We start from the raw sequence: 56,410 nt of genomic DNA, 5'->3' as shown, positions 1-56,410 counted from the left end.
ACCATGTTTCTGGACCAGTTTAATAACGGCATTTTTGAATCCCTCATATTTTTTTAGTAGGCCGGGCCATGTTATGCGCGCGGGGGGGAAGTGAGCGATTATAAAAATCAATCGGGGTGATTGAGATAAATACTTGTGGGGCAGTGGAACCGATTGACTAGTTGTCTTGAAAATAGTGTTGGTGAGTTTTCAGGGGGCTGTCATTAACATTATTTTCATGTAAGGACATGACTTCATATTTAAATGTTAATTCTATAAGTCATTGATATTGATCATGTTAATAATTTTTTTGAGTGCCGCTCTTCAGTGCGCGGCCTGGCGACGTTTGTCCGTTAATGAAAACCAGTCGTATTGTTCATAAAAAGAAAGCCGCTCACCGATTTTTTGTTCAAGGACGAACGTACCAGACTAATCAGTGCCAACACTCGAAAAGTAGTGGCTATTTGATAGTCAATTTTCATGTTGGCAACTTGAACTAAGAAATACGCTGTAACAGTTAGGCAGGAAATTACCCATTCATAGGTCGGTATGGATTTATCCGTTCAAGCTCCGGGATTCGGTTCATATCATCCCGTCGGGTTATCATGTCGCGTCACCTGCCTCAGGCAAGCCTTACCCTTCGGAGCCAGACGTTCAATGTCCACTGTCATGCTGTTGCAAACCCCGCCGCCAGAATTCATTCGAAGCCAGATCCAGCAGATGGTGGTGGATTACGTGACCGACATCAGTCTGGTTGCCATTGCGCCGAGCAATCCGCTGTACAACCTCTATCAGTACGGCGTCGGTTACGAGGTGCATCTTTACCTCAATGCGATGAATGGCTCCGGCAGCATGACCGTGGAGCTGATCGTGGCCCTGGATGACGAAGATCCGGAGACGGTGCTGGGTTTTCTGCTGTATCTGCCCGTGCAGGGCGATCCGGACGCGTGCGCCGTGACCTATCTGGCGGTTCGGGAAAGCCATCGGGGACAGGGCATCGCGCGCACGATGCTGGAGAAGATGGTCAGCCGATACCCGCACGCGGAGTTGTACTGCGTGGTCGACAAGGTGCCGTATTTCGAGTCACTGGGTTTTCAGGTGCTGGGTGCCCGCGGGCCGCACGTGATCATGAACACCCGTGATCATGGTACTGAAGGCCTGCTCGCAGTCATGGACATCGCGCCGATCTACAGTTCGGTGGAAGTGCGACAGATTCACGCCTACCTGCTCAAACAGCACGGAGACAAGGCAATGGCCGATGCCGAAAAGGAACGTGACCGACGTCTTGACCGCATGACGCAAGAGGCGAGGGACTTTGTTGAGCGGCATGAAGGACCGGGCGGGGCACAACCGCCAATTCTGCTTCACTGATCATCAACCATCAGGGTCTGGCAGGGCTCTAATGACTGCTGCGCAGCATGATATGCCGAGGTGTAATTAATTTTGTGGGGTGTTGAACGTTTGCGAGATGAGTGAAGTCACTATGACATCATTGCTGAGTGAAAAATCATTTCAGCGTAGTCGTTATCCCTCATATCGCAACGGTCCACCCTATGAATATTCTGCGTCAGTTCAAGTTTTCGACCAAGCTTCTCTCGGCGTTCATCATCTGTGCGCTTATCACACTGGCTGTGGGTGGGCTGGGCATGACAGGGGTGACCCGTCTGGGCAACGCGCTGGAGCTGACGTTTTCCAACAATCTGGTTTCGGTGAGTAACACCAACGAAACGCTGACCAGCATGACTGCCCATAACCGTGGCCTGTATCGCCTGCTTGATGCGCAGGATGGTGGCGTATCGGAAACCGACAAGGAGCGTGTTCGTCAGGCGATTGCCGATGACCTTGCTCGCGCTCAGAAAGTGTTCGCCATTTACCGAGCGACGCCGCTTGAAGACGACGAGCGTGTCGCCGGCGATCAGCTTGAGCAGATGTTGCCTGCCTACATTGCGGGGTCGCAGCAAGTGATCGAGTTGATGAGGGCCGGTGACCTGCAAGGCGCCAGGACTCGCCTCAACGATCTGTCTACCGACGGGTTCGTGAAAATTCGCGCTTATCTGCGCACCATCATCGATTCCAACAATCGTCAGATCAAGGAAGGCGCTGTAGCGGCTGCAGAGCTGAGAAACAAATCCGTGTTGATGCTTGAGATCGGCGTCGTGATTGCGTTCATTGTGGCGATTCTGCTGGGAATCTTCATCACCCGCATGATCACCCGCCCTCTGGCGGTGGCCGTGGTCAGCGCACAACGAATCGCGGGCGGTGACCTGACCCAGCCGATCGTGTCCACCAGTAGCGATGAAGCCGGGTTGTTGCTCGATGCCCTGTCTAACATGCAGGACGGTTTGAAGGGCACCATTCAACAGATCGCCAGCGCTTCGGATCAATTGGCCTCGGCGGCAGAAGAACTCAGCGCTGTCACCAACGAGAGCACCCGTGGGCTGACTCGTCAGAACGACGAAATCCAGCAGGCCGCGACTGCCGTGAACCAGATGACAGCGGCCGTGGAAGAAGTGGCCCGCAATGCCGTGTCGACCTCTGAAGCCTCGAAGACCGCAACCGAAGACGCTGTCGATGGTCGCGGTCAGGTGGATCACACGGTCAAAGGCATCACCACCATGGTGCATGAGATCACCGAGTCGACCGAGGCCGTTTCCGAACTGGCCGGGCATGTGCGTGAGATCAGCAAGGTGCTGGACGTGATCCGCAGCATTGCCGAACAGACCAATCTGCTGGCACTCAACGCAGCCATCGAAGCGGCACGTGCAGGTGAACAGGGGCGCGGGTTTGCGGTAGTGGCTGACGAGGTGCGCGCACTGGCTCATCGCACTCAGGCGTCGACCGTCGAGATCGAAGGCATGATCAGCACCGTGCAGTCAGGTGCCGATGGCGCCGTGGCGGCCATGGGCAAGAGCCTTTCGCTGGCGACCAATACTCAGGAACTGGCCCTGCGCGCCGGTTCTGCGCTGGAAAAGATTACTCAGGGTGTCGCGACCATCAACGAGCGTAATCTGGTGATCGCCTCGGCTTCTGAAGAACAGGCTCAGGTGGCCCGCGAAGTGGACCGTAACCTGCTGAACATTCAGGACCTCTCGACCCAGAGTGCGGCAGGCGCCGATCAGACCAACGCATCGAGTCAAGAGCTGTCGCGACTGGCGACGTCCTTCAATGGAATGGTGGCGAAGTTCAAGCTCTGAGTGAGTAGATACCTCATCTTCCGCTGAACAAACGCTGTATCTGCTGCATTTGATGTGGGAGGCGGATTGCCGCCTCCCACAATAATTGCATTGGCTGCCAGAACACTCTCCTTCCAGCCGGCCTGCTTCTTTACCTGTCTGCTCGTGATAATCCCGCCGCCAGCCGCAAAAAGCAGTTGCACCCGACCGGGTGAGGTCGCGCATGATAGGCGCTCTCACTTTTCCGGAGATTTTCATGGGGTCCATCACGTCCGTCCTGCGCTTAGCGATACTGTCACTCGGGGTGCTTGTCGCCCAATCGGCTCAGGCCTCCGATGAGACGCAATTGATCGACTCGCTCAATGCCTGGCGTGGGCAGGCGCAGCGCTGCGGCGATCAGGTGTCCATGGAGCTGCCGCCACTGGTCAGCGATAAGCGCCTGATTCTACCCGCCAGTGGCGGGGTGGAGCTGGGGCCGGCACTGTCGCGTGCTTCCTATCCAATGGTCACCGTGCAGGCGATCAGCCTTTCCGGGCCGCGTGATGCGGCCTCGGCACTGAAGGCCGTGCAGGAAAGCTTCTGCAAGGTCGTGCTCGACCCGCAGTTCATCGACATTGGCGTGAGCCGGGAAGGGCAGAACTGGCGAATCGTGCTGGCGCGTTCGCTGGTCGCGTCGCGTCTGGGGGACTGGCAGGCCGAAGGTCAGAAGGTGCTGGAGATGATCAACGTTGCCCGCACCACGCCACGCCAGTGCGGTGCTCAGGCATTTCCCGCGGCCACGCCGCTCAGCTGGAACGCCACGCTGGGCACGGCAGCTCAGGCTCACTCTCAGGCCATGGCCAACAACAACTTCTTCGATCACAAGGACCGGGAAGGGCGCATGCCTGGCGATCGAGCGGAACTGGCTGGCTATATCGGTCAGCAGGTGGGCGAAAACATCGCTGCCGGTCAGGACACCGCCCGCAAGGTGGTAGACGGCTGGCTGGCGAGCCCCGGGCATTGCGCGAATCTGATGAATGCCGGGTTCCGTGAACTGGGCGCGGCTTATGCCACTGATCCCAAGAGCGATGCAGGCATTTATTGGACCGCGATGTTCGGCACGCAGCAGTGAATGCTGCCACTCGCTGCGTGGACGTGGCTGACGTCTAGAAGCGGAATGCCTGACGGCCAATCAGCAGCCATTGGCCGTTCTGCTTTTGCCAGATCTGGAAGTTCTCGATTTCGGTCGGCACCACCTTGCCGCTGTTCACGGCCTGCGCCGAGAAGTGGTTGCGCACCAGCGCGACATCGCCAGACATCGTGATCTTCTGGTTGAGCATTTTCAGGTCATTGAAGGCGCTCTTGCCGGTTTCGATGTCGGCAATGAACGCCTGCTTGTCCTGGATGTTGCCGCTGGAATGCCCATAGGTAAGGTTGTCGGCGGTCAGCGCCTGAAGCTGCGCTATATCCTTGTGCCACATGGCTTGGGTCAACTTGTCCACCGCCTGCGCCACGTCAGCCTCGTCCGATGGCGCGGCGACGACGTAGCCCGTGAACAGGCAGACAAATCCTACGAGCAGTTTGAGCTTTCTCATGCGCATTCCTTTTTATTGTCATTGTGGGGTGGCCGAAACATGCGCTCGACATGATCTGGCAGACAGCATATTCATCTGTCGTCGTACAACTTAGACGAGGTGCGCGCCCCTGACAAGTGGACGCTGCCTGCGCCGGTGGGGCGATTGCGGGGAAGATGCTTCGAGTGGGGAAAGGCCGGGGAACCACGTTCCCCGGCCAAAGGGACTCAGGCGACGCGGAATTGTTTGGTCAAGCGGCTCAGGTCGGCTGCCAGTTTGGTCAGTTCAGCCGTAGCGATGGCGGTCTGGCTGGAACCTTCGGAGGTCTGGCTGGACAGGTCGCGAATGCTGACCAGGCTGCGGTCCACTTCACGCGCCACTTGAGCCTGTTGCTCGGCAGCGGTGGCGATCATCAGGTTGCGTTCGTTGATCTGACTGATGGACTCAGTGATGTCGAGCAACGCCTTGCCTGCGCCATTGGCCATGTCCAGGGTCTTCTGAGCCTGGAAGCTGGTCTGTTCCATGGCGGTCACTGCGTTGCCGGTGCCGGATTGAATCGAACTGACCATCTGCTCGATTTCCCGGGTCGACTGCTGGGTGCGGTGAGCAAGCGCCCGCACTTCGTCTGCGACCACGGCAAAACCTCGACCTGCTTCACCGGCGCGGGCAGCCTCGATGGCGGCGTTGAGCGCCAGCAGGTTGGTCTGTTCGGCGATGGCGCGGATCACGTCCAGCACCTTGCTGATGTCGGTGGCCATGACCGCCAGACCCTGCACCTCGGTCGAGGTGACCTGAACCTTGGACACCATCAGATTGATTGCCGAAACCGTTTCATCGACCTGGGCACGTCCGGCCATGGCCGCGGTGCTGGATTGCGATGTGACCTGAGAAGCAGAGGCCGCATTGCTGGCCACTTCTTCGACCGCAGCGCTCATCTCGTTGACTGCCGTCGCCGCCATTTCGATTTCATTGCTCTGACGCAGAATAGTGCGCGACGCATCCTCGGTCACGGCATGCATTTCTTCGGAGGTGGCTGCCAGTTGAGTCGATGAGTCGCCGATCAGGGTCAGCGCACTGCGCAGATTGGTCTGCATCGTCGCCAGTGCGGCGATCAGTTTGGCCGCTTCGTCGCTGCCTTCGACCGTGATGTTCTTGCTCAGGTCGTTGGCTGCAATGCGTTCGGCTATTTTCAGGGAATCGCCAATGGGACCGGTCAGGCTGCGGGTGTAGAGCCAGGCAAGCAACAGCGTGGATGTAACACCGATAGCGATGAAGATCCCCACGAGCCACAGGGTCTGGCTGTAGGCCGATTCAGCGTTGTCACCCGCTCTCTCGGCTTTTTTGTCGTTGATGCCGATGAGGTTCTTCAGTGAGGACTCCACCTGATCGGCGGCGCTCTTCATCTCGTTGTTGGAGATGGCAACAGCGGCTTCCAGGTCACCTGCAGCGACGGAGGCCAGATAACGGTCCTGATTCACTTGATAGTCGGCATTGGCCTTGTTGAGTGCGTCGAATGCTTCGCGTCCCTGTGGCGTCACGATCAGTTTGCCCAACGAGTTCGAGTAGTCGGCGATCAGGACTCGCGATTGTTTGATGTCGCTCAGCGCCTTGGCTTTGCGTTCCTGAGATTCCAGTGGATTGCGCAGACGGGCGTTATTCCCACGGATACCGACAAACTCACGGTCCAGCATACCGAGCAGCTTGACGCTGGGCAGTACATTGGTTTCGATGAATTTTTCCGCTTCGTTGAGAATGGCGGCTTGTCGCAACGCGAGCAGTCCCAGTGCGACAATCATGAGGCAGAACAAACCGAAGCATAAAGCCGAGCGAGGTGCGAGTTTGAGTTTGCGCAAGAACATGTGCCTTCTCCATGGGTGATTAGAAAGCCTATCGCCCGCATGGAGGTTTTCTTGATGACAAGTGCAATATAAAGCGCTCCGCGCATCGGTAAAGCCCAGTGGCTGGAGATGCGCGGTCTCTGAAAAAAAGCGCCTGAAGCGTCAGGCAGAGGGGCCGTCGGTTATGCGTGACGGTAACTCAGCGTTGGCCCATGCCCAGCAGGAAGGTTTCGACCGCCCGATCTACCATCGTGCGAATTTGCTCGCAGCCCAGTGGCTGCGGGCTTTGCTGATAGAGCCGTATTTCAGTTTCCGCTGTAAGCAGCGAAGTCAACTGAAGCGCTGCAAGCTCAGGGTCGGTCTTGCGCAGTTGCCCGTTCTGCATGGCCTGGGCCATCAGGGTGGAAATGGTTTGCATGCATTGGCGTGGCCCGGATTCATAGAACATCATGCCGATTTCAGAACGACCCGACTCGGCAACTACCATCCGATACACCGCCAGCACGGTGTTGTCGTTGATCAGCACCGCCAGCATTCGCTCGCCAAAGCGGCTGAGCAAGGCTCTGAGGTCCAGATCCTTTTCGCCATAGGTCGCAAGCTCCGATACGGCTTCTGCCAGATGAGACGTGGCATGCCGATCAACCACGGCGATGAAGAGATCTTCTTTTGACGGGAAGTAGCTGTAGATCGTTGCCTTGGAGCCGCCCATTCGCTTGGTGACTTCGTTCATCGAAGTGCGCTCGTAGCCCATTTCGAGGAAAACGCTGGCTGCCGCATCAATGATGGCTTCACGGCGAGCTTCGGTACGCACCTTCATTTAAATCCTCAATCCTTCAGGGAATCTTCGTTTGCCTGTGTTACGCAAATTAACGTGGACTAAAACTGAACCGTTCGGTACGATTTATTTCGTCTCCGAGGAGCTTACTGGAAACGAAGCCTCAAATAAACGCCGCCGCATCAATGCCGAACCCGGCAGATGCCTGAGCCATAAAGCTTCTGGCCCCAACTGCAGTGTTGACCGAATAGTGGAGTGAGCAGACCCGTGAACATCATCGACTTCAAGAAGCCTTGCAAGCCATCCGTTCGTGAAGTGGCAATCGCCAGGGCACCGCTGCTGGAGAAAGTCCTGTCGATTACCCTGAAGACGGATGCTCCTACGCTGATGGGAATCTGCAGCGATGGTCTGCGCAGCAACAGCTCCGTCATCGGCGGCGAGTTCGAGGGCGAGAACATTCGGGGTTCGGTGCTGCCGGGTGGCAGTGATTTTTTTGTCGAGCTGTCCAGCGAGCTTGCCTATTTCAATGCGCGCTTCACCTTGCGAACCCGAGTGGGCGAGCTGATCAACGTGGAGAGCAAAGGGGTGCTGGTCATGGACGAGGTCGGGCAGGAGCAGCTTCAGAACGGCGTATGGCCCATTTCCGACGGGCACTATCAGTGCACCTGCACCCCACAGTTTCAGGTGCCACTGGGGCCGAACGACTGGCTGGAAAAAAGCGCGTTCATCGGCAAGGTCGAGTACCTGTTCTACAACGAGAAAGTCATAAACATCTACCGGATCAAGTACTGAGCCGTTTCTTGTACCGGGTCGTCTGGCACGACACCCATGGTCAACCCTGCTGACTGAATGCACGCCCGGCAGCAGGCCGCCTGACCTGTGCCGTCTCTGTGCTCTGCGAGAGCAGGCACGCCTGAAGCAAATTGGTTACAATCTCGCTCGAGATAGCATAGTGCTATCTCTGCTTGCATGCCATGGATCGGCAAGTCCCGTGGCATGCCATCAATATTTGCTTCGGGTGTCGCGGGTGCGACATCTTCAAGGACGTTAAATGAACAAGCTGCAGTACGCCGCCATCGCACTGATGGGGTTGGTGTTGACCGGGTGTGTATCCTTCGTGCCCGCAGGGCCCATTGGTCTTCCCGCCAAGGCCGTCGAGAATACGTTGCCGGTCGGGGCAATGATCAAGGATGTGAAGATCACTGATCCGGCCATTGATGAGCTTCAGAAGCGAAACATCAGTTCGCAGCTCACGGCGCAGATCGGCGCGCACGTCGAGCGTGGCGAGTATTTCCAGAAGATGATCGTTTTCCCGGCGAAGCTGGGCGAAAAGGATGTCGAACTGGCCTTCAATTTCACGTCTCTCAAAGGCAAGCGTACGCCACACCCGGCGTATTTCCCCGGCGCTCTGCTGACGCTGACGATCTGGATCTGGGTCAACGGCCCGATCTACGTCGACGCCTATGATCTGGCGGCGGAACTGCGTATCAACGACAGCCACGGCAAACAACTGGCACTGTCGCAAAAGACGTTCAAGCGCGACGTGAACACCGGGCTCTGGGACCGCGATTATTTCAACCCGTCAATGGGGGCCAATCAACTGACCGATCTGGTCGAGACGCTGCTGGTCGATGCCACCGGCCAATTGCCTCGTTGAAAGGGATATTTCGAATGAACAAGTTTTTCATGCTGTTGGCTGTGCTGTTTTCACTGTCGTTGCAAGGCTGCATGACCTATTCGAACCATGAGTTGGTGCAGGCTTCGCAATGGCCTCCGGCAACATCGTCCAAGGTCAAACCGGCGGCCTATCTCAAGGTGCAGGTCGAACATGCGCTGAACGAAGATCGCGCCAATAGCGGCACCAACATCGCTGCGCTGGAGAAGTTGTTGAAGGAAGAGCTGCAGGGCAGTCAGCGTTTCAGCAACGTCAGCATCGAGCGAGAGCCGTCCGATCTCTACGTCACGGCAACCTTGCGCAATCACGAAGAAGGCAGTCTTGGCCTGGCATTCCTGACCGGTTTCACGTTCTTTCTGATCCCGAACAAGGTCGACAACACCCTGTCGCTGGAACTGACCTTCCGCAATGGTGAAGGCAAGAAGCTGGGGCAGGTCAGCAAGCAGGAAAAACTCACCACCTGGATGCACCTGGTGCTGATCTTTGCCCTGCCGTTCAACGAGTCGAGCGACAAGGTCATCAGGGATCTGGCTCGCAGCGCGCTTGAAGACGCGGCAGGCAAAGGTCTTATCTGAGCGGGCTGAAGGGGCTGGAGCTTGTCCAGCCCCTTCACCATTATCAGAACGTGACGCTGGCGCTTAGCCGCGCGGTGCGTGGCTCACCCACGTTGACCTGCAACTGGCTGCCGGTGCTGGACGGGTAATACTGCTTGTCGAACAGGTTATCTACGTTCAACTGCAGGCGGGTCTTGTAACCGGCCATCGGCACATCCCAGCGCAGGAATGCATCGGCCACGGTGTAGCTGCTCATGTAGAACGAGTTGGCGTCATCCCCGGCGCGCTCGCCCACGTAGCGTGCGCCACCACCGGCATGCCAGTCACCCAGACCTGAAGGCACCTGCAGATGATGCGTGAGGTACAGGCTCGCTGTGTGCTTCGGCGCCTGGCTCAGGCGATTGCCTTCGTTGCTCGGGTCATCCAGCACTTCGGTGTGGGTGTAGGCGTAGGTGCCGATCATATCCCAGCGCTCGGCGATGCGGCCGGTCACGTCCAGCTCAACACCCCTTGAACCGACCTTGCCAGCCGCCTCGCTGACACCCGTCACGCCGGTTGGAGTGACGACGTTCTTCTTCTCGATATCGAACACGGCCATGTTGAAGTCCAGGCCAGGCGCGAGCGCGTATTTGGCACCAACTTCGTAGCTGCGACCTTCCTCGGGATCGAAGGTGGTGCCGTCGTCGTTCACGTCTTCGTTGGGCACGAACGAGCGACTGTAGTTGCCATACAGCGAGAGGTCGTCATTGACCTTGAACACCAGCCCCGCCATGGGCAGGAACACGTCATCATTTTTGTCCAGATTCACAGCCCGGCTGGCACCCAGGCCTTGAGCGATGTACTGGTCGTAATGCTGATAGCGACCGCCGAGCACCAGAATCCAGCGGTCGTTCAGGTGCCAATTATCTTTCACATAGAGCGAAGACGAGGTCAGTTGATTACTCAGGTTGCTGGTGGACTGGTTGACCACACTCGGTTCAGCCAGGCCGCCATAGACCGGGTTGAAGATGTTGAAGCCGTTCTGTGCGGTATTGCGGTACGTCTTGCCGCGAAACTTGTCAGAGTCCTCCTGTTCGGCACCGATCAGCAGGTCGTGCTCTTGCCCAAGGATGTCCTGCTTGCCGATGAAGTCCCAGCTGGCATAACGCGTTTCATAGTCGTAGTGCCCGCCGTTGGCCTGACGACGCAGCACGCCCGTGCCTGACAGGGTGCTGGGTTGGGCGATGGAAAGGCTGTAGCGGTCATTGTTCCAGCCATAGGTCAGGCGGGTCTTCCAGTCGTCGCTGAGCTGGTATTCAAAACGCGCTGTAGCCGTTTCGCTGATGCCAACAGTGTTGGCCCATTTTTCATCCAGACGCTTGTTGTAGCTGACATCGGTCGGATGCCCGCCGCTGAATACAGTGCCGCGGTCGAACGGGCTGACATAATCGTTGTACTCGTAGGCAAGCGTGAGGCTTGCGCGCTCGCCTGTCCAGGACAGAGACGGTGCGATCAGCGTGTGCTGATCGACGCCGTAGTTGCGCCAGTAATCTTCACTCTGGCGTTCGGCAACCAGACGATAGGCCAGGCCGCTGTCGCCCAGCGGGCCGGTGGTGTCAACGCCAAAACTGCCGCCACCTTCGCTGAACGCCGAACCGCTCAACGTCGTGCTCTGCACGTACTGCGGCTGTTTACTGATCACGTTGATCAGGCCGCCCGGCTCCATCGCGCCGTACAACAGCGAGGCCGGACCCTTGAGTACTTCGACCCGGTCGGTGGTCGCGCTGAAGTTCCTGGAAACCACCGAGCGCACGCCGTCACGCAGGATCGATCCATCGTCATTGGTCCCGAAGCCGCGTTTGACAAGCGAGTCCTTGGTGTTGCCCAGCGTATTGCCCTGACTGACGCCGCTGACGAACTTCATGGCGTCGTCCAGCGAGCGCACGTTGTAGTCGGCAATGGTCCGGGGTGTCACCACATTGACCGTCTGCGCTTCTTCCTTGAGCGGTACATCACTTTTGCTGGCGGTACTGGCGCTTTGTGCGCTGTAGCCTTCCTCGTTCTGGGTAGCGGCGGCAGATACCTGCGTCGCGGGCAACATTGCAGCGTCTGCTGCATGTGCCGTACCGCCCGAGCACATGGCCAGGGACATTGCGGACAGCAGAAAAGGGCCGGGGCGGCGAGGGCGATGGAAGGTGCTCAAAGGAAATGCTCTGTCAGGACGTTAATAGCAATAATTGTAATTTGATATTAATTCTCATGTAAATGAGGGAATTGCCTGACGTAACTTGTATCGGATTCCTACGCTTTTGTGTCGGGATTGAACGGGATCCGCTTGCCCATGCTGATCAGGGGTTCCTGAACGTAGCCCAGTGCCGCATAGAAGGCTTTGACTGCTTCGTTGCTGGTACGGATCTGCAGATTGATCTTCAGGCAGCCAAGCCCGATGAGCGCTTGTTCCGCATGCCTGACCAACGCGCTTCCCAGCCCGCGTCCACGATGAGCAGGATCGACCGCCACCGAGTAGAGCCAGCCCCTGTGTCCGTCATAGCCCGCCAGCAACGTGCCTGCCAGACGGCCGTCAACAAGGACTACAAAGAAAAGTCGGTCTTCGACCGATAACTTCATGTCGATCGATAGGGCCGGGCGGTTGTGCGGAGCGCCGTCGTTGAAAACGGCTGTCCAGAGGTCGATGACCGCCTGACGGTGCTGGTCGTCCGAATACTCGATAACGCTATGCATGGCGCAGTCCTGAAGCGGGGAACGCCGACGCTATCGCCTGCCGCCACGGATGTCTATCGTTCCATGAGTGTCGTACGCAGGTTTTCCCGGGGTTTAGCCTGCGTGTTTCGGCATATCGCCCTTTTTGGTGACCTGAGGTGATGACGAGGGCGTTTTCAGTAATGTCTGTATCGCCTGGCTGTAAGCCTGGTTCCCCAGACGCATGCTGTTGTTGTGCGTCCCGCCGGGCACCAGCAACAGGCTCTTCGGCTCTCGTGCGGCCTCGAACAGCTCTTCGCTGAACCGGGCAGGAACATAGCGATCGTCGGTGCCATGCACGATCAGCACGGGCATGTGGATGTCGGCGATCTTGTCGACCGAATCGAATTTCTGCGACAACAGCCAGCGGACCGGCAGCGCAGTGTTGGCGATTGCAGTGGCGACGTCTGCCAGGTTGGTGAAGGTGGATTCGATGATCAGGCCGCGTGCCGCCACTGGCGTCTGGTCCTTCTCCGCTTCGCGGCCCAGTTCCGCCGCCAGGTCCACGGCCACTGCGCCCCCGAGTGAGTGACCGTAGATCACCCGACGCTGTGGATCCGGTTGCAACTGCTTGAGGCGTTCCCAGGCAATGCGTGCGTCTTCATACACCGTCTTTTCGGAGGGCAACTGCCCCATGCTCTGACCAAAGCCCCGGTAATCTATGGCTAGAATCGAAAACCCCAGTGCCCTGAGCTGTTCGATGCGGAACAACTGGCCCGTCAGATTCCAGCGTGCGCCGTGCAGATACAACACCGCAGGTGCGTCCTTGCGTGGCGCTGGCCACCACCAGGCGTGAATGTTCTGCGAGGTGCCGAAATCGGGCGTCTTGAGCTCCATCTCCTGAACATCGGCGGGCAGGCCGCTGTACCAGCTGGCGGTGCCCGGCTCGATACGGAACACCAGTTCGCGCTCCTTGTGCTCCAGCACCGCGCAACCGACTGGCAGGCCGACGATGATCGCGATCATGCACAACCATCTGAAAGGATGTGCCTTGAGACGGACAAGAGGGAACGAGGGCATGAGGGGATGTGTTCCAGTAAACAAAATGAAATAAATGCCGTTTCCGTCCAGGTGTTGCAATACCCGTGGGGAAATATCGGTTACAGGATATTGCGTCAGTCAATCGAGAAGGGTCGGGAGGCGATTTTCAATTTCAAGGGAGGCGATCTTTCAAGACGTTTCCTTAGGCTCTGTACGAAAAGTGGCTGCGCTCGGTGATGCTGCGTTAAAAACAGGCTCGTGCGCGAGTCCGATCGGAATGCTCATTTACAACACGTAGACTCCGCTTCCTCGTCTGTTTTTGCCTTGCCTGACCTTCGCTCGCCGACTTTTCGTACAAAACCTAGACGCCACCCGCGGCTAACGGCGGATACGCCAAAATCCTGAAATCCTCCTTATTCAGTGGTTTGCGTCAGTCGATGTCAAGGCAACGCATCAATCCGCTGTTTTTAGTCCGATTTGCTATTGAATTAGCGTTTTTTGATAGCCGCGGATTATGCTGTGAGCGCAAGGGCGCTGTATTTCTGTCGCCTGGAGGCGCCGAAATCGCAGTTTCATGGCTAACCTGCTCTGTAGGTTCTTCAATTTCTTCAAGAGGTTACCGCTCAATGTTTCTACATCGCCCCCTGGAAGAAAAAGACATTCCGATCGTCTGTGAGCTGCCCCAGAATGCGGACGAGCTGTTCTACATGTTTCCCCGGGCTACTTATCCGTTCACGCCAGCCCAGTTGGTTGACGCGCTGGAAACTCGCTACGACTCCATTGTGATCGAGATGGATGGCGAAGTAGTGGGGTATGCCAATTTCTCCCGCTGTGATTTTCGCGGTCGGTGCGCACTGGGTAACGTCATCATTGCCCCCAAGGCCCGATCCCGAGGCGTGGGTCGTTACATGATCAGTTGCATGATGGACATTGCCTTTGACAAGCACGAAGCCTCTGAGCTGATTGCGTCCTGCTACAACCATAACGTTCCGGGCCTGCTGTTCTATCCGCGCATGGGTTTCCGCCCTTATGCCATTGAAGAGCGACGTGACAAACAGGGTGCACGGGTTGCAGTTATCCATTTCCGTCTGCCCAGATCTGTGGAGTAACGCCGGGCGCATTGCTCGTGGTTACACACATGTTGACTCGACCCTGATCGTGCCCACCGCTGCGCGTGGGCATGCATCCCGCGATGCTGTGCGTCATACAGGGCGCTGATTGCGGAGTCAGTGAGTCGAGCGAATCGCGCAAGCTGACTTTCCCCTCGGCGACTCACGTGGGCTGTAAGCAGTCGCCAGGGTCTGAAAAGTGCGTTTGAGGTGTTTCATAAGTGAACATAACCCACCCTTTTCATGACCGTTCGTCACCCCGTGATAATGCAAGAATCAGCGCCATATCTCTTTAATGACGCAGATCATGCCATTCGCTGCGTGAACACCTAGAGTGAATCGTTTTTTCTGAAATTGTTTACAAATAAACACATCCGTCGTGTCAGGGCGTGATCTACGCTGCACGTTGCCGAGTTGATAGAGGCTGGCGTATAAAGAGCGTCAAGGATCAAGTAAGTGGCGACAATTAATTGGCAGGCAAGGGTGTGCCTGGTTTCAGTTAATTAACTATAAATAGCGACAGTAATCTGCTGGGGTCCGGCAGCGCTTACACAATAAGGAGATGGAAAATGATCGCGAGTGGACTGTCTACTCTGGAACTGCGCAGTATCGTCGAAAGTGCATTTTTACCGTTGCGTTGTACCTGTACGATTGCACCGGACTATTTCATGACGGTGCAGGTCAATGACCCGGATTCAGGCCGGGTTGAATTGCTGGTGACCGGTATCTCTGCGCACGGGTTGAAAAGCCCTCGCGACATATCGAATCTGGTGTCGGAACTGCGCAGCGAACTGCGTGACGAGCCCGGTTCCCATGGTGTCCGGCAGAAGCAACACCGTACCGCCTGACCGCATCTGCCTTGGCGTAGCGTGTATTGCACACGGCTTCCCCGTTCCGATCTGTTCAGGTCGGAACACCTTCTTTCTGCCGGTCACTCCGTCCCCGTTCAGGGTTGTCTTGCCCGCAGGTCTTCGCCCGTTCATTCACCGCTTACTGTCCGCGTCAGTCAATATCCCGGCGCTGGATTCAGGCGAGTTTTACAGTGCCTCATCAAAAAAATAAACGTTATTCATTGGGCGCTCATGAGCGGCCTGATTAATATTTTTATCTGGCTGAAACGTGCAATCATTTAAAATCAGGTACTTGCGACGCGGGCGGAACGTTTGAATGCAGCTGCGGCTTATTTGACACGTCATCGTTTCTTTGCAACTATTCTTTCAATCCACTCGTTTCGTTGTGCTTAAACCCTTCTGATCAACTACCTGACGTTAAACCTCATCCGAAGGTTCGGCGGTAGCGTGGCGCATTGTTTTTTCAGCGGTTCAGGTATCGGGTGAATCGCCGTCCCGGTCAGCGTATGTAACAGGTCATTTCTATTTATAAAAAACAGCGGGGCCTTCAGCCGGGTTCTGATGATGCTGCGCGTGCGCTGTTTGTCGTGTTGTCGTGTTGTCTTTTTTAATTGTGCATGGACGCTGGTTTGCAGTGCTGGCCAGGTATTCGATCATCCAGAACTTCTGGAATGCACCAACGTTTAGCTATGACGATGGAGCATCATCATGTTTGAAAAACCTTCGGAAACAGTCTGCGGTTGTGTCGTCGGCGGAGCGGGGCTTGCCGGTATGGGCTTTCTGTTCAACGCCTTGAAAAGCGGCACGCTGGCGGAGATTGCCGCAAGTGGGCTGATTGTCATCGATGCCAGCGACAGACCGGGTACCGGTGCACTGGGACAATACCGGATCACCGCCAACTCGGTAGGCGATGTTTTCATCGATTGTCTGCGTGACCCGGCCTTGCGTGAGATCTTCGAGCCGCTGGAATATTCACCGGCCTATTGGCGTATCCGCGGTCAGGCCGAGAGTGCCCCGCAGTTATCGGATGTGGGGCAACTGATGGGCGAAGCCTCTCGACTGGTGCTGGAGCACTTGACGCGCTGTTACGGGGTGAAAATCTGGCGCAGCACGACCATCATCGAAGTGGTCAGCGAAGATGACGAATTCTGCCTTACGGTAGAGGCGGAAGGTTGCGTCAGGCTCGTCAGGTGCCAGACGCTGGTGCTCAACCTGGGCGGGCGTCAGGATCCCCGGCATCTGATCGCAAGCCTTGCGCAGCAAGGGATTTCACTGGCACCGGCTACCAATATTCAAAGTGCCGACCGGCTGTTGCGCATGAATGCCGTGCAACTGCGTGAGGTGTTTGCACTTGCGCTGGCCAGTGGGGGGCGCATCAGCGTGGTCGGCGGTTCGCACAGTGCCTTTTCCATCCTGGAAAACCTGGCTGATGCTCTGGAATTCGCGGGGCTCGAAGAGCTGACGCTGATCCATCGAACCCGGATCAGACTGTTTTACGAAAGCGCCGAACATGCGGACGCTGCGGGCTATGTATTCGATGCTCAACTGGATGTGTGTCCGGTTTCCGGGCGCATCAATCGCTCCGGTGGGTTGCGCTACCGGGCGCTGGACATCGGTCGCGAGGCCCTGAACAACGGCCGTATCGGTAAAACCGGCGTACGGGTCCAACTGTTGCAGACGCTGGAAGGGCCCGCCGGTGCGTTCGAGAAAGCCAAAAGCGCGCTGGCCGAGTCGAGTGTGGTGGTGCAATGTTCCGGCTATCAGCCGCAGTTGCCCGTGATGCGTTACGGCGATGGCAGTCTGATCACTTTGCGTGAGGCAAAGGGCGGCCTGGATTCGGATCCGGCGGGGTGCCCGATGGATCAAAACGGGCGACGATTGAAAGGGCTTTATCTGTTCGGTCTGGGTGCCGGTCTGGGGGCAGATCCTCGATTGGGCAGCGAGCCGTCGTTCGACGGAAGAATCTATGGTGTCTGGCAATTCCATCATGATGCCAGTCGGGCAGTGATTCAGGCCGTCACCGCGCGATTGCAACAAAAGGCATCTGCCGTCGATACTTCATGCATGGCCGGGTTCATGCAGCTGGAACCCCGTTTTCAGGCCTGATGGCAGACATGGTGCGTGGCGACGTCCCTGCAGTCAGGGTGGTTGAGCGCTGCCAGCGTTCTGAAACGCAGCACAACCAGGAGATTCAGAGCCATGCGTATCTTGATCGTTGGGGCAGGGGCCATCGGTGGCTATTTCGGCGGTCGGTTGCTGGAAGCCGGGCGTCAGGTGTCCTTTCTGGTCCGGCCGGGCCGGGCGGAAGAGCTGGACCGTGACGGGCTCGTCGTGCGCAGTCCGCACGGTAACTTTCAGTACCCGTCGCCTCCTTATGTGCTTGCCAACCGGCTGGCTGATCCCTTTGACCTCATTCTGCTCAGTTGCAAGGCATTCGACCTGAACTCGGCAATGGACGCCTTTGAACCGGCAGTCGGGCCTGAGACGTCGATCCTTTCGCTGCTCAACGGCATGGCTCACCTTGATCGCCTGACCGAGCGTTTCGGTAAGGAGGCGGTGCTGGGCGGGCAATGTCTGATTTCCGTGGACCGCGACTCGACCGGGGCGATTCTGCACCTGAACGAGATGCACCAGCTGTCATTCGGCGAACTGAGTGGCGCCTTGACTCCGCGTATTCTGCGGGTTGCCGAGGCACTGGCCGATGCCGGATTCGAAGCCAGTCTCAGTCAGCACATCGTGCAGGCCATGTGGGGCAAGTGGTGTTTCATCGCCACGCTGGCGGCGGTCACCGCAAGCATGCGCGCAGCCATCGGCGATGTGCTGGAGGCAGGCGGAGAAGGGTTGATCCTGAAAACACTGTCCGAATGCGCAGCGATTGCACTGGCGGTTGGTTATCCGCTGGATGCAAAAGTGCGTCACGCTCAGATTGAACTGCTGACGGCGCGTGGCTCGACACTCACGGCCTCGATGATGAGAGACATCGAACGGGGTGCACCCACCGAGGTCGAACAGATTCTGGGCGATATGCTGGTCAGGCGTAACGCTCTGGGTGTCGCTTCGAATCAACTGTCGGTGCTGGAAGTTGCCTGCACCCATGTCAGGGCGTACGAAGCACGCCGCATTCGGGAACAGCCGTGAGGTATTGAATCGTTGCGGCCACCCCTTGCATTCAAGCAGTCATTTGGAGGTGCTACTCATGCCAGTCAAACACGATTTGTTCGCGGATTTGAGCTTGACCCGAGACGAGGTCGCCGAGCGAGGCAGGCGGGACGCCAGGCTGCAGCAATTGCTCAATGACTATGAAAGCGCCGACGTCGAAGTGCTGAATGCCGAAAAAGGATCAGCGGGAGGTATCGGTGATGATGCATTGAAGAAGCTCAAGGAAAAGCGCCTGCTGGTGAAGGATCGAATCGTCCAGCGTCTTTCCCAAATCTAGACGGTATCGCTGTCTGAGCAACGCCGGATAGATCATGAAAACGGCCCCGGAGAGGGGCCGCTCAGGGGTTTTCATTACCCCGTCAACCGAGTCCCGGGGATGCAGGGCGGTCGCCATCCTGACCGGCGCCGGGCAGAGTGCTGCAGTTACCGGAAGTCGGGGTGGATGCCGATGGCGATTCAGGGCTGCTCTTTCCTCTGAGTTTCTCCCGTGCCTGGCTGACGATCTGTTTCTCCTTCGTCGTGGCAGGCAGTGCTGCACCGATAAGAGCCCCCACCGCGATACCCATGGCCGCTAACGTAAGGGGCTGCTTGTTGATCAGGTGCCGCGTGCCGCTCTTGATTCGCTCACGCTGTGCCTGAAGGGGCTGGCCTGCGTCCTGCGTCGAGTCGGAGCTGCCCGATAACGTGTCGCGCATGCTGTGGGTCATTTGAGACGTCTTGTCCTTGACCTTGCTGGCCGTGTCCTTCAGGTGCGCCACGGTTTCCTGTACGCGTGCCTTTGCGCTGCCCAAGTCGTCGCTTACCGAGCCAGCCACGCTGCCAACCCGATCACTGACGCTGCTCAATACAGACGAATTGCCGGAGTAGCCCGCAGATGCCGGACGATTGCTGCCCATCATCATCCAGAGCACGCCGACGGTGGTGAGTACGGCAGGCACAGGATTGGCCTTGACGTTGTGGCCCAGATTGCCGAAAAACTCTCCGCCGTTATCCTTCACATAGGCCAGAGCCTGATCGACCAGTTGGCCGGGCGACATTTTCTTTTCCAGCGCATCGACGATATTGCCGATGCTGGAGCGCTGTTGATCGATCTCCCGTTCCAGGGTTTCCGGGCTCTTTTGCGACACTTCTTCAAAATGTTCAGGTGTGTCGAAGCTGCTGTCGATGCTCATGAGACTTTCCTCTGAATGGCTTCCTTGTCTTTTTGCAGGGTCCCGGTAGTGCGCTCTGGAATCAGGTTCGAGGCATCGAGCTTCTTATTGCCCGCCTGAACCATGAAAAAACCGATGACCAGAGCAGCGACACCGACAATCAGGGCGGCCAGCCAGGGTGCCATGACGTAGCTCAGGGCGTAGACAGCGGCCATGAGCACCATGATCAGGCCGCCCAGCATCACGACAGCGCCGATGCCAACGGTAGTCGCCCCTTGCTTGGTGGCCTGAATCGACTCTCGGAACTCTGCTTTCACCAACGCCACTTCCTTGCTGACCAAGGCAGGCACTTCATGCGCCAGTTGGCGGATCAGGCTCAGCACCGACGTTTCATTTTCAGGGTTTCTGTCCTGCTGAGTATTGGGTGTGGTGCTCATCACACGTCTCCTTTGGACAAGCCGGACCTGGGCGAGCCGTCACGCGTCACTTCATCGTCCAGGTCGTCGTTGAATTCGTTCATGGCCGGAGTGTCGGAGATCCCCGTTCCCGGTCTTGCGCTGTGCAGAACGTCATTGTCGTGGGGATGAGTCACGACCCTCTCTTCGGCGGCCAGCGCCGATGGGCTGATGGGGTCATAAGGGGCCGCCGAATCAACGCCTGTCAGATCACCCGGACTGGACGAACCGGATGTCGATGCGCCTGATGTCGAGCCTTCAGAGAGGGTCGTGTCGAAGTGGGTGTCGCTCGAAGCAGTAGCCGCTTTCAACAGCCGCGACAGGCCCACGCCGAGCGCGACGCTGCCGCTGATGAACAGGACCGGATTCTCCCGGGCGAGCCTGCCTGCATCTTGCAGCAATTGCTCGGCGCTCTTGTTGCGCAGGTTGTCGGCGAGGCGGGTCATGGCCTGCGCCATTGCCGTGACATATTCCGACAGGCCCAGCGTGTCATTACTGTCAATCTGCTGCGCCGCCGACTGAGCGTTCTGCGCAAGGTTTTCTATCTGCTCTGCAGCGCTGTCGCGGTACTGCTCGAACTGTCCGCCTCCCTGTCGGGCGACAGTTTCTGCGTTGCCATGTGAGTTGCGCTGATCGTCATCCTGTAGCCCGTGCAGATGATCCTGGCCGCTCGTGCCGGCGGTATGGGCATTGCCGCTCATGGAAGTTTCGTTGGTAGTCACCATCATCATTCACCGTTTCTGTCCCCAGATAAAGAGAATGCTCGGCTCACGGCGTACTACGGGCTGGCATCGATGTGCTTGCTTGCAGAGAGTCGACTGGCGTTTTTTTGGCGATGTTCCGAGAGGGTGACCAGTGGTCGTGCCGCGGCGGGCAGAGAAAGGCAGGCATAAAAAACGGCGTCATGAGAGACGCCGTACGGCTGATGACCCGCCGCGAGGGCAGATCAGCATTGAATAAGGGGGTGTGGCGAGGGAGTTATTGTGGGTCCTGGTTGGGAGCCAGTTCTGCCTGAATGCGTTTGTAGATCTCTTCACGGTGTACGGACACATTTTTGGGTGCATTGATGCCCAGCCGGACCTGAAGCCCTTGAACGCCAAGAATCGTCACGGTGATCTCGTCACCGATATTTATGCTTTCGCCAACTTTGCGAGTGAGTATCAACATAATCTTTTCCTTGATGGCCTCTTGAAAACGCCTCTCTCAAGAGGCTGGCGTTTGCCTTTGCGTGGTGATTGTTGCCGAGTGCATCCAAATGCATCCGTCTTATGACGTTGCGGTGGTGAATTTAATTCCCTCGGTTCATTTTCTTGTCATCGGGATTTGCATCCACGGTACGACGAGTGCGCCAATTCTGCCCGTTTTGGCCTGAGAATGCCCGTATTTACTGGTGTAACTTAAAAAGTAACGTGATTCTGCGCACAAATCGGCTTTCCCATGACTGCGCTGGAAGCGATTGCACGGTTTGATGCTGCTTTGTTCCTAAGCGTAGGCATGACTTTGAAACATTGCCTGAGCTTTCCAAAAATTCAATTGAAAGCGCTGTAGGCCTTCGTAGGAAACAGCTTTCAGACAGGTTTCGCAGACACGAGTCGAATCGCTCTGTCATGTTGTCGGCAGCAAAGGCGGGTTATGTAGGGGCGCGCCAGACAGGAAACGGGATAAAGGGAACAGGCGGGAAAAATCAGAAGGGTAGAGGGGTGAGGCTGTACAGCTTCGCGGGCCTGCCGACCCGCGAAGGTACTGCACGTTTTGAGCTTAAAGCGCCATGGACAGCAACATGATGAAGATCAGGCCGACGACCGAAAGGATGGTTTCCATCACAGTCCAGGTCTTGAAGGTTTCGGCCACGGTCATGTTGAAGTACTGCTTGACCAGCCAGAAGCCTGCGTCGTTCACGTGCGAGAGGATAAGCGAACCCGCGCCGGTGGCCAGCACCAGCAGCTCGCGGTTCACGCCTGGAATCAGACCTACTACCGGAGCCACGATGCCTGCGCCAGTGATGGTCGCAACGGTCGCCGATCCGGTTGCGACGCGAATCACCGCAGCCACCAGCCAGGCCAGCATGATCGGGTTGATCTGCGCCTGTACCGCCATGTGACCGATCACGTCACCCACGCCGCTGGCGACCAGCATCTGTTTGAAACCACCACCGGCGCCTACGATCAGCACAATGGCTGCGACCGGGGCCAGGCTCTGATCCAGCAGTTTCATGATCTTGGAACGATCAAAGCCGCGTGCGGCACCGAAGGTGTAGAACGCCAGCAGCAGGGCGGCGAGCAGGGCGGTGATCGGGTGACCGATCAGGTCCATCCAGATGCGGAACATGTTGCCTTCCGGCAGCGCAACGTCAGCAAAGGTCTTGAGCAGCATCAGGAAGACTGGCAGCAGGATCGTCACCAGCGTGATGCCGAAGCCTGGCAGGTTCTCGGTGCTCGACTCCTTGGCGATCTGGTCCATCAATTCCTGCGAAGGCGTACCGGGAATGTATTTGGAGATCCACTTGCCATAGATCGGGCCGGCAATGATTGCGGTCGGCAGCGCGATGATCAGGCCGTAGAAAATGGTTTTGCCGATATCAGCGCCGAAGATGCCGATGGCCAGAAGCGGACCCGGATGCGGCGGAACCAGACCGTGCACGGCCGAAAGACCTGCCAGCAGCGGGATGCCGATCTTGACGATGGACACACCGGTGCGACGCGCGACAATGAAGACCAGCGGAATCAACAGTACGAAGCCGATTTCGAAGAACAGCGGGATGCCCACCAGAAACGCGGAAAACATCATCGCCCAGTGCACTTTCTGTTTGCCGAAGGTACGGATCAGGGTCTGCGCGATCTGATCCGCGCCGCCCGAATCGGCCATCAGTTTGCCGAGCATGGTGCCCAGCCCGAGGATGATGCCGACAAAGCCCAGTACGCCGCCGAAGCCGTCCTGGAAGGATTTCATGACTTTTTCCACCGGCATCCCGGAGGTCAGGCCGAGGAAGCCAGCCGCCAATGTCAGCGCGACGAAAGGGTGAACCTTGAATTGGGTGATCAGCAGCACAAGGCCGACGATCGTCACCAACGCATCGACTAGCAGGAACGTCTCATGGGTCATACCGAACATGGGTGTCTCTCCGGTTATTATTCTAGGGTGCTACCAGCTACCGCCAGCGCCATCCGTGCTTCGTGTGTGCAAGACAGCGCTGTCTTTTGCACTCACACCTTTATCAGGCGTGGGAGTCTTTCCACCAGGCTGCCGCTTGCGTGCCAATCTCTTCGATGGACTGGGTGGCATCGACTACCAGGGTGAGAGGTTCGCCGTAAGGAGGCTCGAGCGTTGCAAACTGGCTGTCGACCAGACTTGCGGGCATGAAATGCCCCGGACGATGCGAGCAGCGTTCGGCAGCCAGTTCCTTGGTCAGTTCCAGAAAAACAAAACCCAGCCCCGGAACGGCGTCACGCAGACGCTGACGGTAAATCAGCTTGAGGGACGAGCAGGTCAGGACAGGGTGTTCGCCTCGGGCTAGCGCGGCGACCATTTCTTCGCCCAGGCGGGTAAGCCAGCCGGCACGGTCGTCGTCGTTGAGGGGCGTTCCGGCGCTCATCTTCTTGATGTTGGCGGGTGGGTGGAAGGCATCACCTTCGATGAGGCGACCTCCGCTCTTGAGTGCAATTTCGGCACCCACGGCACTTTTGCCGCAGCCCGATACACCCATCACCACAAGGGCCGAAATAGCAGTATTCGCAGTTGTCACAGTAGGCACCTCATCTGGAGACAGCGCTGTCTTTGTTCGGTGGACATCATGTCCAGCCGTGGCTGTTCCAGTTCTTGTCGTTGTTTTGGGTTCAACAATACACATCGGAGGCTGTTCTCCGTGGCAACCCGGCGCGGGCAGCAAATGTGAAACCAGCGATAAAGCGTTGTCACGGTCCATGAGACAGCGCTACCTTATGGGGCATTCGACACATTTGGCAACCCCTATGTTAGTTGGCAACGCATGATACGCATTGGTTCCCGCTCTACCGGCCGTCCGACCCTCAATGAAGTTGCCCGCCTTGCCGCGGTTTCCCCCATCACCGCGTCCCGTGCGTTGCGTGGCGTCGCGACCGTTGCGCCGGAACTGGTCGAAAAAGTGCGCGCCGCGGCCCAGAGCCTGGGCTATGTCGCCAACCCCGCAGCGCGTGCACTGGCGTCGTCCTGCAGCCAGACGGTTGTGGTGCTGGTGCCATCGCTGTCCAATCAGTTGTTCATCGAAACGCTGGAGGCCATTCAGGATGTGTTGCGTCCTCGTGGTCTGGACGTGGTGATCGGCAACTATCACTATTCCCCGGAGGAAGAGGAAACGCTGCTGCGCAACCATCTGGTCAACCGGCCGCGGGGCATTCTGCTCACCGGCTTTGATCGCACGGCGGCGTCGCATCAGATGTTGGAAGCCAGTGGCATTCCCTGTGTGCACATGATGGAGCTGGATCCTCGTCAGGGCGCCTACAGCGTCGGCTTTTCCCAGGAACAGGCGGGCGCGCAGGCAGCCCTTCATTTGCTCGGCCGGGGACGACAGCGGCTGGCCTACGTGGCGGCCCAGCTCGACACACGGGTACTGCAGCGCGGGGCGGGTTTTCGTCAGGTTCTGGAAGACGCTGGCCGCTTCGATGCGCAACTGCAAGTCACGACACCGCTGCCGTCTTCCATTGGCCTGGGTGGCGAACTGTTCGCCCGGCTGCTGGATGAACACCCTGATGTGGACGGTATTTTTTTCTGCAATGACGACCTGGCGCAGGGCGCTTCGCTGGAGGCCTTGCGCCTCGGCATCGCTATTCCGCAACGGGTCTCGCTGGTGGGTTTCAATGACCTGCCGGGCTCGGCACACATGGTGCCGCGCCTGACGTCCATTCGCACCCCGCGACAGGAAGTCGGCCAGCGCGCCGCACAGTTGCTGCTGGGTTTGCTCGACGGCGTACCCCAGCAGGCCAGGGTTGACCTCGGGTTCGAACTGGTGCTGCGCGAGAGTTCGTGATTCAGCCTCAAGCAGGTTGCTGACCAATGGTGAACCACCTGCACATGCCTGCACCGCGACGACTCCAGCCCCCGACAGCGTTGCGTTTGACCCTCTAAAAGCTCTTTTTGCCACCACGTCCGGCCCGCCTCAAACTGTCATTTCTGTCAGTACCCAACCCGTCTCGGCCAGTATTCAATGGCCTGAGGTTTTTGGATCCGAGTGGCATAAGTGCAATTGCCGCATCGTTTGTTGATGGGGCCATACCTTCTTATCTTTCCCCCATCGTGGCGGTCTCGCGAGACCTATTCACAGGTGAGTGACATGCACAAAAAAGCATCTCAGGACGTAAACGCTTTTACCCACATGGCAGATCCGGACGGCGCAGGAGTACCGCTGGACCTTGCATGGCTGACGGGCATTATTCCGCTGGGTTTCGTGCCCAAGGAAATTGTCGTCAGCCCCGATGAAAAGACGCTCTATGTGTCTCATGAAAACGGTAGAGAAATCAGCGTGGTCGATGTCGGGACATCGAGTGTGGTGAGTTGTATCAAAGGAGCGGGGGCGGGCGATATCACCCTCAGCCCTGACGGCAGGTGGCTCTATACGGCGGGCTATAACAAGTGCTTTGTGATCAGCACACTCACGCACGAGGTGATCAGGGTCATTCCTTCCTGCAGCGTCAACAGGATTGTCTGCAGCCCGGACGGCCGGTTCATTTACCTGTCGTTCCAGTACGCGCTGGAAGGGATGATCCGCCAGATCGAGACGCAACACTACAGCGTCGTCAACGATTTCGATCTGGGCACCCTGTCCAATGCGTCGCTGGTATTAGGGGTCAGTCCCGGGAACGACCGTGTATACGCCTCGGCACTGGCGGACGGCATCGGCACGACAGCCATCTGCTCCATCGGCACGATCAATTATCTGCAGCACGACATTCCTGGCTTCACCGCCCCCAGATCACTGGCAGTCAGCTCGAGCGGAGCCCATTTGTACGTCGGTGGCATTGACGAGGTGTACGTGGTCGACGCGACCACATGCAGAATGTTCTACCGCGAGAAAATCGGCGCGCAGGGCTATCCGGTCACCATCATCGGCATCACGCCGGATGACCGTTACGTGTATGCGGTCTATACCTGCAACTTCGACGTGTACAGAATCGACACGGTCAAGGGGACGGTCAGTTGCGTCGCCTTCTTCCCGTCCATGGGAGGCTCGGTGCTGAACAGGGCAGGTACCCATCTTTACAGCACTCATACCGACATGAACTGGATCTCCATCTACAAGCTGTAGCGTTGCCTGCACCGATCTCGCCGACACCAGTGTTTCGAATATCTTCGTTCAGACAAACGCCGAATGTTTCTCCAGGCACCGCGCACGGGCTAGAGAAATATTCGGCACTGTAGTGCGGGCGATCTACGGGTGTTTGCGGTTCTTGAATGCCAGTCTGGACTCGTGCAGCAGAGGCTCGGTGTACCCGGCAGGCTGCTCGCAGCCTTTGAACACCAGATCGCAGGCGGTCCTGAACGCGGACGAGTGTTTGAAGTCCTTCGCCATGGCCTGGTAATGCGAGTCCCCGGCGTTCTGCTTGTCCACCACCTTGGCCATTCGCTCCAGCACGCTTTGCACGTATTCGGCATCGACCACCTTGTGCAACAGCCAGTTGGCCATGTGCTGACTGGAGATGCGCAGCGTCGCGCGATCTTCCATCAATCCCACATCGTGAATGTCCGGCACTTTGGAACAGCCCACGCCCTGTTCCACCCAGCGGACCACGTAGCCCAGCAGACCCTGTGCATTGTTCTCCAGCTCCTCGCGAATCTGCTCCTGGGTCCACTGCGGATCGGCGACCACCGGGATGGTAAGCAGATCGTCGAGCAACTGTTCCCTGACATCCTCCAGATTCAGCTGTTCAAGCGTCTGCTGAACGGCGCGCACGTCGACCCGATGATAGTGCAGGGCGTGCAGGGTAGCGGCAGTCGGCGATGGCACCCAGGCCGTTGTGGCGCCTGATTGCGGATGGCCGATTTTCTGCTCCAGCATGTCGGCCATCCGGTCCGGCATCGCCCACATGCCCTTGCCGATCTGCGCCCGTCCACGCAGCCCGCAGGCCAGGCCCACCAATACGTTGCTGCGCTCATACGCCTTGATCCAAGATGTGTTTTTCATTTCGCCCTTGCGCAGAACGGGACCTGCCTGCATGGCGCTGTGAATTTCATCGCCGGTGCGGTCCAGAAAGCCGGTGTTGATGAACGCTACCCGTGCCGAAGCCGCTTCGATGCATGCCTTGAGGTTGACGCTGGTGCGTCGCTCTTCGTCCATGATGCCCATCTTCACGGTGTGGCGAGGCAGCTTGAGCAGGTCCTCGATACGGCTGAACAGCTGATCGGCGAACGCGACCTCGTCCGGGCCGTGCATTTTCGGTTTGACGATGTAAATGCTGCCCGCGCGGGAATTGCCGCGTCGTTTCAGGTCGTGAAGCGCAATCAGGCTGGTCATCACGCCGTCCAGAATGCCCTCGGGGATCTCGTTTCCGTCGTGGTCGACAATCGCCGGGTTGGTCATCAAATGGCCGACATTGCGAATGAACAGTAACGAACGGCCGCGCAGCTTGAGTTCGCCGCCCTTGGCCGCCGTGTAGGTGCGATCGGGATTGAGGGTGCGCGTCACCGGTTTGCCACCCTTGTCGAGGGTGGCGGCAAGGTCGCCTTTCATCAGGCCCAGCCAGTTGCGGTATACCTGTATCTTGTCGTCGGCATCCACGGCGGCCACCGAATCTTCGCAGTCGATGATGGTGGACAGCGCCGACTCCAGGAGCAGGTCTTTGATGCCCGCCATATCGCTGCTGCCGATCGGGTGGCGTGGGTCGATCTGGATCTCGATGTGCAGGCCATTGTTCTTGAGCAGAATGGCGTCAGGCTTGTCGGGCCCGCCTTGAAAACCCACATATTTTTCCGGTTGTTGCAGAGTGGTTCGGGTGCCATCGGCCAGTGTGATGTGCAACTGGCTGTCTTCGATGTGATAGCGACGGGCATCGACGTGACTGCCCTTGGCAAGCGGCGCGCTGATGTCGAGCAGTTCGCGGGCGAAGACGATCACCTTGGCACCGCGCAGCGGGTTGTAGCCTGCGCTGATTTCGGCACCATTGGCGGTGGAGATTGCGTCGGTGCCGTAGAGCGCATCGTACAGCGATCCCCAGCGGGCATTGGCGGCATTGAGCGCGTAACGCGCATTGCTGGCAGGAACCACCAGTTGCGGGCCGGCCTGTTCGCTGATTTCCAGATCGACATTGGAGGTCGTCGCGCTGACCCGCTCAGGGACCGCACGCAGATAACCGATCGATTTCAGAAACTCGCGATAGGCGGACATGTCGCTGATCGGGCCGGGATGCTTTTTATGCCAGGTGTCGAGTTCGTCCTGCAAACGCTCACGCTCGGCCAGCAACTCGCGGTTGCGCGGGGCCAGTTCGTGCACCAGCGCATCGAAACTGTCCCAGAACGTTTCCGGGTCCAGGCCGGTGCCGGGCAGGACTTCTTCATCGACGAAACGTTGCAGATTGACGGCCACCTTGAGGCGTTGGCATTTGATGAAGTCGGTCATGGGGAAGGTTCCTGGTTAAGGTTCTGATCGTGCCAATGCTCCGCGTTGGCATGATCTGTAAAATTGTCGGGTCCCTCAATCCGCATTCAGCGCCGCGATACCCGCCTTGGCGACCTGGGCATCCTGGTCGGCCTTTACGCCGGATACGCCGACTGCGCCGATCACCTGGCCATCTACAATCACGGGTACGCCGCCTTCCAGCGAGGTCAGCAACGGGGCGCTGAGAAATGCCGTGCGGCCACCGTTGACCATCTCTTCATAGCCTTTGGATTCGCGTTTGCCCAACGCCGATGTACGGGCTTTTTCGATGGAGATGTAGCTGCTGATCGCTGAGGCATCGTCCAGGCGCTCGAAGGCCAGCAGATGGCCGCCATCATCGACAATCGCAATCGCCACGGCCCAGCCGTTGGCATGCGCCTCGTTGCGGGCGGCGATGAGCATCTGGCTGACTTCGTTCTGGGTCAATACGGCTTTGATTTTCATAAGAGCTCCTGAGGAAAAATGGGTCGAAATAATCAGTGCGTACCGTTCAACGCCTGGTCGATCAGCTCGATCCAGTGCCGTACCGGTGTTCGATGGGCGCTCGCCAGATGGGTCTGGCAGCCGATGTTCGCGGTGGCGATGACCTGTGGTTTGCCGCTCTCCAGCGCATTCATCCGGTTGTCGCGCAACTGGCGGGCCAGGACCGGTTGTGTGACTGAATAGGTGCCAGCCGAGCCGCAGCACAAATGGCCATCCGGCACAGCCGTCAGGTTGAAGCCTAGACGAGTCAATACCCGTTCCACTTCGCCACCCAGCTTTTGCGCGTGCTGCAAGGTACAGGGGCAATGGAACGCCAGCCGCGTGTCGGTTTTGATGGCCAGCGATTCCAGAGGTTCGTCACGCAGCACTTCGACCAGATCACGGGCCTTCGCACTGACCCGCGCAGCCTTGTCGGCGTAAGCCGGGTCGTGGCGCAGCAAATGGCCGTAATCCTTGACGAATGCCCCGCAGCCACTGGCCGTCTGGACAATGCTCTGTGCGCCACCCTCGATGGCTGGCCACCACGCGTCGATGTTGCGCCGGGCACGATCCAGTCCGGCTTCCTGCGCGTTGAGGTGATAATCCACCGCGCCGCAGCAACCCGCTTCGCTGATCGGGGTGACGCTGATGCCGAGGTGGTCCAGCACGCGTGCGGTGGCTGCGTTGGTGTTGGGCGACAGCGCCGGTTGCACGCAGCCTTCCAGCATCAGCACCTGGCGTGCGTGGCGAGTGACCGGGCGAACGCCCGCGCTGTGAATCGCGGAGGGCAGCTTGTCTTTGAGCGTGTCTGGCAGCAGTGGGCGGAAGGCGGTGCCCATGCGGGTCAGGGTTTTGAACAGACTCGCGTTGGGCACGACGTTGCGCAACCCTCCACGCAACAGCCGCTGACCCAGCGGACGAGGCACCGCGGCATCGACGACAGCGCGGCCGATGTCCAGCAGGTTGTGATAGTCGACGCCCGACGGGCAAGTGGTCTCGCAGTTGCGACAGCTCAGGCAGCGGTCCAGGTGCAGTTGGGTTTTCTCGGTGACTTCATTGCCCTCCAGCACCTGTTTGATCAGATAGATCCTGCCACGCGGCCCGTCCAGCTCATCACCCAACAACTGGTAGGTCGGGCAGCTGGCGTTGCAGAAACCGCAGTGCACGCAACTGCGCAGGATACGTTCGGCTTCTTCAGCGCGGGGCAGTTGTCGGGCCTGTTCGCTCAAGGTGGTCTGCATGGTCAGAGCTCCGCGTACAGTCGGCCGGGGTTGAAGATTCCTTGCGGATCGAGCCGGTTCTTGAGTTGATGGTGATAGCGCAGCAACGGTGTGACCAGCGGCTGGAAAGGACTGTCATGGTGGCCTGGCGTGTAACAGGTGACATGCCCGCCGACCGCCGTTGCCATGCTGCGAATGGTCTCACCGCTGGCATCGGATTTCAGCCAGCGCTGCGCCCCGGCCCAGTCGATGAGCTGCTCGCCCGGCAGATTCAGTACGCCGGTATCGGCCGGTACGCAGATGCGCCACAGCGGCCGCGGATCGGCAAAGAACGGCAGACGCTGCTCATTGAGTGCCTGCCAGTACGTCGGCTCCAGCTTTTCGCCCCCCAGTCTGTCGTGGGCAGCGGCCACCGAGCCTTCGCCACCCTCAAGGCGCAGGCGCAGTATTTTTCCGTCATGGCTGGCGGCACTGATCGGCATCGGCTGCTGGCCCCATTGCGTCAAGCTCGTCAGCGCGCGGGCACTGTCCATTTCCAGCGCAATACTGCTGCACAGACGCGGCCTTGGCAGCACCTTGAGCGACACTTCGGTCAGCACACCCAGGCACCCCATACTGCCTGCCATCAAGCGCGAGACGTCATAGCCCGCCACATTCTTCATCACTTCGCCGCCGAAACGCAGGTGCTTGCCGTGACCGGTAATCACACGGGTGCCCAGCACGAAATCGCGCACCGATCCGCTCCACGGGCGGCGCGGACCCGACAGCCCGGCGGCGACCATGCCGCCCAGCGTGGCGTTGCCGAAGGTCGGCGGCTCGCAGGGCAGCATCTGACCTGCATCTTCAAGTGTCTGCATCAGCTCGTTCAACGGCGTACCGGCACGCGCGGTGATGACCAGTTCGGTCGGGTCGTAACTCACGATGCCCGAGTGAGCACGCGTGTCCAGCACGTTGCCTGACACTTCGCGGCCGAGAAACGCCTTGCTGTTACCGCCCTGAATGCGCAACGGCGTGGCGTCTTGCAAGGCCTGATTGACCTGATCGAGCAGGGCGGCACTGGCGTCTTTGTCCTGTTCAATCATCAGAAGCGCTCCAGATCGGGGAAGGGCAGTTGTCCTGCATGCACGTGCATGGCGCCGAATTCAGCACAGCGGTGCAGCGTCGGGATGTTCTTGCCGGGGTTGAGCAGACCGCTGGCATCGAAGGCGGCCTTTATGGCATGGAATAAGGTCAGTTCGTCGCTGTTGAACTGCGCGCACATCTGGTTGATTTTTTCCCGGCCCACGCCGTGCTCCCCCGTGATACTGCCGCCAACCCTGACGCACAATTCGAGAATCCTGCCGCCCAGTTCCTCGGCGCGTTCCAGCTCGCCCGGCTGATTGGCATCGAACAGAATCAACGGGTGCATGTTGCCGTCACCGGCGTGAAACACGTTGGCGACGCGTAGACCGTAGTGTTCGGACAGCTCGGTAATACCCCGCAACACGCCGGGCAGTTCACGGCGCGGAATGGTGCCGTCCATGCAGTAGTAGTCCGGCGACAGGCGGCCGACTGCCGGAAAGGCATTCTTGCGACCGGCCCAGAAGCGCACGCGTTCAGCTTCGTCCTTTGCCTGACGCACTTCTGTGGCACCCGCCTGCGTCAACACATGGCGCACACGCTCGCAATCATCGTGAACGTCGGCTTCGACGCCATCCAGTTCGCATAACAGAATCGCTTCTGCTTCCACCGGGTAGCCCGCATGGATGAAGTCTTCAGCAGCGCGGATCGCCAGGTTATCCATCATTTCCAGACCGCCGGGAATGATCCCTGCGGCGATGATATCCCCCACTGCACGTCCGGCTTTTTCCACCGAATCAAACGCTGCCAGCAGCACCTTGGCGACTTGCGGCCTGGGCAGCAGTTTGACGGTGATTTCGGTGATGATGCCGAGCATGCCTTCGGAACCGGTGAACAGTGCAAGCAGGTCGAAGCCGGGGGAATCCAGCGCTTCGCTGCCCAGCGTCATGTATTCGCCTTCGACGGTCAGAATCTCAACCTTGAGCAGGTTATGCACGGTCAGGCCGTACTTGAGGCAATGCACGCCGCCGGCGTTTTCAGCCACATTGCCGCCAATGGAGCAGGCAATCTGCGAAGAAGGGTCAGGCGCGTAATACAAGCCGTGTGGCGCTGCGGCCTGGGAAATGGCCAGATTGCGCACGCCAGGCTGAACGCGGGCCAGGCGTGCTGCGGGGTTTATCTCCAGAATCCGGTTAAAGCGCGCCATTACCAGCAGCACCCCTTGTTCCAGCGGCAATGCTCCGCCCGAAAGCCCGGTTCCAGCGCCACGAGCGACCACTGGCACGCGCCGTTCGTGGCACATCCTGAGCAGCGTCTGGACCTCTTCGATATGGCGCGGCAACACCACCATCAACGGCGTAGTGCGGTAGGCGGAAAGCCCGTCACATTCGTAAGGTCGCAGCTCTTCGGCGCGGTGCAGAATGTCCAGATCGGGTAACTGTCGTTGAAGGTCGTGCAGCAACTGTTGTTTGTTCACAACAGGCAGCACGCCGTCGAGGCGTTCGTCGTAAAGAATGTTCATCAGGCAACCCAGGATTGTTTTTATCGGGCTAGCGGTTGACTTGCATCATTGGTGCTGTGAGCCGTAGTGTCTACGAGGAAAAGGGTTGGTCGAACCAGTTTTTGAACGATAGTTTTCAGGTATTGTTTTTTTATTCCTTTTGAATCAACGACTTGTTTTGTATTTTGTCGGATGCTTCGTCGGTCTGTTTTGCTGGTCATACCAGTTGGCTTGTCCGCGCCTCCCACAGAAAAGACAGCGTTTCTCCAGCGGAGACCTCATGAACAACGAATCCACCCCAAGACCTGCCCAGGTTGCAGACGTGGTCTGCGAGCGGATAGAGCGGCTGATTGTCGATGGCGTGCTGAAGGTCGGGCAGTTACTGCCCTCCGAGCGGCGTCTGACCGAAAAGCTCGGCGTGTCGCGAACGGCATTGCGCGAAGGTCTCAAACTGTTGCGGGCGCGGGGCATCATCGAAACGAGGCAAGGCAAGGGGTCATTCGTCGCGCGGATGAATGCCGATCAGCACACCTCGCCGCTTATGCATCTGTTCGGCTCGCAACCGCGCACGCTTTACGACTTGTTCGAGGTGCGCAGCCTGCTGGAAGGTGAGTCGGCGCGGCTGGCAGCGTTGCGTGGCACTGATGCGGACTTCGTGCTGATTACCCGCAGCTACGATGCACTGGTCGCCGCGCAAGGCAGTGAGCTGTCGGCCAGCGAGCATGCGCGTCTTGATCACGCTTTTCATTTGGCCATCTGCGAGGCCTCGCACAACCCGGTGCTGGTGCAGACCCTGCGTTCGCTGACCGATCTACTGCTGAACACGGTGTTTGCCTCGGTCAACAACCTGTATCACCGCGAGCCGCAGAAGCGCCAGATCGACCGCCAGCATGCCCGCCTGTACAACGCCGTTACCGGTCGTCTTCCGGAACAGGCGCGCAAGGCCGCGCTGGCGCACATTCAAAGCGTCAGCGACAACCTGCGCGAGATTGAAAACGAAGAGCAAAGGCTGGTCCGTGCGACGCTGCGGCTGGAGGGCTGGGCCTGACATGAAAAAGACGTGTGTTGACATGTGTTCAGTGATCACGCAGTTTACGAATTACGTAAATCAATTACGAAAATACGCAAAATAACAACAGGCAACGCCAGATGCGTTCCAGCAGGTGACATCGGTGGATCTCTTCACTTATTACCGTTCGACGTCCAGCTATCGGGTGCGCATTGCGCTGGCGCTCAAGGGGCTTGAGCCTGCGGTAATCCCGGTCAATCTGATTCGCGACGGCGGTGAGCAGCACACGCCGGGATACCGCGCGATCAATCCGCAGGGCAGGGTGCCCGCGTTGCGTCTGGACGACAGTGACGTGATCACTCAATCGCCGGCCATTATCGAATACCTGGAAGAGCGCTATCCGACGCCCTCCCTGCTGGGCGGTGACCTGACCCTGCGTGCCCGGCAGCGTGCGGTCGCTGCGACCATCGCGTGCGATATCCACCCGTTGCACAACGTGTCGGTGCTCAACCGGTTGCGCAGTCTTGGCCATGACGAACAGCTCGTTTCGGACTGGGTCGGCCACTGGATCAGCGAAGGCCTCAACGCGGTGGAGCAACTGATCGAAGGCGATGTTTTCTGTTTTGGCGACACGCCCGGTATCGCCGATGTGTACCTGCTGCCCCAGTTGTATGCGGCGCGTCGCTTCAATGTCTGCCTCGACGCCTGGCTCAGGATTCGTCGTGTGGAGCAGCGAGCCTTGCAGCATCCGGCCTTTTTACAGGCCCACCCTGATGCACAATCGGACAAGCCGGAGTAGGCTGGAATTATGAAGATTCTTGGACTGCAACTGATTTTCGGAGACTTCCTCGCCCGTAGCGTGCGAGGGATCCCGTGTGCACCACCCGCAGGGAAGTGACGGCAATTTTTCCGATTACCCACTTAACTGCAAGGAGCCAGATATGGCTGATCTCTACGAAAACCCGATGGGCCTGATGGGCTTTGAATTCATCGAATTTGCCTCGCCGACCCCCAACATCCTCGAACCTGTGTTCGAGATCATGGGCTTCACCAAGGTGGCGACCCACCGGTCCAAGGATGTGACGCTGTATCGCCAGGGCGCTATCAACATCATTCTCAACAACGAGCCGCACAGCCTCGCGTCGTACTTCGCGGCCGAGCATGGTCCTTCGGTGTGCGGCATGGCATTCCGGGTCAAGGATGCGCAAAAGGCCTACAGCCGCGCGCTGGAACTTGGCGCGCAGCCGCTGGAAATCGCCACCGGACCGATGGAGCTGCGTCTGCCGGCGATCAAGGGCATTGGCGGTGCGCCGCTGTACCTGATCGACCGGTTTGGCGAAGGCTCTTCGATCTATGACATCGACTTCAATTTTATCGAAGGGGTGGACCGTCATCCGGTCGGCGCGGGTCTGAAATTCATCGATCACCTGACGCACAACGTCTATCGCGGGCGCATGGCGTATTGGGCGAGTTTCTACGAGAAACTGTTCAATTTCCGCGAAATTCGCTACTTCGACATCAAGGGCGAATACACCGGGCTGACCTCAAAGGCCATGACCGCGCCCGATGGCATGATCCGCATCCCGCTGAACGAGGAATCGTCCAAGGGCGCGGGACAGATCGAAGAGTTTCTGATGCAGTTCAACGGCGAAGGCATCCAGCACGTGGCGTTCTTCACTGATGACCTGATCAAAACCTGGGATGCGCTGAAGTCTATCGGCATGCGCTTCATGACCGCGCCGCCGGATACCTATTACGAGATGCTTCAGGGCCGTCTGCCAAACCACGGTGAACCCGAGGACGAGTTGAAAGCCCGAGGCATTCTGCTCGACGGCTCGTCCGACGGCGGTGAGCGTCGTCTGCTGTTGCAGATTTTCTCTGAAACCCTGATGGGGCCGGTGTTCTTCGAGTTTATCCAGCGCAAGGGGGATGACGGATTCGGTGAAGGCAACTTCAAGGCGCTGTTCGAATCCATCGAGCGGGACCAGATCAAGCGTGGCGTACTGACCGCCGATTGATGACGTTGTTGCCCGGCGCGGTCAGCGCCGGGCATCGCCTTCAACCTGGCATCGTGCCGCCCATGCGTTTGCTGATGGCCGTTGCCGTTTCCAGCAGGCGAGCGGCCGCCATACCTTGTGCCTGATCGGTCAGTATCGAGCCCGGACCGACCACCGTGATGACCCCGACCAACTTGTTGCCCATGGCGAACAGCGGGCAGGAAGCCGCGTTGATGCCGGGCATCAGCAGACCCTGGATTTGATGCACGCCTGCTGTGCGGATCTGCTGCAGGTGCCGATCAATTTCCTTCAATTGAGCAGCGGTCAGCTGGGGCGTTTCCTGTCTGCGCAGGGGCGCTGTTTCGCCAGTTGCCAGAAAGCTTTCGAACACCATGCCGGTGGAAGAGCTGAGCAACGGCAATACCGATCCGATCTGTGTAACCAGCGTCACCGCACCCGCTGACGGCTCAACGTAGACCACGGTCGGCCCTTTGTTGCCCCACACCGCCAGAAAGCAGGTCTGATTCAGTTCGTCGCGCAGGTTCGCGAGCCAGGGCGCGGCGATTTTAAGCACATCGAGTTTGCCCAGTGACGCCAGTCCGACCTGCAACGCTTCGCGGCCCAGGCCGTAGTGGCTGGTCACGGCATCCTGTTCCGCAAAGCCGCTGGCGACCAGCGCCTGCAGGTAGCGATGAACCTTTGCGGCAGGCATGCCCAGGTGTTCAGCCAGTTTTGACAGCGGTGTGGCGGGTGACAGCTCGGCGAGGGCCTTGAGCACGCCAAGGCCCACTTCGGCAGCCTGGACCTTCTGTTGGCGTCCGTTGGGCGGACTATCGGTCTCTTGGGTCATGTGGAGTGCGCCGGTCTGGAAAGGCAGCTTTATAGCTTGACCGGCCCGTAAACTCAAATTACGTTATGCGTAATCGTTTTACGTTTCAAGTTATGTTTCCAGTCACGTTTCAGTCGCTTGACCCATAACAACAAGAGGTCCAGATGCCTGCCCACTTCCCGCAACAGCCGCTGGTCTATCAGACCGGCTTCGGCAATCAGTTCAGCAGCGAAGCACTGCCCGGCGCGTTGCCGCTCGGACAGAACTCGCCACAGAAGCCCCCGTTGGGCCTGTACGCCGAGCAGTTATCCGGCACGGCCTTCACCGTGGCACGTAATGAAGCGCGACGCAGTTGGCTCTATCGCATCAAGCCGTCTGCCGCCCATCCGGCTTATCAGCGCATGACACGACAGATTGCCGGAGTCGGGCAGGGGGCGATCACGCCTAATCGCCTGCGCTGGAATGCATTCGATATTCCGACTGAACCCACAGACTTCCTCGACGGCCTGATCGCTCTTGCCAGTACGTCGGCGGCGGAGCAGGCCGAAGGCGTCAGTGTGTACGTGTATGCGGCCAACGCATCGATGCAGCGAGCGTTCTTCAGCGCTGACGGGGAATGGCTGATCGTGCCGCAACAGGGTCGCTTGCGACTGGTCACCGAACTGGGGCTGCTGGATATCGAACCGCAGGAAATTGCCGTGCTGCCGCGCGGCATGAAGTTCAGCATACAACTGCTCGACGGCGATGCGCGTGGTTATGTGTGCGAGAACCACGGGTGTGCGTTACGCCTGCCTGATCTTGGGCCTATCGGCAGCAATGGTCTGGCCAATCCACGGGATTTCATGGCACCGGTCGCCTGGTTCGAGGAGCGCGACGAACCCGTGGAGCAGGTGCAGAAATTTCTCGGCGAACTCTGGACCACGCAACTGGATCACTCGCCGTTCGACGTGGTCGGCTGGCACGGCAACAATGTGCCCTATAAGTATGATCTGCGCCGTTTCAATACCATCGGTACCGTCAGCTTCGATCATCCCGATCCGTCGATTTTCACAGTACTGACCTCGCCAGGCGCCATTCATGGTCAGGCCAACGTCGACTTCGTGATCTTTCCGCCACGCTGGATGGTGGCGGAAAACACCTTCCGCCCGCCCTGGTTTCATCGCAACCTGATGAACGAATTCATGGGTCTGATCGAAGGTGCCTACGACGCCAAGGCCGAAGGCTTCATGCCCGGCGGCGCTTCGCTGCATAACTGCATGAGCGCGCACGGGCCTGATAACGTCACGGCAGAAAAAGCCACCGCCGCCGAGCTCAAACCGCACAAGATCGAGAACACCATGGCGTTCATGTTCGAGACCGGCAGGGTCTTGCGCCCCAGTCGCCATGCGCTGGAATGTCCGCAACGACAGACCGATTACGACGCCTGCTGGAACGGCATGGCCAAGACCTTCCACAAGGAAATGCCCTGATGACTACCGTTTTGAACCGCCGCAGCTGGGTGGCGTCTGCCAATGGCCACGCTGATTTCCCTTTGCAGAACCTGCCACTGGGCGTGTTCAGCCACGGCGACTCCGGGCCGCGTGGCGGCGTGGCCATCGGCGACCGTATTCTTGATCTGCAGGCTGCCGTTCAGGCCAGTGTTTTCGTCGGCGCTGCCGCCGAGGTTGCCGCAATCGCCAGTCGCGATCACCTCAACGATTTCTTTGCCCTCGGCGCAGATGCCCGTCGAACCTTGCGCACAGCGTTGCTGCATTGGCTGGATGAAGCCACTGCGCCTCAAGCCAACGCCGGGCAACTGCTGCTGCCGATGAGCGACTGCCAAATGCACTTGCCCGCCAGGGTTGGCGACTACACCGATTTCTATGTCGGGATTCATCATGCACTGAACGTCGGCAAGCTGTTCCGGCCCGATAATCCGCTGCTGCCCAATTACAAATACGTGCCCATCGGCTATCACGGCCGGGCTTCGACACTCTGCACCTCGGGCACGCCAATCAAACGCCCCAATGGCCAGACCCTTGCGGCAGGCCAGGACGCTCCGACCTTCGGACCATGCAAGCGTCTGGATTACGAGCTGGAACTGGGCGTCTGGATCGGCCCGGGCAATGCGCAGGGCGAGGCCATCGGGATCGGGCAGGCGAGCGAACACATCGCCGGTTTCTGTCTGCTCAATGACTGGTCGGCACGCGACATTCAGGCCTGGGAATACCAGCCGCTGGGTCCTTTCCTGTCCAAAAGTTTTGCGACCACAATTTCGCCCTGGGTGGTGACAGCGGAAGCGCTGGAGCCTTTCCGCAGCGCCCAGCCAGCTCGTCCCGAAGGTGATCCACAGCCGTTGCCGTATCTGCTCGATCAGGCGGATCAGCAGGTCGGCGCACTGGACATCCAGCTCGAAGTCCTGTTGCTGACGGAGAAGATGAAAGCTGCTGGCGCTCAGGCACACCGGCTTGCCGTGAGCAGTTCATTGAATATGTACTGGACCGTGGCCCAGATGGTGGCGCATCACAGCGTCAATGGTTGCAAGTTGCAGCCGGGTGATCTGTTCGGGACCGGCACCTTGTCCGGCCCGCAGCCGGGACAGTTCGGCAGTCTTCTGGAGATGACCGAAGGCGGGAAACAGGGGGTGACCCTGCCCAACGGCGAGGAACGACGCTTTCTGGAACACGGCGATCAAGTGATTCTGCGTGCGCGTTGTCATCGGGAGGGGCAGGTGTCGATCGGCTTCGGCGAGTGCAGTGGCATCATCGTTGGCTGATGGTTGTGCCAGTGGTCACTCCGCGTTGAAGCCGCGCACCCCCGAATCGGTACGGGGCAGAAACTGCCCCCATCGTTCGGTCTGCGCGGCCCCGTCGGCGTAGCTCAAGCGGCCATTGACCCAGACCCGCTCGATGCCCTCGGCGGCGCGTTGCGGGTCCTTGAAATCGGCGATGTCCCTGATGCGCTGCGGGTCGAACAACACCAGATCCGCCCAATGGCCTTCACGTATCAAACCGCGCTGATGCAACCCGAAGCGCGCGGCCGAAAGCCCGGTCATCTTGTGCACAGCCGTGTGCAGCTCGAACAATTTGCGGTCTCGACTGAAATGCCCCAGCACTCTGGGAAACGCACCCCACAGACGCGGATGAGGGAAGGGATCTTCCGGCAGGCCGTCAGAGCCGATCATGGTCAGCGGATGGCAGAGGATGCGTTCCACATCAGCCTCGTCCATCCCGTAATACACCGCGCCTGCAGGTTGCAACCGGCGTGCGGTTTCCTCCAGAGAAAGATTCCAGTCGGCGGCAATGTCCGCCAGGTCGCGCCCGCCCTGATCCGGGTGCGGTGTGGACCAGGTGATGGTGATCCGGAACGCGTCGGTCACCTGCTTGAGGTCCAGTGTCGAAGAGCTGGCCGCATAGGGATAACAGTCACAGCCCACCGGATGACTCGATGCAGCGTTTTCCAGCGCGGATAACAGGTGTGGACTGCGGCCCCAATTACCTGCGCCTGCGCATTTCAGGTGTGAGACAACCACCGGCACCTGTGCATGACGTCCAATGCGAAATGCCTCGTCCATGGCTTCCAGCACCGGCTCGAACTCGCTGCGCAGATGCGTGGTGTAAACCGCGCCGGCCACCGTCAGTTCTTCGGCCAGTTGCATGACTTCGTCGGTCTCGGCGTGGAAGGCCGATGCGTAAGCCAGTCCGGTGGACAGCCCCAGCGCGCCGTCTGCCAGGCTGTCGCGCAACTGTTCGCGCATGGCGCTGATCTCGACCGCGCTGGCGGTGCGCAGCAGGTCCTTCATGTGATTGCTGCGCAGGGCCGTGTGACCGATCAGCGCCGCAACATTCACGGCTGGTCGGGCGGCCTGCACGGCGGCACGATAATCGGCAAAGCGCGGGTAGACGAATTCGCGGGCTGAACCGAGCAGGTTCATCGGGTCGGGAGGGGCGCCGGCCAGACTGACCGGTGAAGCGCTGATGCCACAATTGCCGACAATGACGGTGGTGACGCCCTGACTGATCTTGGGCAGCATCTCTGGCTTGCGAATGACCACGGTGTCGTCGTGGGTGTGCACGTCGATGAATCCGGGTGCCAGGGCGAGACCATGGGCGTTGATCTCTTCAGTTGCACGGATGTCGTGCAGTGCGCCGATGCGCAGGATGCGTCCGTCATGGATGGCCACATCGGTGCGGTAGCCGGGTGCGTCGCTGCCGTCGATCACATACGCATCACGGATCAGAAGGTCATACACCATGTCAGCCTCCGGGGTGCTTTTGGCTGCTCATCAGGACTCGATCGGCTTCTCGTACCAGCCAAGAAACAGGTTCAAGGCTGATTCGACCACTTCGTCCTGTTTCTCGGGGCTGAGCAGAGCGGCGCTGAACGTCACCTGCGGCCAGAACGCGAACGACTTGAGCAGTGCGTGCATTTGCGTGGCGGCAAAGCCCGGATCGACCGGCTTGAGGCGTCCGTCCTTCTGCGCGGCGCGAATCCAGGCGCTGAAGGTTTCCTCACGTTCGTTGATGCGCGCGAGCCAGACCTGAGCACGCTCGGGGGAATGGATGGTTGCACCGACCACGACCCGGGCGAGGTCCAGGAAACTGCTGTCATTAAGCGTGCGCATCTTGCCCCACAACAGGTCCCTCAGCTGTTCGCGCAGACCGACATCGGCGTGATAGACCACCTCTGATTGCGGGGGAGAGCAGTTCCAGAGACGCTGGAGTATCTCGGCAAAGAGCTCTTCCTTGCTGGGAAAGTGGTTGTAGACTGTGCGCTTGGAAACCTCGGCGCGCGCGGCGATGCGGTCCATGCTGGTGACCTCGAAACCACGGTCACCGAACTCGGCAATGGCTGCCAGGACGATGGCTTCGCGTTTCTGATCGGTAAGGCGCATGGGGGCTGTCATAGGCTCGCTTCAAACGTGCGTTTAGAGAAAATTACACTCGGCAGTTTACTTGTAGCGGAGGATCATGCAAGCTTAAAACTACACCGTGTAGTGTAATGCACTGTTACACATTTAAAGCGATGTTGTCGATGCCACATGCTTGACATCAGAATTCTGCAACGTAATCGCAGACCACTTTTGCACGGCTGAGCCTCAACCTGTCCCAGGGAGTCAGCAAACCATGGCCACGACCCACCAGAAAACGGATGTCTCTTCACTGCCCGTCCTGTCTCGTCACGAAGGGCGTTATCGTAATCATGCGCCGATGAAACCGTTCAGCCTCATTCGAACGCTGGGCATTTTCTGGGATCAGGCGTTCAACAAACCCAAGGACACCCGTCCTGCAGGCGAGGTGCCGGTTCAGCCGCTGTCGCGTCAGCAACTGTTGGCCGCGCCCGACAACACGGTTTACCGACTCGGGCACTCCACCGTTCTGCTGAAACTGCGCAACCGCTTCTTTCTGACCGATCCGGTGTTTGCCGAGCGGGCGTCGCCGGTGCAGTGGGCCGGGCCGCAACGCTTTCATCAGCCGCCGATCAGCCTGGAAGACCTGCCGCCGATCACCGCAGTCGTTCTCTCGCACAACCATTACGATCACCTGGACCGGATGGCGATCAAGGCGTTGATGGCAAAGACCGAGCATTTCATTGCGCCGCTGGGCGTGGGCGATACGTTGATCGAGTGGGGTGTGCCAGCGCACAAGGTGCGGCAACTGGACTGGTGGCAGTCCACAGACGTTGAGGGCATCGAATTCGTCGCCACGCCGTCCCAGCATTTCTCGGGTCGCACCTTGCGCGACAGCAACCAGACGTTGTGGGCGTCCTGGGTGATGATCAACGACCAGCAGCGGATCTTCTTCAGCGGCGACAGCGGTTACTTCGATGGTTTCAAGACTATTGGCGAGCAATACGGCCCATTCGACCTGACCCTGATGGAAACCGGTGCCTACAACGTTGAATGGCCTCAGGTGCATATGCAGCCTGAGGAAACGCTGCAGGCGCACCTCGACCTGCGTGGTCGTTGGCTGCTGCCGATCCACAACGGCACCTTCGACCTGTCGATGCACGCCTGGCACGAGCCGTTCGACCGGATTCTGGCCCTGGCCTGGGAGCAGAACGTGACCATCACCACACCCATGATGGGCCAGCCGTTCTACATGGATTATCCCTGCCGCGGCATGACCTGGTGGATGAGCGTCGATGAGGTGGCCACCCCTGAAACCGAGTCTGAAGCCAGGTTTGAAGGCCGGGGCGCAGCCTGCAGTCGCCGTCGCCAGAGCGCTTGAGGTTCAAAGGGTTCGAACTGATTTATCGATAGGGCTGCCTGTTTTTTGATTTGCCGCCTGTCACCTGGCCCGGCCTAATCATCACTTCTCTGAAAGGAAGATAATGATATGCAAGGTGCTCGCGGGTCAGCTTCTCAAGGTGTCTGGTTGATGGTCGCCATCGTATTGGTGGCCTTGAATCTGCGCCCCTCGATGGCAGCGGTCGGTCCATTGTTGTCGGCGATCCGGGTGGATATTTCGCTGGGTTTCGGCATGGCGTCACTGCTGACCATGCTGCCGGTCATGGCCATGGGGCTGGCGATGTTCGTCGGCATGGGCATCGCCGCTCGTGTCGGTTCGTACCGCACCATCACGATCTCGTTGGCGCTGATCGGCGTAGCGACCCTGGCCCGGCTGTTTCTCGACTCGGCGGTTGAACTGATTTTCAGTGCCGTCCTGGCCGGGCTGGGTATCGCGATGATCCAGGCATTGATGCCTGCGCTGATCAAGTCACGCTTCAAAGACAATGTTTCGTTGTGCATGGGGCTGTACGTCACGGCGATCATGGGCGGCGCAGCGATTGCCGCGTCCTTCAGCCCACTGATGCTGAGCCTAAGTGGCAATTGGCGCTTTGGCCTGGCGATCTGGGCTGCGCTGGCGCTGCTGGCCTTGTGTTTCTGGGCCGTTCAGCGAAACGCATTCCAGAGCAGCGGATCGTCCGCCGCACCCCGTAAACATGCGTTTTCGCGGATGCCCAGGGCCTGGATGCTGGGCGTCTTCTTTGGTCTGGGCACTGCGTCCTACACCTGCGCGCTGGCCTGGCTGGCACCGTATTACCTTGAAAATGGCTGGAGCGAGCAGGACGCTGGACTGCTGTTGGGCTTCATGACCCTGATGGAAGTCGTGTCGGGTCTGGTGACACCGGCGCTGGCCAACCGCAGCCGCGACAAGCGTCTGGTGTTGGCGATTCTGTTGGGGTTGATCATGGCGGGCTTCGTCGGTCTCATCTTGATGCCGCAGCAGCTGAGTCTGCTGTGGACCGGCCTGCTGGGTCTGGGCATCGGCGGTCTTTTCCCCATGAGCCTGATCGTGTCCATGGACCATTACGATGATCCGCAGCAGGCAGGCAGCCTGACCGCATTCGTCCAGGGCGTGGGTTATCTGATCGCCGGCCTGTCGCCCCTGCTGGCAGGGGTGATCCGTGACATGACAGGCAGTTTTGCAGGCGCGTGGTGGTCGTTGATCGGGCTGGTCGCCGTGATGCTGCTGATGGTCGTGCGCCTCGATCCACGGCACTATGCTCGGCACCTGCACGATTCAACAGGGCATGCCGGTATCGCTGGCGGGAAGACGGCGTGATTGCGTTTTGATGTTATCTTGTAGGTGCTGATCCGGTCGTTGATCGCAGTGCCAACGAGATGACTCGATGCTCAACAGTAATGCCCTCAGAAAGCTGGACATGCAGGACCTGATGATCTTCGTCTCGGTCTTCGAACAGCGCAACCTGACACTGGTCTCGGAGGCGCTGAATGTCAGCCAGTCCACGGTCAGCTACTGCCTCAAGAAGCTGCGGGCCAACTTCGAGGATGACCTGTTCATCAGCACCCGCAACGGCATGCGACCCACGCGCAAGGCCATCGCCATGCTCGGTCACGTGCAGCAGATACTGCTCAAGGTCAACCTCTGCCATGACGGGTTGAACCTGTTCGACCCGAGCAGCGGGCAAACCACCCTCACGGTCTGCGCACCTGAATACTTTGAGCTGCTGGTGCTGCCGCATCTGTTGCGCGGCTTTGTCGCTGCGGGCTTTTCGGTTGCGGTCAATGTTCAAAAGCTGGACAGGCACTTGCCAGTCGAGCGGCTCGCAGACGGCCGTTTCGATCTGGCACTGTGTTTCGGGCCGGGGTTTCACAGAGTGCCTGACAGTCTGATTGCCCAAGTGCTGCTGGAAGACGATCTGGTCTGTGTGATGGACAGCCAGTCGGCACCGCTGAGCGCGCAGATCGACCTCGACACGTTTACCGAACGGCATCACGTCTACCCGACGCCGTGGACGTCCGATACCAACATGATCGATGGCTGGTTGCAGACCAAGGGCCTTGAGCGTCACATCGTGGCGCGGGCCAACAGTTACCGGGCAGCTCTGCAGTTGCTGGAGGGGACGAATTTCATTCTGGTGCTGCCACGGCGTATCCAGACACTGTTGTGCAACGAGCCTTGGGTAGCGGTTTACGAGCTCCCGCCTGACCTGCCGGGCTTCAGCCTGGACATGGTGTGGAGCGCTCATGCCGATCAGGACGAAGCCAATGGCTGGTTCCGCGAACAAGTGGTCAAGGTGTGTGCCGAGCAGGGGCTGCTCTGATCAGCGGTCTTTCTGCGGATCAGGCTCGGTTGCCGGCCGTGGCTGCTCGCCTTTTTCATTGAGCTGCTTGTTCTTCTCGCCCACTTTGCCGGCGTTTTCCGGCTTGTGATCGAGGTCTTCGCGTTCTGATTCCTGGCTCATGACCTGCCTCCAAATAGATGGACTCTCTGGGTATTGGTCAACGTGGCGCGCCCAAGATTCGATTTATCGTGATGACGACCCGGCAACCGCACAGGCAGTGCCGGGTCCGTCTGGTCAGCTCAGCAGGGTAATCAGATCCTTGGCTGTCTGAGCCGAACTGGCCGGGTTCTGGCCGGTCACCAGCTTGCCGTCGGTGAGAACATGGACGCCCCAGTCATCGGTCTTCGAATAGTCGCCGCCCAGTTCCTTGAGCATGTCCTCAACCAGAAAAGGTACGACATCTGTCAGGCCGACGCCTTCTTCTTCGCTGTTGGTGAAGCCGGTAACGCGACGCCCCTTGACCAGCGGCTCGCCGTTTTCTGCGCGGACCTTGCGCAGCACGCCGGGCGCATGGCAAACCAGCGCGTGGGGTTTGTCGGCCCTGGCGAAGGCTTCGATCAGCGCGATGGACTTTGGATCTTCCGCCAGGTCCCACAGTGGGCCATGGCCGCCCGGGTAGAACACGGCGTCGAAGTCGTCGGCTTTTACGTCAGCCAGGCGGCCCGTATTGGCGAGCGCCTGCTGCGCGGCAGAGTCTTCACGAAAACGCTGGGTTTCGGCGGTCTGTGCGTCTTCCTCATCGCTCTTGGGGTCCAGCGGTGGCTGTCCACCTGCAGGCGATACCAGCGTGACTTCGGCGCCGGCGTCCTTGAAGACGTAGTAGGGCGCCGCGAATTCCTCGAGCCAGAAACCGGTTTTCTTGCCGGTATCGCCCAGTTGGTCATGTGAAGTCAGAACCATCAGGATTTTCATGAGTGTGCTCGTCGTTGAAGGAGTGAGAGGGTGTAGACAGACGAAAACGTCAAGTGTTGTGCGCAATGCTGAACGTGAATGAAACAAGGCCGGATTCGACGTCAATGCGTCGAGATCCGGCCTTGTCATGCAGCAACGATGACCGCCTGCGTCAGGCGCGAGCGATCATTCCTTGGTCAGGTCCACCAGCGGCTCCTGACGCACTTCGGTGTCTCGGCCGTCCTGAATCGTCTTGATCTGGCCCAGTGCCTTGTCGACGGCGCCCTTGTCCGCCAGCAGGCTGTAGCTGATCTGGAACTGGCGCTGCTCCTTCGGCGCGATGGTCGGCACCAGATTCAGCGGACGCTGGAAGCGGCGGTTGTAGGAAAAGCTGGTGCCAGGCTCAAGACCCGTCACATAGCCCTGGCCCTTGGTGTCAGTGTTTTTCCACAGAGAGAACACTGGCAGCTGCTGGGTATTGAAACCTACCGCCACGCCCAGGCTGCCTGCCTTGTTGTGCAGCACAGTGACAGTATCGCCCTTGGCATCGCCGTACGGCACGATGTTGTAGACAGTTTCGTCGTAGTCCGGAGTCGGCCCGCGGTAGGTCTGCCAGTCGCCCAGATCACCCTTGGCCTTTTCGTTGAACGGCGATACCTGCTTGACCGGCGCTTCGAAGCGCGCGCCCTGTTCCAGAAATGGCGTGCTGAAGTTGCTGTGGTACAGCGCCTGATATTCCTTCGGATAGTCGCCGTTGTTGGTAAGCGTGTCGTTCAGCGAGAAGCGGGTGCTGCCTGGCTCGGTGACCAGTTCGGTCTGAACCGAGAAGTCGACCTTCTTGAACGCCTGCTCCTTGAGTTCGCCCTTGAGGCGGATCGCGTAAGGAGGCTTCTCGTCAATGTGCAGCGTCACCTTGCTGGCCGGGATATTGGCGGCGCGACCGTGCAGGGTCAGCAATTCGCCGTTGTCCATGCCTGGATGGCCGACCCATTCGTAGCCGCAACGGGTAACCAGTTCGTTGAACCCTTCCAGCCAGCCCAGTCCACCGCGACCGTTGAGTTCGATGAACGCCGGGTTGACCACATCCTTGACCGGCGAGTCCCAGCCCATGCGCACATCGCCAACCGAAGCCTGCAGCACGTTCATGCCGCGCGTCGGCACGACCGAGAGCTTCATGGTGCCATTGTCGATATCGATGATGCTCACGCCTTCCTGGCGACCGCCATGCAGGGTGCGCAGGGTAACGGTGAACGGCTTGTCGGTCTTGACGCCCAGTTGCTTGCTGGTGATCTGCTGGTTCTGCGCAGCCTTGTCGGTGTCGAGCAGAACGTAGTCCCAGGCAAAGGCGCTGGACGCGAGGGAAAGGGCACTGAGGCCCGCCAGCAGGGGAAGGGTTTTCATGATGCTTTGTCCTTTTGACTTATTGGAATTATGGGCGTGCTGGACTGGATTAAACGTTTCAGCAGTCAGCGGAGTCTAGCCAAAGTCGCGGACGCTGTGGAGCAGAATTTAGCCGTATTCGTGCACACGCGCTGCGGATTTGCCCAGAAGCGCTATTTTGCTTTGTCAGGTACATAAGGTAGTACCGGCTATCCATCATCAGGAGATTCATGTGCACGCGCTTATCATCGTTGCCCATTACGACCCTGCATCGCTCAGCCAGAACGTCGCTCGTCATGTTGCGGTGGGGATTTCACAGACTGGCGCCGGTCACAGCGCCGAAATCGTCGATCTGTTTGCCGAAGGCTTCAAACCGGTGTTCACCGTGGATGATCACAGGGTACATCGCGAACAGGCCCGCCCACCCGCCGACGTGCTCGCCGAACAGGCACGGATCGACCGTGCCGACGCGTTGGTGCTGGTGTATCCGATTTATTGGTGGTCGATGCCGGCTCTCATGAAAGGCTGGATCGACCGCGTATTCATCAGCGGCTGGGCATTCGACTTCAGCCCTGACACAGGTCTGGTGAGAAAGCTCGGGCACATGAAGGTGCATCTTGTCGGAGTGGGCGGTGTCGACGCAGACACTTATGAAAGACACGGTTACGAACAGGCCATCAAGACCCAGATCGACCACGGCATCTTTGGCTATTGCGGCGCGCCTGTCCTGCAATCAGCGTTGTTGCTGGATTCCGAGACCGCGGACCCTGCCGTCACGCTGGCGAGGGCGCTTGAGCTGGGGCGCGGGGTGTTTTCGCAGACGTGACGCGGCAGGAATCATGATCAATCCATCTGACCCAGTAGGCCCTCGATCTGCGCCTGCTCCCATCCACTGAGCAGGCTCACCGGGTCGGTGCGTGGCCAGTCTTCGGCGGTTCCTTGCTGGCCGTCTGCATTCAGGCAATGCAGGCAACCCGTCACGCGACTGCCCGAGATTTCCAGCGTCAGGCGCCAGCCTTCGATGTCGATCCTGATCGGATTCGACTTGCAATCATCGAGGCGGCGCAACGAACGAACACCCAGCGCTGCCTCTTTCAAGCGTTGATAGACCTCACGGGCGCTCAGGGTTGAAGTGGATCTCATGGGTATCCGCGATCAGGCTGAAAAGGGCGATCAGCATAGAAGCCGGTCGTCCTGCTGTCACTCGGCGGGTGTTTCATCGGGCCGGGTTGCACCGAACAGCGTTTCGACTTCAGGCTGCGTCTGGTTGATAGCGCCCAACTGCCGAATCAGTTCGGCCTGACGACTGCCCCGTATACCGGCTGTGGTCATGGCCCCGTCACGTACGTAGGTGTAGACGCCGCTGACGCCAAACGGGGTGATGTGGCTGACGTGGGCACTGATGCCATGGGTGAGTGCCTTGAAGCGTTCGCTGGCATAGCAGGTGCGCCGGGCCCAGGCGGATTCGAAGGTCAGTTCCATGAACACGATGTTCAGGCGAGGCTCGCTGGCGTAATGAGCGACGTCCGGGGCCGGTGGGGCGGGCTGGTCGTTGTCGTAGGGTTCTGCAAGGTGCAGGCGCAGTTTGAGTACGTCGTCCAGACCGGCCAGATCGCGAGCCAGGGTGTCGATGGCCTGGCGTGCGACGGCAAGGTTGTCGGGATTCAGATGAAAGTGCAGGTGCAGGCGATCCAGTGTCGAGGTTTCGTTGGGGGACGGGTCGGGCAGGCGATCCATCAGCGTGCTGGAACCGTCCGGCACATCATAGGCCAGGGTCTCCTCGAACATGTTCTGCTCATCGGAAAACAGAATCGAGCTGGCTTTCTGGAAGCGCTGCTGGTCTTCGGCCGATAGAAAGCCGATCTCCACGCCGCCATCCAGCACGTAGCCTTCCAGTGGCTTGACGCCTTCGATGATCGGCCAAAGATGAGCGTCCTGTTCGCGGGACAGGTGGTGTTGCACGTACCAGCCAAGGCCATCGAGACGTGCGCACAAAGGGCCGTGCACGTCACGCCAGTAAGTGGCGAAAAGTTCGTGGGGCACGCCGGGCCTGCGCAGTACCGTGGTGTAGGTATTGATGACGATGCGCCGGTCGCGCGCGCCGTGGTTGTCGGCGAAGTGTGAGGTGTGCATGAGTAGGCTCTGCGCTGAAGTGTCTGAATGAGGCGCTTCAGCGGCCGCTTTAGTTCAAGGAATTTGCCCGGCGGGTGACCACACACAGTCTGCCTGGGCGGACCAGTCGCGCTATCATCGGCGAACCTTGCCAGCGGATAGCCTTATGCAGTTGCCCGATCTGAACCTGTTGATCGCCCTTGATGCCTTGCTCGATGAAGGCAGCGTCGTGGGCGCGGCGCGGCGCATGCACTTGAGCCCGGCGGCCATGAGTCGCACACTGACGCGGATTCGTGAAGCCACCGGCGATCCTGTGCTGGTACGTGCCGGACGCGGGTTGGTGCCTACGCCGCGTGCGCTGGCCATGCAGGCGCAGGTGCGCGAATTGGTCGAACAGGCCGCGCAGGTGTTTCAGGCCCGCGATGAAGTGGAGATGAGCACCCTGGAGCGCTGCTTCAATGTGCGCTCCAACGACGTGTTCTTCGGCTCGTTCGGCGCGCGTGTGCTGGAGGCGATCCGCGCCGGTGCGCCCGGATGCACCATGCGGTTCGTGCCCGAAGGAGCCGACGACGATGATGCGTTGCGTGAAGGGCGGATCGACCTGTACATCTCGTCACGGCTCAATTTCGGTCCGGAGATCAAGATTCAGAACCTGTTCAACACCCGCTTCTGCGGTCTTGCGCGTGAAGGGCATCCCATCTTCGACGGGCCGATCACACCCGAGCGATTCGCCGGGTTCGATCACGTCAGCGTGTCTCGCAGGGGGCGTGCTCGGGGGCCGATCGATCCGGCACTGGCAGAGCTGGGCCTTGAACGGCGTATCGCGCTGATTACACCGCATTTTCACTCGGCGATTTTCGGGGTGGCCGAGTCCGATCTGATCCTGTCGTTGCCTGAGCCAGTGCTTTGGGGCCTGAAGCAACTGGGTCTCAAGATGCGTGCCTTCGCCATTCCCCTGGCGCTGGAAACCGTGTCGGTCAACCAGGCCTGGCACCCGCGCTTCGACAAAGACCCGGCGCACCGCTGGCTGCGCCAGACCCTTAAAGAGGTGTGTTCGGTGCCTCGGCAGATTGACCTTTAGCGCGGCTGTTCTGGCAAGTGGCAATACAAGGTGAAACGAACAGATGACCTTGCCATGCGCCTGCCACCGTTCGGGTTGCAACCAGCGTCCACATCAGCACCAGCAGGGCGACCAGCGCCATGCCGAAACGGTCGAAGAAGCCCAGTTGCAGGGTTGACCCCAGTTTCAGCGTGGCCAGCGCATATACCCCAAGCGGAAAGGTGAAGGCCCACCAGCCCAGATTGAACTCGATACCGGCCTTGAAATAACGCAGCGTGATCAACGCAGCCAGCGCCATCCACCACAGGCCGAGGCCCCAGAACAGCGTGCCGACAATCACGCCGATACCTGCGGCCACCTCGCCGACCGACGCCAGTCCGTGCGCGACGAACACCTGAGGTGCATCGCTGCCCATCACCAGCATGCCCAGCGCGCCCGTCCCGATGGGGCCCAGCGCCAGCCAGCTCGAGGCGGCCATGCTTTCATGAGGCAGTTTGTGCAATGCCAGGCGCAGCAACAGGATCACCAGAATGCTCAACGCCACCGGCACCGAGTAGGCCCAAAGCACGTAGCTGGTGATCAGCACGGTGAATTGCGAGGCGGTGTCGGTGAGGTGCGGGGTCAGCAGGCCGCCGCAGGCAGCGGCAACTTCTGCTGCGACCACGGGCAACAGCCAGACAGCGGTCATCTTTTCGATGCTGTGCTCCTGGCGTGTGAACATCATGAACGGGATCAACACACCGCAGGCCATGGCCATCGCCACATCCAGCCACCACAGGGCTTCTGCTACTGGGATCACCCCGTCACCCCAGCGCTCGGGTCCGAACACCAGGAGACCGCTTATGATCGTCGCCAGGCCCATGGGGATCGTGCCGAAGAACATCGACACCGTCGAATGCCCGAACACCTGCCGCGCTTCATCGAAGAACAGCAGCCAGCGGCTGGCGTACATGACGCTGAACAGCACGAACAGGCCGATGTTGAAGAGCCACAGGACTTCGCCCACATTGCGCAGCAATGCGATGTCGCCGGGCAGTTGGGCAAGCGCCAGCGATAAAACGCCTGTGCCCATGGTTACGGCGAACCAGTTGGGGGTGAATTGCCTTACAGCTTCGCGCGGGCTCGATAGCGAGGCGAGGGGAGCAATGCCCTCTATGACGGTTGCAAGCCTGCTCATGACGTTCTCCTGTGGGCAGCGGTGATTGACCGGCGCAGTCTACGGGTGTGCGAATAATTCTCTAAACGGGTAATCTCGATTCCAGTTACCTGTTATTCAGGTAGATACGTCTACGGGAGTCATCGTTTGAAACTCAACCTGCGGCAGTTGCAAATCTTCTGCGCCGTTACCCAGCACGGCAGCACCATTGGCGCAGGCCTTGCCGTGTCACTTTCGCAATCGGCGACCAGTGCCGCCTTGAACGAGCTGGAAGGCGCGTTGGGTACCCGGCTTTTCGATAGGGTCGGCAAGCGGCTTGTTCTGAACGACAATGGACATGCGTTGCTGCCCCAGGCCCGGCAGATCCTGGAAAGTGCCCAGCAGATCGAAGACGGCTTCCTGTTGCCCGATGCCGGTCTGAAAACCCGGTTACGGATCGGCTGCAGCAGCACCATCGCCAATTATGTTTTGCCACAGATCGTTGCGGCGCTGCGTACTTCGTCGCCTTCCTTGCGGGTGGACATGGACATCGGCAACAGCGCTCTGATTGCTCGCAAGGTGGCGCAATTCGAGATCGACATGGGGATGATCGAGGCGCCGTGTCATCTGCCCGAACTGATCGCCGAACCCTGGCTGGTCGATGAAATGGTCATTGTTGCCGGACGTGATCACCCGCTGGCTGTGCAGAAGCAGGTGTCGCTGAGTGATCTGCAACACGCCGAGTGGCTGTTGCGCGAGCCCGGTTCGGGGACGCGTGGCGAGGTGGAGCATCTGTTACTCAGGCACCTTCATGACCTTGAAGACATGCGTCAGATGGGCAGCTCGGAAGCGATCAAACGTACCCTGGCTCAAGGGATCGGCATCAGTTGTCTGTCCCGCCGGGTAGTGGCTGACCTGTTGGCGAGCGGAGAGCTGCAGTTGCTCAACAGCCCCTTGCCACCGCTGACCCGCCGGTTCTTCCTGATTCGTCATCGCGACAAGTTTGTCTCGACCCGTCTGCAGCGGTTCAGTGAGCAATGCAGGGAATCAGCGGGTGAGGCGTGATCAGAGGAAAACCCGCCTTCAATGGTCAGGCGTCTGCCACGCGACAGCGCTGCTTCAGGCCTGATCAATCACGACTCGCCACGGCTTCAGCCACAGCGCCAACCCCACCAGCAACAGCGCGCCATAGGTGCAGCTAAGCCCCAGCTGCAGCCAGGTATCCTGCAACGGATGCAGCATCAGCGCAGCCACGGTCATCAACCCTGCTGCCAGCAGCCAGTGACTGCGCCACGGAAGAACGCTCAGCAGCGACTGGCGGCGCATCAGCAGCAGGCCGGTCACCAGTGCGCCGCCCAGCGCGGCGATGGCGATGCCGGTCAACCCGAACATAAGCGGCAACAGGCCCAGTAATACGGCGTTGCACAGGCTGCCGATCAGCTCACAGTTGAGCGGCAGGCGCGTGTCTCCGGCAGCATAGGCGTAACGCGCCAACAAGGCATTCCAGGCGCCGAACATCAGTGGCACGGCAAACCACGCGAGCAAGCCCGGCAGCGGACCGTCGTGGGTCTGGTTGGGCAACAGCAGAACCACCAGTGCGCCCGCTGCGCCGATCAGGCCCGTGACGGCAGGCAGGGTCAGCAGTGTCGCGCTGCCCAGTCCCCGTTTCAGCAAGGTCAGCCGTTGATCGCCCGCGCTGCCACTCATCAATCCCAGCAGCACCTGATTCAGGCTCATCAAGGCGATCAACGGCAGGTTGATGAGCTTGCGCGCCAGATTGACCCAAGTCACAGCCCCTTCACCCAGCAGCGATGCGACCATGCGTTCCAGCAGCGCCAGGCCCTGACTGGCCATATTGCTGCTCAACAGCGGCCCGATGCGTTGCAACAGTTCACGCACCACACCCGATTCAGCCTTCCACTGCCAGGGTCGCCAGCCTGAGCGATACAGGCTCGGCAACAGCACGGCGGGCATCAGCAGGCTGCCCGACACGCAGGCGCTGGCCAGTCCCGTGGGGGTGGCGGCATGGCCGAGAGTGGCGAGATAGATCACCGGCGGCAGGTTGAACAGCAACGACCCCAGCCCTGCCAGCACAAATCGCGAGCGCGCCTGCAGCGGCACACAGAGCAGGCCGTGCAGCATGAAGCCCGGCGCGCACCAGGCCAGCCAGCGCAGGCCACTGCTTGCCTGGGCGTAGCCGTCTGCATCCAGACCCGGTCCGATCAGGCGCACCAGCAGACCGGCACCCACCACCAGCAGCGCGCTGAGCAGGACGCCAGCCAGTGTCAGGCGCGGCACCATTGCGCCCAGCCAGCGTTGTTGCCCGTCCGCTGAGCGTTGTTGGTACAAGGGCAGGGCCGCGGCGCTGAGCAGCCCGGCGGCCAGCGACATGCGCAGGGCCTCCGGCAGAAACATCGACACCAGAAACGCATCGCTTTGCCCGCTGGCACCCCAGGCGGCAACCAGCAGCCACTCGCGGGCGAAGCCAGCCGCCAGTCCAGTGAGGGTGGCCAGGGTCAGCCACAGTGTCGAACCCAACATGGTCGTCGTTTCTGTCAGTGAAACAGGGTGAACAGGCCTTTGCCGCCCACCTTGTAGTTGAGATTGCGCGCGCGCTCGCCTTTGATTTCGGCATTCGGACCGCTGACGATGGCGTAGGGCGGCACCGGCTTGGAGACCACGCTGTTGCCGCCGACCACGGCGCCTTCGCCAATGTCGGCCCCGAACGACAGCAAGGCGCGGCTGCAGATCCACGCGTAGTCACCGATGAACACCGGACCGCCTACGGCCCAGAATTCAGGCTCGTTGACGTCATGCCCTCCGGCGATGATCAGTACGTGGGAAGCGATGGTGACGTGATCACCGATCACCAGACCGCCCCGTGCATCCAATTGGCAATGCCAGCCCACCGTGGTGTCGTTGCCGATGCGCAGGCTGTCCACGCCCAGCACTTCGGTATTGCGCCACACCGTCGAGCCCTTGCCGATCTTTGCGCCACCCATGCGCAACCAGAGCAGACGCAGGGTGTGACTGGGGATCTTGCAGATCAGGATGTTGTACACCTGCTCCCAGATGCGCAGCATCCGGTCACGCAGGGTCGGCCAGTTGATGCCGTACAGCGGGATCAGTGCGCCGAGGGTTTCGCTGGCCAGCAGGCGATAAAAGCGTCGAGCCAGCGGCGGCTCGATTCTGGGTTCGATGTTCAGGTAGCAGATGAACGACAGGGTGGTGTCCTTGATGCGCGTCTCGAAGCACACTTCGTTGTCCAGCATCCATTGATAGGTGGATTGCAGCTCTTCAAGCGGCACACCCATCTTGCGTGCGTAATCAGGCAGTGCGTCGCGCAGATTGTGCGAGTGCATCATGCGATGTTTCATGTGGCGGCTCCCTGCTCGGGTAAGGCGACGGGGGATGGTTGCGGTCTGGCGGCTACGGCACGCAGGCGTCTGCTTTCATGCAGGCTGATGCCGATGAACAGCCAGAACAGCGCGACCAGTACGCTGGTAAAACTGAAATAGTGGTCGAACAGGCCGCTGCACAACGCAGCCAGTACACCGCTCATGCAGCCAAGGCTGATGGCGTTTTCCGGTGTCAGCACGATTCTGCCAACGGGCGGACGCACTTCCTTCCACCAACTGACCGTGATGGCGATGAACAGCAGCATGCCAGGCAGGCCCATCTTGTAGATGAAGTTCAGCCACAGGTTGGAGATCCCGAAATCGGTGTAACCGAGTACCGGCGGGTCGGTCTTGAAGCCGATCCCGAACGGGAAGGTGGCCATGGCATCCGGGAAGTGGCTGTACTCCAGAAAGCGAATCGCGGTGCTGGTGTCGTCATCGGAAAACAGGCCCATCAGGCGTTCCTGAAGCGGCGGATAGAACATCATCAGTACCACGCCTGCCGCCGCACCGCCCATCAGTATCCTCCCCAGATGCGGAATGCGTCGGCGGGTCATCCACAGCATGACGATCACCAGACTCACCAGCGCGCCGCGTGATCCGGTCAGCAACAGCCCGAGGGCACCCAGCACCGCGACCGACAGGCCCAGTGCACGGGCGGAGCCTGTGCGGGTCATGCCGAAACAGAACGCCAGCGGCAACAGCATCGCCAGTGCGCCGCCGGCCACGTTGGGGTGCATCCATGGCGAGCCCATGCGGCTGGACAGCGACAGCAAGGCCTCACCCAACACATCGGCACCGCTGTAGCCCATCACCCTGAGGATGGGCGTGATGCTCAGGGCCGAACCGCTGAAGACATAGATCGGGATCGACAGCAGCAACAGCATCAGCGTGCCGCCTAGCAAAGCGATGACAAGCTTTTCCAGCGTCTGCAGGTCCACCAGCAGGCGCGGTACCAGAAACAGAACCGACAGGTTGAACAGCCAGCGCACCCAGTTGATCGGACCGTTACCTTCAGCCACCACGGTCAGTTCGCCGATCAGGAATGGGAACGCGCTGAACATCATCAGCGCTACCAGCAACCGTTCGGTGCGCAGCATTTTCGGAATCCGGGCCTGTTGCTGGATCACGGCCTGCAGCAGGTAACTGCCCCAGGTCAGCATGATCAAGG

Annotated in this window: 54 protein-coding genes and 1 pseudogene (2 of these 55 only partly in view); 25 read left to right on the top strand and 30 right to left on the bottom strand. The window is 59.3% G+C overall.

All coding sequences use genetic code 11. The annotated features are described in order from the left end of the window. Window positions 1-5 carry the start of a catalase KatB gene (gene katB, locus KDX39_RS24405; RefSeq protein ID WP_231662114.1) on the bottom strand. The gene continues 1,501 nt to the left of window position 1, outside the view, so the window shows 5 of its 1,506 coding nt (coding positions 1-5); the start codon lies at window positions 3-5; its stop codon lies off the left edge, out of view. Window positions 6-636: 631 nt separating this feature from the next. Between katB and KDX39_RS24400 the strand changes: the two genes are divergently transcribed. From KDX39_RS24400 to KDX39_RS24390, 4 genes and pseudogenes are all read left to right on the top strand, one after another. Beyond that, complete coding sequence (locus tag KDX39_RS24400; RefSeq protein WP_231662113.1) at window positions 637-1,350, top strand: GNAT family N-acetyltransferase; 714 nt, start codon at window positions 637-639, stop codon at window positions 1,348-1,350. 182 nt (window positions 1,351-1,532) lie between these two features. Continuing rightward, window positions 1,533-2,315: pseudogene (locus KDX39_RS26705) on the top strand (MCP four helix bundle domain-containing protein); the annotation flags it as partial. After that, the gene (locus KDX39_RS26700; RefSeq protein ID WP_442964579.1) at window positions 2,310-3,173 is read left to right on the top strand and encodes a methyl-accepting chemotaxis protein; all 864 of its coding nucleotides are present in this window, start codon (window positions 2,310-2,312) and stop codon (window positions 3,171-3,173) included. The pseudogene KDX39_RS26705 and the gene KDX39_RS26700, both read left to right, overlap by 6 nt. Before the next feature lie 235 nt (window positions 3,174-3,408). Next, the gene (locus KDX39_RS24390; protein WP_231662111.1) at window positions 3,409-4,263 is read left to right on the top strand and encodes a CAP domain-containing protein; all 855 of its coding nucleotides are present in this window, start codon (window positions 3,409-3,411) and stop codon (window positions 4,261-4,263) included. Window positions 4,264-4,297: 34 nt separating this feature from the next. Here the strand turns inward: KDX39_RS24390 and KDX39_RS24385 are convergent, their stop codons facing one another. From KDX39_RS24385 to KDX39_RS24375, 3 genes are all read right to left on the bottom strand, one after another. Beyond that, a complete protein-coding gene (locus KDX39_RS24385; RefSeq protein ID WP_004887223.1) occupies window positions 4,298-4,726 on the bottom strand; it encodes a nuclear transport factor 2 family protein in 429 nt (142 codons plus the stop codon). 206 nt (window positions 4,727-4,932) lie between these two features. Then, window positions 4,933-6,564, bottom strand: a complete 1,632-nt coding sequence (locus KDX39_RS24380; protein WP_231662110.1) for a methyl-accepting chemotaxis protein — start codon at window positions 6,562-6,564, stop codon at window positions 4,933-4,935. A gap of 178 nt (window positions 6,565-6,742) precedes the next feature. Further along, entirely contained in the window at window positions 6,743-7,360 is a 618-nt protein-coding gene (locus KDX39_RS24375) for a TetR/AcrR family transcriptional regulator (RefSeq protein ID WP_231662109.1), read from the bottom strand. Window positions 7,361-7,585: 225 nt separating this feature from the next. On the opposite strand from KDX39_RS24375, the gene KDX39_RS24370 reads away from it, so the two are divergent. The 3 genes from KDX39_RS24370 to KDX39_RS24360 all read left to right on the top strand — a co-directional run bounded on the left by KDX39_RS24370 (window position 7,586) and on the right by KDX39_RS24360 (window position 9,568). Beyond that, window positions 7,586-8,110 carry a DUF3237 domain-containing protein gene (locus tag KDX39_RS24370; protein ID WP_231662108.1) on the top strand — a complete coding sequence of 175 codons (525 nt, stop codon included), beginning with the start codon at window positions 7,586-7,588 and terminating at the stop codon, window positions 8,108-8,110. Between the two features lie 259 nt (window positions 8,111-8,369). Beyond that, on the top strand, window positions 8,370-8,975 hold the full coding sequence (locus KDX39_RS24365; RefSeq protein ID WP_099228383.1) for a hypothetical protein: 606 nt from the start codon (window positions 8,370-8,372) through the stop codon (window positions 8,973-8,975). Between the two features lie 14 nt (window positions 8,976-8,989). Beyond that, a complete protein-coding gene (locus KDX39_RS24360) occupies window positions 8,990-9,568 on the top strand; it encodes a hypothetical protein (RefSeq protein WP_231662107.1) in 579 nt (192 codons plus the stop codon). Between the two features lie 43 nt (window positions 9,569-9,611). Here KDX39_RS24360 and KDX39_RS24355 read toward each other — a convergent pair whose 3' ends face one another. From KDX39_RS24355 to KDX39_RS24345, 3 genes are all read right to left on the bottom strand, one after another. After that, on the bottom strand, window positions 9,612-11,666 hold the full coding sequence (locus KDX39_RS24355; RefSeq protein ID WP_371321852.1) for a TonB-dependent siderophore receptor: 2,055 nt from the start codon (window positions 11,664-11,666) through the stop codon (window positions 9,612-9,614). A gap of 161 nt (window positions 11,667-11,827) precedes the next feature. Beyond that, a complete protein-coding gene (locus KDX39_RS24350) occupies window positions 11,828-12,268 on the bottom strand; it encodes a GNAT family acetyltransferase (protein WP_231662105.1) in 441 nt (146 codons plus the stop codon). A gap of 93 nt (window positions 12,269-12,361) precedes the next feature. Continuing rightward, entirely contained in the window at window positions 12,362-13,306 is a 945-nt protein-coding gene (locus KDX39_RS24345) for an alpha/beta hydrolase (RefSeq protein WP_231662104.1), read from the bottom strand. 587 nt (window positions 13,307-13,893) lie between these two features. Between KDX39_RS24345 and KDX39_RS24340 the strand changes: the two genes are divergently transcribed. From KDX39_RS24340 to KDX39_RS24320, 5 genes are all read left to right on the top strand, one after another. Further along, complete coding sequence (locus KDX39_RS24340) at window positions 13,894-14,376, top strand: GNAT family N-acetyltransferase (protein WP_231662103.1); 483 nt, start codon at window positions 13,894-13,896, stop codon at window positions 14,374-14,376. Window positions 14,377-14,945: 569 nt separating this feature from the next. Next, complete coding sequence (locus tag KDX39_RS24335) at window positions 14,946-15,224, top strand: DUF1652 domain-containing protein (RefSeq protein WP_231662102.1); 279 nt, start codon at window positions 14,946-14,948, stop codon at window positions 15,222-15,224. A 711-nt stretch (window positions 15,225-15,935) separates the two neighbouring features. After that, complete coding sequence (locus KDX39_RS24330; RefSeq protein WP_231662101.1) at window positions 15,936-17,333, top strand: lysine N(6)-hydroxylase/L-ornithine N(5)-oxygenase family protein; 1,398 nt, start codon at window positions 15,936-15,938, stop codon at window positions 17,331-17,333. A 93-nt stretch (window positions 17,334-17,426) separates the two neighbouring features. After that, a complete protein-coding gene (locus KDX39_RS24325; protein WP_231662100.1) occupies window positions 17,427-18,365 on the top strand; it encodes a ketopantoate reductase family protein in 939 nt (312 codons plus the stop codon). 58 nt (window positions 18,366-18,423) lie between these two features. Continuing rightward, window positions 18,424-18,663: a DUF465 domain-containing protein gene (locus KDX39_RS24320; RefSeq protein WP_231662099.1), complete on the top strand. Its 240-nt coding sequence runs from the start codon at window positions 18,424-18,426 to the stop codon at window positions 18,661-18,663. A gap of 82 nt (window positions 18,664-18,745) precedes the next feature. On the opposite strand, the gene KDX39_RS24315 is transcribed toward KDX39_RS24320, so the two are convergent. The 6 genes from KDX39_RS24315 to KDX39_RS24290 form a co-directional block, all read right to left on the bottom strand. Next, window positions 18,746-19,558, bottom strand: coding sequence for a DUF3618 domain-containing protein (locus KDX39_RS24315; protein ID WP_231662098.1), 813 nt, complete (start codon window positions 19,556-19,558; stop codon window positions 18,746-18,748). Continuing rightward, on the bottom strand, window positions 19,555-19,974 hold the full coding sequence (locus KDX39_RS24310; protein WP_231662097.1) for a phage holin family protein: 420 nt from the start codon (window positions 19,972-19,974) through the stop codon (window positions 19,555-19,557). Before KDX39_RS24310 ends, KDX39_RS24315 begins: the two co-directional genes overlap by 4 nt. Next, window positions 19,974-20,693 (bottom strand): hypothetical protein, encoded by a 720-nt coding sequence (locus tag KDX39_RS24305; protein ID WP_231662096.1) that lies wholly within the window; start codon window positions 20,691-20,693, stop codon window positions 19,974-19,976. Before KDX39_RS24305 ends, KDX39_RS24310 begins: the two co-directional genes overlap by 1 nt. A 277-nt stretch (window positions 20,694-20,970) precedes the next feature. Continuing rightward, window positions 20,971-21,159, bottom strand: coding sequence for a carbon storage regulator CsrA (gene csrA / locus KDX39_RS24300; protein WP_002554157.1), 189 nt, complete (start codon window positions 21,157-21,159; stop codon window positions 20,971-20,973). A gap of 591 nt (window positions 21,160-21,750) precedes the next feature. After that, complete coding sequence (locus KDX39_RS24295; protein WP_231662095.1) at window positions 21,751-23,103, bottom strand: GntP family permease; 1,353 nt, start codon at window positions 23,101-23,103, stop codon at window positions 21,751-21,753. Window positions 23,104-23,206: 103 nt separating this feature from the next. Further along, entirely contained in the window at window positions 23,207-23,695 is a 489-nt protein-coding gene (locus KDX39_RS24290; protein ID WP_099228532.1) for a gluconokinase, read from the bottom strand. 282 nt (window positions 23,696-23,977) lie between these two features. On the opposite strand from KDX39_RS24290, the gene KDX39_RS24285 reads away from it, so the two are divergent. Both KDX39_RS24285 and KDX39_RS24280 read left to right on the top strand, forming a co-directional pair. Further along, window positions 23,978-24,994, top strand: a complete 1,017-nt coding sequence (locus KDX39_RS24285) for a LacI family DNA-binding transcriptional regulator (RefSeq protein ID WP_231662094.1) — start codon at window positions 23,978-23,980, stop codon at window positions 24,992-24,994. A gap of 303 nt (window positions 24,995-25,297) precedes the next feature. Further along, window positions 25,298-26,269 (top strand): YncE family protein, encoded by a 972-nt coding sequence (locus KDX39_RS24280; RefSeq protein ID WP_442964578.1) that lies wholly within the window; start codon window positions 25,298-25,300, stop codon window positions 26,267-26,269. Between the two features lie 123 nt (window positions 26,270-26,392). On the opposite strand, the gene KDX39_RS24275 is transcribed toward KDX39_RS24280, so the two are convergent. The 5 genes from KDX39_RS24275 to glcD form a co-directional block, all read right to left on the bottom strand. Next, window positions 26,393-28,576, bottom strand: coding sequence for a malate synthase G (locus KDX39_RS24275; RefSeq protein ID WP_231662093.1), 2,184 nt, complete (start codon window positions 28,574-28,576; stop codon window positions 26,393-26,395). 75 nt (window positions 28,577-28,651) lie between these two features. After that, window positions 28,652-29,059 carry a heme-binding protein gene (locus KDX39_RS24270; protein WP_231662092.1) on the bottom strand — a complete coding sequence of 136 codons (408 nt, stop codon included), beginning with the start codon at window positions 29,057-29,059 and terminating at the stop codon, window positions 28,652-28,654. Window positions 29,060-29,091: 32 nt separating this feature from the next. Further along, a complete protein-coding gene (glcF, locus tag KDX39_RS24265) occupies window positions 29,092-30,318 on the bottom strand; it encodes a glycolate oxidase subunit GlcF (RefSeq protein WP_231662091.1) in 1,227 nt (408 codons plus the stop codon). A 2-nt stretch (window positions 30,319-30,320) separates the two neighbouring features. Continuing rightward, complete coding sequence (glcE, locus tag KDX39_RS24260; protein ID WP_231662090.1) at window positions 30,321-31,379, bottom strand: glycolate oxidase subunit GlcE; 1,059 nt, start codon at window positions 31,377-31,379, stop codon at window positions 30,321-30,323. Continuing rightward, the gene (gene glcD, locus KDX39_RS24255; protein WP_231662089.1) at window positions 31,379-32,878 is read right to left on the bottom strand and encodes a glycolate oxidase subunit GlcD; all 1,500 of its coding nucleotides are present in this window, start codon (window positions 32,876-32,878) and stop codon (window positions 31,379-31,381) included. Before glcD ends, glcE begins: the two co-directional genes overlap by 1 nt. Before the next feature lie 259 nt (window positions 32,879-33,137). Here glcD and glcC point away from each other — a divergent pair, with 259 nt between their 5' ends. The 3 genes from glcC (at window position 33,138) to hppD (ending at window position 35,884) form a co-directional block, all read left to right on the top strand. Continuing rightward, window positions 33,138-33,905, top strand: a complete 768-nt coding sequence (gene glcC, locus KDX39_RS24250; protein ID WP_231662088.1) for a transcriptional regulator GlcC — start codon at window positions 33,138-33,140, stop codon at window positions 33,903-33,905. Window positions 33,906-34,029: 124 nt separating this feature from the next. Next, on the top strand, window positions 34,030-34,665 hold the full coding sequence (gene maiA / locus KDX39_RS24245; protein ID WP_231662087.1) for a maleylacetoacetate isomerase: 636 nt from the start codon (window positions 34,030-34,032) through the stop codon (window positions 34,663-34,665). Between the two features lie 142 nt (window positions 34,666-34,807). After that, window positions 34,808-35,884, top strand: a complete 1,077-nt coding sequence (gene hppD / locus KDX39_RS24240) for a 4-hydroxyphenylpyruvate dioxygenase (protein ID WP_231662086.1) — start codon at window positions 34,808-34,810, stop codon at window positions 35,882-35,884. 40 nt (window positions 35,885-35,924) lie between these two features. On the opposite strand, the gene KDX39_RS24235 is transcribed toward hppD, so the two are convergent. Beyond that, a complete protein-coding gene (locus KDX39_RS24235) occupies window positions 35,925-36,713 on the bottom strand; it encodes an IclR family transcriptional regulator (RefSeq protein ID WP_231662085.1) in 789 nt (262 codons plus the stop codon). A 143-nt stretch (window positions 36,714-36,856) separates the two neighbouring features. Here KDX39_RS24235 and hmgA point away from each other — a divergent pair, with 143 nt between their 5' ends. Together hmgA and fahA are read left to right on the top strand one after the other, a co-directional pair. Continuing rightward, a complete protein-coding gene (gene hmgA, locus KDX39_RS24230) occupies window positions 36,857-38,161 on the top strand; it encodes a homogentisate 1,2-dioxygenase (RefSeq protein ID WP_231662084.1) in 1,305 nt (434 codons plus the stop codon). Then, window positions 38,161-39,447, top strand: a complete 1,287-nt coding sequence (gene fahA / locus KDX39_RS24225) for a fumarylacetoacetase (protein WP_231662083.1) — start codon at window positions 38,161-38,163, stop codon at window positions 39,445-39,447. The genes hmgA and fahA overlap by 1 nt, the downstream gene beginning before the upstream one ends. A 15-nt stretch (window positions 39,448-39,462) precedes the next feature. Here fahA and KDX39_RS24220 read toward each other — a convergent pair whose 3' ends face one another. Both KDX39_RS24220 and KDX39_RS24215 read right to left on the bottom strand, forming a co-directional pair. After that, window positions 39,463-40,926: an N-acyl-D-amino-acid deacylase family protein gene (locus KDX39_RS24220; RefSeq protein WP_231662082.1), complete on the bottom strand. Its 1,464-nt coding sequence runs from the start codon at window positions 40,924-40,926 to the stop codon at window positions 39,463-39,465. A gap of 30 nt (window positions 40,927-40,956) precedes the next feature. Next, a complete protein-coding gene (locus KDX39_RS24215) occupies window positions 40,957-41,577 on the bottom strand; it encodes a TetR/AcrR family transcriptional regulator (protein WP_231662081.1) in 621 nt (206 codons plus the stop codon). Window positions 41,578-41,797: 220 nt separating this feature from the next. On the opposite strand from KDX39_RS24215, the gene KDX39_RS24210 reads away from it, so the two are divergent. The 3 genes from KDX39_RS24210 (at window position 41,798) to KDX39_RS24200 (ending at window position 45,242) form a co-directional block, all read left to right on the top strand. Further along, window positions 41,798-42,901 (top strand): MBL fold metallo-hydrolase, encoded by a 1,104-nt coding sequence (locus KDX39_RS24210; protein WP_231662080.1) that lies wholly within the window; start codon window positions 41,798-41,800, stop codon window positions 42,899-42,901. Between the two features lie 150 nt (window positions 42,902-43,051). Continuing rightward, entirely contained in the window at window positions 43,052-44,239 is a 1,188-nt protein-coding gene (locus KDX39_RS24205) for a cyanate transporter (RefSeq protein WP_371321850.1), read from the top strand. 67 nt (window positions 44,240-44,306) lie between these two features. Beyond that, window positions 44,307-45,242, top strand: a complete 936-nt coding sequence (locus KDX39_RS24200; protein ID WP_231662078.1) for a LysR family transcriptional regulator — start codon at window positions 44,307-44,309, stop codon at window positions 45,240-45,242. Here KDX39_RS24200 and KDX39_RS24195 read toward each other — a convergent pair whose 3' ends face one another. The 3 genes from KDX39_RS24195 to KDX39_RS24185 form a co-directional block, all read right to left on the bottom strand. Next, window positions 45,243-45,383, bottom strand: a complete 141-nt coding sequence (locus KDX39_RS24195) for a hypothetical protein (RefSeq protein WP_231662077.1) — start codon at window positions 45,381-45,383, stop codon at window positions 45,243-45,245. It lies immediately after the preceding gene. Window positions 45,384-45,497: 114 nt separating this feature from the next. Further along, window positions 45,498-46,175, bottom strand: a complete 678-nt coding sequence (locus KDX39_RS24190; RefSeq protein ID WP_099228416.1) for a type 1 glutamine amidotransferase domain-containing protein — start codon at window positions 46,173-46,175, stop codon at window positions 45,498-45,500. 165 nt (window positions 46,176-46,340) lie between these two features. After that, window positions 46,341-47,555: an aldose 1-epimerase family protein gene (locus KDX39_RS24185; RefSeq protein ID WP_099228417.1), complete on the bottom strand. Its 1,215-nt coding sequence runs from the start codon at window positions 47,553-47,555 to the stop codon at window positions 46,341-46,343. A 211-nt stretch (window positions 47,556-47,766) separates the two neighbouring features. On the opposite strand from KDX39_RS24185, the gene KDX39_RS24180 reads away from it, so the two are divergent. Then, window positions 47,767-48,360, top strand: a complete 594-nt coding sequence (locus KDX39_RS24180; RefSeq protein WP_231662076.1) for an NAD(P)H-dependent oxidoreductase — start codon at window positions 47,767-47,769, stop codon at window positions 48,358-48,360. 17 nt (window positions 48,361-48,377) lie between these two features. Here the strand turns inward: KDX39_RS24180 and KDX39_RS24175 are convergent, their stop codons facing one another. Both KDX39_RS24175 and KDX39_RS24170 read right to left on the bottom strand, forming a co-directional pair. Further along, the gene (locus KDX39_RS24175) at window positions 48,378-48,677 is read right to left on the bottom strand and encodes a DUF7693 family protein (protein WP_231662075.1); all 300 of its coding nucleotides are present in this window, start codon (window positions 48,675-48,677) and stop codon (window positions 48,378-48,380) included. Window positions 48,678-48,734: 57 nt separating this feature from the next. Beyond that, the gene (locus KDX39_RS24170; protein ID WP_231662074.1) at window positions 48,735-49,667 is read right to left on the bottom strand and encodes a hypothetical protein; all 933 of its coding nucleotides are present in this window, start codon (window positions 49,665-49,667) and stop codon (window positions 48,735-48,737) included. A gap of 145 nt (window positions 49,668-49,812) precedes the next feature. On the opposite strand from KDX39_RS24170, the gene KDX39_RS24165 reads away from it, so the two are divergent. Further along, window positions 49,813-50,727, top strand: a complete 915-nt coding sequence (locus KDX39_RS24165; RefSeq protein WP_231662073.1) for a LysR family transcriptional regulator — start codon at window positions 49,813-49,815, stop codon at window positions 50,725-50,727. On the opposite strand, the gene KDX39_RS24160 is transcribed toward KDX39_RS24165, so the two are convergent. Then, window positions 50,687-51,883, bottom strand: coding sequence for a TDT family transporter (locus tag KDX39_RS24160; protein ID WP_231662072.1), 1,197 nt, complete (start codon window positions 51,881-51,883; stop codon window positions 50,687-50,689). The two genes, KDX39_RS24165 and KDX39_RS24160, sit on opposite strands and share 41 nt — an antisense overlap. A gap of 126 nt (window positions 51,884-52,009) precedes the next feature. Between KDX39_RS24160 and KDX39_RS24155 the strand changes: the two genes are divergently transcribed. Then, window positions 52,010-52,906, top strand: coding sequence for a LysR family transcriptional regulator (locus tag KDX39_RS24155; protein ID WP_231662071.1), 897 nt, complete (start codon window positions 52,010-52,012; stop codon window positions 52,904-52,906). Window positions 52,907-52,960: 54 nt separating this feature from the next. On the opposite strand, the gene KDX39_RS24150 is transcribed toward KDX39_RS24155, so the two are convergent. The 3 genes in view from KDX39_RS24150 to KDX39_RS24140 are tightly spaced (at most 14 nt apart) and all read right to left on the bottom strand, a layout consistent with a single transcriptional unit that may run on beyond the window. Next, the gene (locus KDX39_RS24150) at window positions 52,961-54,382 is read right to left on the bottom strand and encodes a lipid II flippase MurJ (RefSeq protein ID WP_231662070.1); all 1,422 of its coding nucleotides are present in this window, start codon (window positions 54,380-54,382) and stop codon (window positions 52,961-52,963) included. Window positions 54,383-54,396: 14 nt separating this feature from the next. After that, entirely contained in the window at window positions 54,397-55,218 is an 822-nt protein-coding gene (locus KDX39_RS24145; RefSeq protein ID WP_231662069.1) for an acyltransferase, read from the bottom strand. After that, window positions 55,215-56,410, bottom strand: partial view of an O-antigen ligase family protein gene (locus KDX39_RS24140; RefSeq protein ID WP_231662068.1) — the 3' portion only. 220 nt of this gene lie beyond the right edge of the window; 1,196 of the gene's 1,416 nt are visible here — the last part of the coding sequence; its start codon lies beyond the right edge, outside the window; it ends in the stop codon at window positions 55,215-55,217. The genes KDX39_RS24145 and KDX39_RS24140 overlap by 4 nt, the downstream gene beginning before the upstream one ends.

It is taken from the genome of Pseudomonas sp. CDFA 610 (assembly GCF_021147865.1).
Taxonomy (GTDB): domain Bacteria; phylum Pseudomonadota; class Gammaproteobacteria; order Pseudomonadales; family Pseudomonadaceae; genus Aquipseudomonas; species Aquipseudomonas alliivorans.
The sequence above is the reverse complement of the archived record's forward strand: the minus strand, read 5'-3'. Positions and strand labels throughout refer to the sequence as shown.

Coding starts and splice junctions, on each gene's coding strand:
- KDX39_RS24310 (WP_231662097.1), bottom strand. CDS start 19,974: ATGAGCACCACACCCAATACTCAGCAGGACAGAAACCCTGAAAATGAA.
- KDX39_RS24330 (WP_231662101.1), top strand. CDS start 15,936: ATGTTTGAAAAACCTTCGGAAACAGTCTGCGGTTGTGTCGTCGGCGGA.
- KDX39_RS24285 (WP_231662094.1), top strand. CDS start 23,978: ATGATACGCATTGGTTCCCGCTCTACCGGCCGTCCGACCCTCAATGAA.
- KDX39_RS24295 (WP_231662095.1), bottom strand. CDS start 23,103: ATGTTCGGTATGACCCATGAGACGTTCCTGCTAGTCGATGCGTTGGTG.
- KDX39_RS24185 (WP_099228417.1), bottom strand. CDS start 47,555: ATGAAAACCCTTCCCCTGCTGGCGGGCCTCAGTGCCCTTTCCCTCGCG.
- KDX39_RS24145 (WP_231662069.1), bottom strand. CDS start 55,218: ATGAAACATCGCATGATGCACTCGCACAATCTGCGCGACGCACTGCCT.
- KDX39_RS24235 (WP_231662085.1), bottom strand. CDS start 36,713: ATGACCCAAGAGACCGATAGTCCGCCCAACGGACGCCAACAGAAGGTC.
- glcF (WP_231662091.1), bottom strand. CDS start 30,318: ATGCAGACCACCTTGAGCGAACAGGCCCGACAACTGCCCCGCGCTGAA.
- KDX39_RS24315 (WP_231662098.1), bottom strand. CDS start 19,558: ATGAGCATCGACAGCAGCTTCGACACACCTGAACATTTTGAAGAAGTG.
- KDX39_RS24385 (WP_004887223.1), bottom strand. CDS start 4,726: ATGAGAAAGCTCAAACTGCTCGTAGGATTTGTCTGCCTGTTCACGGGC.
- KDX39_RS24355 (WP_371321852.1), bottom strand. CDS start 11,666: ATGTGCTCGGGCGGTACGGCACATGCAGCAGACGCTGCAATGTTGCCC.
- KDX39_RS24365 (WP_099228383.1), top strand. CDS start 8,370: ATGAACAAGCTGCAGTACGCCGCCATCGCACTGATGGGGTTGGTGTTG.
- hmgA (WP_231662084.1), top strand. CDS start 36,857: ATGCCTGCCCACTTCCCGCAACAGCCGCTGGTCTATCAGACCGGCTTC.
- KDX39_RS24305 (WP_231662096.1), bottom strand. CDS start 20,693: ATGAGCGGCAATGCCCATACCGCCGGCACGAGCGGCCAGGATCATCTG.
- glcD (WP_231662089.1), bottom strand. CDS start 32,878: ATGAACATTCTTTACGACGAACGCCTCGACGGCGTGCTGCCTGTTGTG.
- KDX39_RS24340 (WP_231662103.1), top strand. CDS start 13,894: ATGTTTCTACATCGCCCCCTGGAAGAAAAAGACATTCCGATCGTCTGT.
- KDX39_RS24175 (WP_231662075.1), bottom strand. CDS start 48,677: ATGAGATCCACTTCAACCCTGAGCGCCCGTGAGGTCTATCAACGCTTG.
- KDX39_RS24190 (WP_099228416.1), bottom strand. CDS start 46,175: ATGAAAATCCTGATGGTTCTGACTTCACATGACCAACTGGGCGATACC.
- csrA (WP_002554157.1), bottom strand. CDS start 21,159: ATGTTGATACTCACTCGCAAAGTTGGCGAAAGCATAAATATCGGTGAC.
- KDX39_RS24205 (WP_371321850.1), top strand. CDS start 43,052: ATGGTCGCCATCGTATTGGTGGCCTTGAATCTGCGCCCCTCGATGGCA.
- KDX39_RS24215 (WP_231662081.1), bottom strand. CDS start 41,577: ATGACAGCCCCCATGCGCCTTACCGATCAGAAACGCGAAGCCATCGTC.
- KDX39_RS24345 (WP_231662104.1), bottom strand. CDS start 13,306: ATGCCCTCGTTCCCTCTTGTCCGTCTCAAGGCACATCCTTTCAGATGG.
- KDX39_RS24160 (WP_231662072.1), bottom strand. CDS start 51,883: ATGAGCAGGCTTGCAACCGTCATAGAGGGCATTGCTCCCCTCGCCTCG.
- KDX39_RS24200 (WP_231662078.1), top strand. CDS start 44,307: ATGCTCAACAGTAATGCCCTCAGAAAGCTGGACATGCAGGACCTGATG.
- KDX39_RS24195 (WP_231662077.1), bottom strand. CDS start 45,383: ATGAGCCAGGAATCAGAACGCGAAGACCTCGATCACAAGCCGGAAAAC.
- glcE (WP_231662090.1), bottom strand. CDS start 31,379: ATGATTGAACAGGACAAAGACGCCAGTGCCGCCCTGCTCGATCAGGTC.
- KDX39_RS24290 (WP_099228532.1), bottom strand. CDS start 23,695: ATGGGTGTATCGGGCTGCGGCAAAAGTGCCGTGGGTGCCGAAATTGCA.
- KDX39_RS24280 (WP_442964578.1), top strand. CDS start 25,298: ATGCACAAAAAAGCATCTCAGGACGTAAACGCTTTTACCCACATGGCA.
- KDX39_RS24390 (WP_231662111.1), top strand. CDS start 3,409: ATGGGGTCCATCACGTCCGTCCTGCGCTTAGCGATACTGTCACTCGGG.
- KDX39_RS24210 (WP_231662080.1), top strand. CDS start 41,798: ATGGCCACGACCCACCAGAAAACGGATGTCTCTTCACTGCCCGTCCTG.
- KDX39_RS24360 (WP_231662107.1), top strand. CDS start 8,990: ATGAACAAGTTTTTCATGCTGTTGGCTGTGCTGTTTTCACTGTCGTTG.
- KDX39_RS24335 (WP_231662102.1), top strand. CDS start 14,946: ATGATCGCGAGTGGACTGTCTACTCTGGAACTGCGCAGTATCGTCGAA.
- KDX39_RS24380 (WP_231662110.1), bottom strand. CDS start 6,564: ATGTTCTTGCGCAAACTCAAACTCGCACCTCGCTCGGCTTTATGCTTC.
- KDX39_RS24320 (WP_231662099.1), top strand. CDS start 18,424: ATGCCAGTCAAACACGATTTGTTCGCGGATTTGAGCTTGACCCGAGAC.
- KDX39_RS24375 (WP_231662109.1), bottom strand. CDS start 7,360: ATGAAGGTGCGTACCGAAGCTCGCCGTGAAGCCATCATTGATGCGGCA.
- KDX39_RS24150 (WP_231662070.1), bottom strand. CDS start 54,382: ATGTTGGGTTCGACACTGTGGCTGACCCTGGCCACCCTCACTGGACTG.
- KDX39_RS24220 (WP_231662082.1), bottom strand. CDS start 40,926: ATGGTGTATGACCTTCTGATCCGTGATGCGTATGTGATCGACGGCAGC.
- fahA (WP_231662083.1), top strand. CDS start 38,161: ATGACTACCGTTTTGAACCGCCGCAGCTGGGTGGCGTCTGCCAATGGC.
- KDX39_RS24275 (WP_231662093.1), bottom strand. CDS start 28,576: ATGACCGACTTCATCAAATGCCAACGCCTCAAGGTGGCCGTCAATCTG.
- KDX39_RS24270 (WP_231662092.1), bottom strand. CDS start 29,059: ATGAAAATCAAAGCCGTATTGACCCAGAACGAAGTCAGCCAGATGCTC.
- KDX39_RS24400 (WP_231662113.1), top strand. CDS start 637: ATGTCCACTGTCATGCTGTTGCAAACCCCGCCGCCAGAATTCATTCGA.
- KDX39_RS24170 (WP_231662074.1), bottom strand. CDS start 49,667: ATGCACACCTCACACTTCGCCGACAACCACGGCGCGCGCGACCGGCGC.
- hppD (WP_231662086.1), top strand. CDS start 34,808: ATGGCTGATCTCTACGAAAACCCGATGGGCCTGATGGGCTTTGAATTC.
- KDX39_RS24350 (WP_231662105.1), bottom strand. CDS start 12,268: ATGCATAGCGTTATCGAGTATTCGGACGACCAGCACCGTCAGGCGGTC.
- glcC (WP_231662088.1), top strand. CDS start 33,138: ATGAACAACGAATCCACCCCAAGACCTGCCCAGGTTGCAGACGTGGTC.
- KDX39_RS26700 (WP_442964579.1), top strand. CDS start 2,310: ATGCAGGACGGTTTGAAGGGCACCATTCAACAGATCGCCAGCGCTTCG.
- KDX39_RS24165 (WP_231662073.1), top strand. CDS start 49,813: ATGCAGTTGCCCGATCTGAACCTGTTGATCGCCCTTGATGCCTTGCTC.
- KDX39_RS24325 (WP_231662100.1), top strand. CDS start 17,427: ATGCGTATCTTGATCGTTGGGGCAGGGGCCATCGGTGGCTATTTCGGC.